Origin of the sequence: Pseudomonas nitroreducens, from assembly GCF_024170165.1 — a bacterium.
Lineage (GTDB): Bacteria > Pseudomonadota > Gammaproteobacteria > Pseudomonadales > Pseudomonadaceae > Pseudomonas > Pseudomonas nitroreducens_C.
The window spans coordinates 792990-849274 of sequence record NZ_JALJXP010000001.1 but is presented as its reverse complement, the minus strand read 5'-3'; the positions used below and the strand labels follow the sequence as shown (position 1 = coordinate 849274).

The 56285-nt window shown below is 66.3% G+C and carries 51 protein-coding genes (2 of these 51 cut by a window edge); 20 read left to right on the top strand and 31 right to left on the bottom strand.

What is annotated here, in order from left to right:
* Positions 1–31 carry the end of a LysR family transcriptional regulator gene (locus J2T47_RS03885; RefSeq protein WP_253442554.1) on the top strand. Its footprint begins 848 nt before the window's first position, so only the last 31 of its 879 coding nucleotides appear in the window; its start codon lies beyond the left edge, outside the window; the stop codon is at positions 29–31.
* Positions 32–455: 424 nt separating this feature from the next.
* Here the strand turns inward: J2T47_RS03885 and J2T47_RS03880 are convergent, their stop codons facing one another.
* The 10 genes from J2T47_RS03880 to bioB all read right to left on the bottom strand — a co-directional run bounded on the left by J2T47_RS03880 (position 456) and on the right by bioB (position 13035).
* The gene (locus tag J2T47_RS03880) at positions 456–2234 is read right to left on the bottom strand and encodes an acyl-CoA dehydrogenase C-terminal domain-containing protein (protein ID WP_253442553.1); all 1779 of its coding nucleotides are present in this window, start codon (positions 2232–2234) and stop codon (positions 456–458) included.
* Between the two features lie 208 nt (positions 2235–2442).
* Complete coding sequence (locus J2T47_RS03875) at positions 2443–4239, bottom strand: acyl-CoA dehydrogenase C-terminal domain-containing protein (RefSeq protein ID WP_253442552.1); 1797 nt, start codon at positions 4237–4239, stop codon at positions 2443–2445.
* Positions 4240–4358: 119 nt separating this feature from the next.
* Positions 4359–5639 carry a GGDEF domain-containing protein gene (locus tag J2T47_RS03870; protein WP_253442551.1) on the bottom strand — a complete coding sequence of 427 codons (1281 nt, stop codon included), beginning with the start codon at positions 5637–5639 and terminating at the stop codon, positions 4359–4361.
* 170 nt (positions 5640–5809) lie between these two features.
* Positions 5810–7615, bottom strand: coding sequence for a phenylacyl-CoA dehydrogenase (locus J2T47_RS03865; RefSeq protein WP_138525329.1), 1806 nt, complete (start codon positions 7613–7615; stop codon positions 5810–5812).
* 310 nt (positions 7616–7925) lie between these two features.
* The gene (locus J2T47_RS03860) at positions 7926–8156 is read right to left on the bottom strand and encodes a hypothetical protein (protein WP_081519677.1); all 231 of its coding nucleotides are present in this window, start codon (positions 8154–8156) and stop codon (positions 7926–7928) included.
* A gap of 74 nt (positions 8157–8230) precedes the next feature.
* Positions 8231–8914: a dethiobiotin synthase gene (gene bioD / locus J2T47_RS03855; protein WP_253442550.1), complete on the bottom strand. Its 684-nt coding sequence runs from the start codon at positions 8912–8914 to the stop codon at positions 8231–8233.
* A gap of 201 nt (positions 8915–9115) precedes the next feature.
* Entirely contained in the window at positions 9116–9922 is an 807-nt protein-coding gene (gene bioC / locus J2T47_RS03850; protein ID WP_253442549.1) for a malonyl-ACP O-methyltransferase BioC, read from the bottom strand.
* A complete protein-coding gene (locus J2T47_RS03845; protein ID WP_253442548.1) occupies positions 9915–10640 on the bottom strand; it encodes an alpha/beta fold hydrolase in 726 nt (241 codons plus the stop codon). Before J2T47_RS03845 ends, bioC begins: the two co-directional genes overlap by 8 nt.
* On the bottom strand, positions 10633–11838 hold the full coding sequence (bioF, locus tag J2T47_RS03840; protein WP_253442546.1) for an 8-amino-7-oxononanoate synthase: 1206 nt from the start codon (positions 11836–11838) through the stop codon (positions 10633–10635). The genes J2T47_RS03845 and bioF overlap by 8 nt, the downstream gene beginning before the upstream one ends.
* Before the next feature lie 138 nt (positions 11839–11976).
* Positions 11977–13035, bottom strand: coding sequence for a biotin synthase BioB (gene bioB, locus J2T47_RS03835; RefSeq protein ID WP_253442544.1), 1059 nt, complete (start codon positions 13033–13035; stop codon positions 11977–11979).
* Positions 13036–13276: 241 nt separating this feature from the next.
* On the opposite strand from bioB, the gene J2T47_RS03830 reads away from it, so the two are divergent.
* The 6 genes from J2T47_RS03830 to rarD all read left to right on the top strand — a co-directional run bounded on the left by J2T47_RS03830 (position 13277) and on the right by rarD (position 17872).
* Positions 13277–13570, top strand: coding sequence for a hypothetical protein (locus J2T47_RS03830; RefSeq protein WP_253442543.1), 294 nt, complete (start codon positions 13277–13279; stop codon positions 13568–13570).
* Between the two features lie 39 nt (positions 13571–13609).
* Positions 13610–14332, top strand: a complete 723-nt coding sequence (locus tag J2T47_RS03825; protein WP_253442542.1) for a ComF family protein — start codon at positions 13610–13612, stop codon at positions 14330–14332.
* Positions 14333–14425: 93 nt separating this feature from the next.
* Positions 14426–15190, top strand: a complete 765-nt coding sequence (locus J2T47_RS03820; protein ID WP_253442541.1) for a TOBE domain-containing protein — start codon at positions 14426–14428, stop codon at positions 15188–15190.
* 120 nt (positions 15191–15310) lie between these two features.
* A complete protein-coding gene (locus J2T47_RS03815) occupies positions 15311–15691 on the top strand; it encodes a substrate-binding domain-containing protein (protein ID WP_253442540.1) in 381 nt (126 codons plus the stop codon).
* 68 nt (positions 15692–15759) lie between these two features.
* The gene (locus J2T47_RS03810; RefSeq protein WP_253442539.1) at positions 15760–16734 is read left to right on the top strand and encodes a serine/threonine protein kinase; all 975 of its coding nucleotides are present in this window, start codon (positions 15760–15762) and stop codon (positions 16732–16734) included.
* 250 nt (positions 16735–16984) lie between these two features.
* Entirely contained in the window at positions 16985–17872 is an 888-nt protein-coding gene (rarD, locus tag J2T47_RS03805; protein ID WP_253442533.1) for an EamA family transporter RarD, read from the top strand.
* A 647-nt stretch (positions 17873–18519) separates the two neighbouring features.
* Here rarD and J2T47_RS03800 read toward each other — a convergent pair.
* On the bottom strand, positions 18520–19038 hold the full coding sequence (locus tag J2T47_RS03800) for a glycine cleavage system protein R (protein WP_253442532.1): 519 nt from the start codon (positions 19036–19038) through the stop codon (positions 18520–18522).
* A gap of 19 nt (positions 19039–19057) precedes the next feature.
* On the bottom strand, positions 19058–19507 hold the full coding sequence (locus tag J2T47_RS03795; RefSeq protein ID WP_253442531.1) for a GNAT family N-acetyltransferase: 450 nt from the start codon (positions 19505–19507) through the stop codon (positions 19058–19060).
* A gap of 294 nt (positions 19508–19801) precedes the next feature.
* On the opposite strand from J2T47_RS03795, the gene J2T47_RS03790 reads away from it, so the two are divergent.
* Both J2T47_RS03790 and J2T47_RS03785 read left to right on the top strand, forming a co-directional pair.
* Positions 19802–21979, top strand: a complete 2178-nt coding sequence (locus J2T47_RS03790) for a malate synthase G (RefSeq protein WP_253442530.1) — start codon at positions 19802–19804, stop codon at positions 21977–21979.
* A gap of 368 nt (positions 21980–22347) precedes the next feature.
* Positions 22348–23877: an NCS1 family nucleobase:cation symporter-1 gene (locus tag J2T47_RS03785; RefSeq protein WP_253442529.1), complete on the top strand. Its 1530-nt coding sequence runs from the start codon at positions 22348–22350 to the stop codon at positions 23875–23877.
* A 60-nt stretch (positions 23878–23937) separates the two neighbouring features.
* Here the strand turns inward: J2T47_RS03785 and pcaD are convergent, their stop codons facing one another.
* Entirely contained in the window at positions 23938–24735 is a 798-nt protein-coding gene (gene pcaD / locus J2T47_RS03780) for a 3-oxoadipate enol-lactonase (RefSeq protein WP_253442528.1), read from the bottom strand.
* Positions 24736–24831: 96 nt separating this feature from the next.
* Between pcaD and J2T47_RS03775 the strand changes: the two genes are divergently transcribed.
* Positions 24832–25707, top strand: coding sequence for a LysR family transcriptional regulator (locus J2T47_RS03775; RefSeq protein ID WP_253442527.1), 876 nt, complete (start codon positions 24832–24834; stop codon positions 25705–25707).
* On the opposite strand, the gene J2T47_RS03770 is transcribed toward J2T47_RS03775, so the two are convergent.
* Positions 25708–26460, bottom strand: a complete 753-nt coding sequence (locus J2T47_RS03770) for a glutathione S-transferase family protein (protein WP_253442525.1) — start codon at positions 26458–26460, stop codon at positions 25708–25710. It abuts the gene before it with no gap.
* A 187-nt stretch (positions 26461–26647) separates the two neighbouring features.
* Here J2T47_RS03770 and J2T47_RS03765 point away from each other — a divergent pair, with 187 nt between their 5' ends.
* The 3 genes from J2T47_RS03765 (at position 26648) to J2T47_RS03755 (ending at position 30870) form a co-directional block, all read left to right on the top strand.
* Positions 26648–27151, top strand: a complete 504-nt coding sequence (locus tag J2T47_RS03765) for an RNA polymerase sigma factor (protein WP_437180951.1) — start codon at positions 26648–26650, stop codon at positions 27149–27151.
* Complete coding sequence (locus J2T47_RS03760; protein WP_253442523.1) at positions 27148–28110, top strand: FecR domain-containing protein; 963 nt, start codon at positions 27148–27150, stop codon at positions 28108–28110. The genes J2T47_RS03765 and J2T47_RS03760 overlap by 4 nt, the downstream gene beginning before the upstream one ends.
* A 351-nt stretch (positions 28111–28461) precedes the next feature.
* Positions 28462–30870, top strand: a complete 2409-nt coding sequence (locus tag J2T47_RS03755; RefSeq protein ID WP_253442522.1) for a TonB-dependent siderophore receptor — start codon at positions 28462–28464, stop codon at positions 30868–30870.
* 193 nt (positions 30871–31063) lie between these two features.
* On the opposite strand, the gene J2T47_RS03750 is transcribed toward J2T47_RS03755, so the two are convergent.
* On the bottom strand, positions 31064–31930 hold the full coding sequence (locus J2T47_RS03750) for a protein phosphatase 2C domain-containing protein (protein WP_253442521.1): 867 nt from the start codon (positions 31928–31930) through the stop codon (positions 31064–31066).
* 81 nt (positions 31931–32011) lie between these two features.
* Here J2T47_RS03750 and J2T47_RS03745 point away from each other — a divergent pair, with 81 nt between their 5' ends.
* The gene (locus J2T47_RS03745) at positions 32012–32977 is read left to right on the top strand and encodes a Vgb family protein (RefSeq protein ID WP_253442519.1); all 966 of its coding nucleotides are present in this window, start codon (positions 32012–32014) and stop codon (positions 32975–32977) included.
* Positions 32978–33008: 31 nt separating this feature from the next.
* Entirely contained in the window at positions 33009–33632 is a 624-nt protein-coding gene (locus J2T47_RS03740; protein ID WP_253442517.1) for a glutathione S-transferase, read from the top strand.
* 305 nt (positions 33633–33937) lie between these two features.
* Here J2T47_RS03740 and J2T47_RS03735 read toward each other — a convergent pair whose 3' ends face one another.
* The 6 genes from J2T47_RS03735 to J2T47_RS03710 form a co-directional block, all read right to left on the bottom strand.
* On the bottom strand, positions 33938–34234 hold the full coding sequence (locus J2T47_RS03735; RefSeq protein ID WP_253442515.1) for a hypothetical protein: 297 nt from the start codon (positions 34232–34234) through the stop codon (positions 33938–33940).
* A gap of 11 nt (positions 34235–34245) precedes the next feature.
* Positions 34246–35688: a cell envelope integrity protein CreD gene (gene creD, locus J2T47_RS03730; RefSeq protein ID WP_253442513.1), complete on the bottom strand. Its 1443-nt coding sequence runs from the start codon at positions 35686–35688 to the stop codon at positions 34246–34248.
* 171 nt (positions 35689–35859) lie between these two features.
* Entirely contained in the window at positions 35860–37275 is a 1416-nt protein-coding gene (gene creC / locus J2T47_RS03725; protein ID WP_253442511.1) for a two-component system sensor histidine kinase CreC, read from the bottom strand.
* On the bottom strand, positions 37275–37964 hold the full coding sequence (gene creB / locus J2T47_RS03720) for a two-component system response regulator CreB (RefSeq protein WP_253442509.1): 690 nt from the start codon (positions 37962–37964) through the stop codon (positions 37275–37277). The genes creC and creB overlap by 1 nt, the downstream gene beginning before the upstream one ends.
* A gap of 65 nt (positions 37965–38029) precedes the next feature.
* Positions 38030–38551: an ATP-dependent zinc protease family protein gene (locus J2T47_RS03715; RefSeq protein WP_253442507.1), complete on the bottom strand. Its 522-nt coding sequence runs from the start codon at positions 38549–38551 to the stop codon at positions 38030–38032.
* A 69-nt stretch (positions 38552–38620) separates the two neighbouring features.
* The gene (locus tag J2T47_RS03710; protein ID WP_253442506.1) at positions 38621–39886 is read right to left on the bottom strand and encodes an HD-GYP domain-containing protein; all 1266 of its coding nucleotides are present in this window, start codon (positions 39884–39886) and stop codon (positions 38621–38623) included.
* Between the two features lie 124 nt (positions 39887–40010).
* Here J2T47_RS03710 and J2T47_RS03705 point away from each other — a divergent pair, with 124 nt between their 5' ends.
* Entirely contained in the window at positions 40011–40895 is an 885-nt protein-coding gene (locus tag J2T47_RS03705; RefSeq protein WP_253442504.1) for an acyltransferase, read from the top strand.
* 6 nt (positions 40896–40901) lie between these two features.
* Here the strand turns inward: J2T47_RS03705 and J2T47_RS03700 are convergent, their stop codons facing one another.
* Positions 40902–41465: a DUF2780 domain-containing protein gene (locus tag J2T47_RS03700; protein ID WP_253442502.1), complete on the bottom strand. Its 564-nt coding sequence runs from the start codon at positions 41463–41465 to the stop codon at positions 40902–40904.
* A gap of 97 nt (positions 41466–41562) precedes the next feature.
* Positions 41563–42105: a DUF2780 domain-containing protein gene (locus J2T47_RS03695; protein WP_253442500.1), complete on the bottom strand. Its 543-nt coding sequence runs from the start codon at positions 42103–42105 to the stop codon at positions 41563–41565.
* Positions 42106–42390: 285 nt separating this feature from the next.
* On the opposite strand from J2T47_RS03695, the gene mdtD reads away from it, so the two are divergent.
* Positions 42391–43827, top strand: a complete 1437-nt coding sequence (gene mdtD / locus J2T47_RS03690) for a multidrug transporter subunit MdtD (protein ID WP_253442498.1) — start codon at positions 42391–42393, stop codon at positions 43825–43827.
* Here the strand turns inward: mdtD and J2T47_RS03685 are convergent, their stop codons facing one another.
* Together J2T47_RS03685 and J2T47_RS03680 are read right to left on the bottom strand one after the other, a co-directional pair.
* Entirely contained in the window at positions 43828–44340 is a 513-nt protein-coding gene (locus J2T47_RS03685; RefSeq protein ID WP_253442495.1) for an ATP-dependent zinc protease family protein, read from the bottom strand.
* A gap of 111 nt (positions 44341–44451) precedes the next feature.
* Positions 44452–44661: a cold-shock protein gene (locus tag J2T47_RS03680; RefSeq protein ID WP_081519642.1), complete on the bottom strand. Its 210-nt coding sequence runs from the start codon at positions 44659–44661 to the stop codon at positions 44452–44454.
* Positions 44662–44982: 321 nt separating this feature from the next.
* Between J2T47_RS03680 and dbpA the strand changes: the two genes are divergently transcribed.
* Positions 44983–46359 (top strand): ATP-dependent RNA helicase DbpA, encoded by a 1377-nt coding sequence (gene dbpA / locus J2T47_RS03675; protein ID WP_253442493.1) that lies wholly within the window; start codon positions 44983–44985, stop codon positions 46357–46359.
* Between the two features lie 200 nt (positions 46360–46559).
* Positions 46560–48755 carry a YccS family putative transporter gene (gene yccS / locus J2T47_RS03670; RefSeq protein ID WP_253442490.1) on the top strand — a complete coding sequence of 732 codons (2196 nt, stop codon included), beginning with the start codon at positions 46560–46562 and terminating at the stop codon, positions 48753–48755.
* Between the two features lie 73 nt (positions 48756–48828).
* Here yccS and J2T47_RS03665 read toward each other — a convergent pair whose 3' ends face one another.
* From J2T47_RS03665 to rpmE, 6 genes are all read right to left on the bottom strand, one after another.
* Positions 48829–49563, bottom strand: a complete 735-nt coding sequence (locus J2T47_RS03665) for a substrate-binding periplasmic protein (RefSeq protein ID WP_253442488.1) — start codon at positions 49561–49563, stop codon at positions 48829–48831.
* A 62-nt stretch (positions 49564–49625) separates the two neighbouring features.
* Positions 49626–50399, bottom strand: coding sequence for a phosphatase PAP2 family protein (locus tag J2T47_RS03660; RefSeq protein WP_253442486.1), 774 nt, complete (start codon positions 50397–50399; stop codon positions 49626–49628).
* 180 nt (positions 50400–50579) lie between these two features.
* Positions 50580–51848 carry a malic enzyme-like NAD(P)-binding protein gene (locus J2T47_RS03655; protein ID WP_253442484.1) on the bottom strand — a complete coding sequence of 423 codons (1269 nt, stop codon included), beginning with the start codon at positions 51846–51848 and terminating at the stop codon, positions 50580–50582.
* Positions 51849–51951: 103 nt separating this feature from the next.
* A complete protein-coding gene (locus J2T47_RS03650) occupies positions 51952–53403 on the bottom strand; it encodes a M48 family metalloprotease (RefSeq protein ID WP_437180945.1) in 1452 nt (483 codons plus the stop codon).
* A complete protein-coding gene (locus tag J2T47_RS03645) occupies positions 53400–54152 on the bottom strand; it encodes a thermonuclease family protein (RefSeq protein WP_253442482.1) in 753 nt (250 codons plus the stop codon). Before J2T47_RS03645 ends, J2T47_RS03650 begins: the two co-directional genes overlap by 4 nt.
* Positions 54153–54228: 76 nt before the next feature.
* Positions 54229–54444: a 50S ribosomal protein L31 gene (rpmE, locus tag J2T47_RS03640; RefSeq protein ID WP_024766509.1), complete on the bottom strand. Its 216-nt coding sequence runs from the start codon at positions 54442–54444 to the stop codon at positions 54229–54231.
* 175 nt (positions 54445–54619) lie between these two features.
* On the opposite strand from rpmE, the gene J2T47_RS03635 reads away from it, so the two are divergent.
* A protein-coding gene (locus J2T47_RS03635; protein WP_253442480.1) for a primosomal protein N' crosses the window boundary here: on the top strand, positions 54620–56285 show its 5' portion. The gene runs 596 nt beyond the window's last position; 1666 of the gene's 2262 nt are visible here — the first part of the coding sequence; it begins with the start codon at positions 54620–54622; the stop codon falls past the right edge of the window.

Genomic DNA, 56285 nt, shown 5'->3' with positions numbered 1-56285 from the left:
GTTGCGTTCGTTGCTGGATGGTGCGGTGTGATACCCATGCGTTAGCAGGCCAGCCCGGAATTCCCCGGTAGGAGCGGGCCATGCCCGCGATCGCGCGCATGGCGCGCTCCTACAGGTCCGCGCCATCCTGCGCCGTCCTGCACACGCCCCAATCGAAATCGCGAGCAAGAAAAAACCCCGCCTCTTTCGAGACGGGGTTTTGCAGACCGATATCCTGACGTCCGTGCTGGCCACCATCCTTGGTGGAATCCCTATATTTCCGTGTTGTCTTTGGCGCTTCCTGCGCAATGTCCTGACTGAGGAGAAGGTTACCGCCGTAAGCCTTTGTCAGAAAGACGCCGATCACCACCGCTGTTTGTAAGCTTTGGCTTACACGGATTCGTACTAGCACCCTTCGGAAAGGAAATATCCCCATAAAAAAACCCCGCCGGAGCGGGGCTTTTCAGAACGAACGCTTAGAACTGCGCGGCATCCAGCAGGTACAGCGACTCGCTGCCAGCCTTTACCGAGGCCGTCAGGGAGTGGATGCGCGGCAGCAGGCGGGCGAAGTAGAAGCGCGCAGTGCCCAGCTTGCTGGCGTAGAACTCGTCCTGGCCTTCCTTGCCCAGCGAAGCACGGGCCATCAGAGCCCACATGTACGCGTAGGCGGTGTAGCCGAAGGCGTGCAGGTACTCGACCGAGGCGGCGCCGATTTCGTTCGGGTTGCCCTTGGCGCGGTCCAGGACCCAGGCGGTCAGCTCGTCCAGGTTCTGCACGGCGGCGTTCAGCGGGCCGATGAACTCGGCCAGCTCAGCGGATGCCGAGGCGGTGAAGGCGCGGATTTCGTCGGTGAACAGTTTGGCGTAGGCGCCGCCGCTGCCGACGATCTTGCGGCCCATCAGGTCCAGCGCCTGGATGCCGTTGGTGCCTTCGTAGATCTGGGTGATGCGGCAATCGCGCACCAATTGCTCCTGGCCCCACTCGCGGATGAAGCCGTGGCCGCCGAAGATCTGCTGGCCGTGGAGGGTGGTTTCCAGGCCCATGTCGGTGAGGAAGGCCTTGGCCACCGGGGTCAGCAGGGCGACCAGTTCTTCGGCGCGCTTGCGGGTAGTCGGCTCTTCGCTGTACTTGGCGGTGTCCAGCTGCATGGCGACGTAGCTGGAGAAGGCACGGCCGCCTTCGTTCAGCGCCTTCATGGTCAGCAGCATGCGACGCACGTCCGGGTGCACGATGATCGGGTCGGCGGCCTTGTCCTTGGCGACCGGGCCGGTCGGCGCGCGGCTCTGGATACGCTCGCGGGCGTACTCCACGGCGCTCTGGTAGGAGCGCTCGCCGGTGGCCAGGCCCTGGATGCCAACGCCCAGGCGCTCGTAGTTCATCATGGTGAACATGGCGGCCAGGCCCTTGTTCGGCGCATCGACGATCCAGCCGGTGGCGCCGTCGAAGTTCATCACGCAGGTGGCGGAGCCCTTGATGCCCATCTTGTGCTCGATGGAGCCACAGGACACGGCGTTGCGCTCGGCCAGCGAGCCGTCGGCGTTGACCATCACCTTCGGCACCAGGAACAGCGAGATGCCCTTGGAGCCGGCCGGCGCGTCGGGGAGCTTGGCCAGGACCAGGTGGATGATGTTCTCGGTGAGGTCGTGCTCGCCGCCGGTGATGAAGATCTTGGTGCCGGAAATCTTGTAGCTGCCGTCAGCCTGCGGCTCGGCCTTGGTGCGGATGATGCCCAGGTCGGTGCCGGCGTGCGGCTCGGTCAGGCACATGGAACCGGCCCAGGTGCCGGCGTACATGTTCGGCAGGTACTTGGCCTTGAGTTCTTCGCTGGCGTGGTTGAGCAGCGACAGGCAGGCGCCGGCGGTCAGCATCGGGTACAGGCCGAAGGACAGGTTGGCCGAGTTGACCATTTCCTCGACCTGGGCGCCGATCACCTTGGGCATGCCCATGCCGCCGAATTCCGGCGCGCCGCCCACACCCACCCAGCCGCCTTCGGCGTAGGTGCGGTAGGCCTCGGGGAAGCCCGCCGGGGTCTTCACGCCCTCGGCGCTCCAGCTGCAGCCTTCTTCGTCGCCGCTGCGGTTCAGCGGGGCGATCACGCCGCCGGTGACCTTGCCGGCCTCTTCGAGGATCGCGGCGGCGGTCTCGACGTCGACAGTCTCGGCCAGGGCGGGCAGTTCAGCCCACAGGTTGGCGACCTCGAAGACTTCATTGAGGACGAATTGCATGTCGCGCAGGGGAGCTTTGTAGTCAGCCATGATGGATCCTCGAACGAAAACGACGGCTGATCAGGCAGCCAGCGGTATCAGAATAGGAGGTACACGAAGGTACGCCGCCGGAGTTTACTCCAACAACTTTTCAGACTTTAAGCGTCATGTTGTGACCGCACAACTATAGATTGGTCACAATATGTAGCGCAAAACGAGGAGGCCCGCGTGAAGCGGGCCTCCTCGTCTGGCACGGGGATTACAGGGCGAACTGCTCGGCCGACAGGCGCATCAGCACCTCGGAGCCGGCTTCCGCCGCCGCCACATGAGCCTGCGCGCGCGGCAGCAGGCGGCTGAAGTAGAACTCGGCGGTGGCCAGCTTGGTCTGGTAGTACGCCGCCTCGCTGGCGCCCTCCTCCAGCTTCTGCCCGGCAACCAGCGCCATGCGCAGCCAGAAGTAGCCGAGGGTGACGTAGCCGGAGAACATCAGGTAGTCGACCGAGGCCGCGCCGACTTCGTCCGGGTTCTTCATGGCGGCCATGCCGACCTTCTGGGTCAGCTCGCCCCACTGCTTGTTCAGGGTCGCCAACTGGGCGACCTGCGCTTTCAGCTGCGGGTGCTCGGCGTGCTGCTGGCAGAGTTGGTGCACGAGTTTGGTGAAGCCCATCAGCAACTTGCCCTGGCTGCCGAGGACCTTGCGGCCCAGCAGGTCCAGCGCCTGGATGCCGTTGGTGCCCTCGTAGATCGGCGCGATGCGGCAGTCACGCACCAGCTGCTCCATGCCCCACTCGCGGATGAAGCCGTGGCCGCCGAATACCTGCATGCCGATGTTGGTGACCTCCAGGCCGGTCTCGGTCATGAAGGCCTTGCAGATCGGGGTGAGGAAGGCCAGCAGGCTGGCGGCGCGCTCGCGCTCTTCGGCGTCCTGGGACAGATGCTCGATGTCCAGCAGCTGCGCGGTGAAGTAGGCCAGCGCGCGGTTGCCTTCGTTGAACGCCTTCATGGTCAGCAGCATGCGGCGCACGTCCGGGTGGACGATGATCGGGTCGGCGGGTTTCTCCGGCGCTTTCGGGCCGGTCAGCGAACGCATCTGCAGGCGGTCCTGGGCGTAGCGTACGGCGCCCTGGTAGCTGGTCTCGCCGAGGCAGAGACCCTGCATGCCGGTGCCCAGGCGCGCGTGGTTCATCATGGTGAACATGCAGGCCAGGCCCTTGTTGGCCTCGCCGATGAGGAAGCCGCGGGCGCCGTCGAAGTTCATCACGCAGGTGGCGGAAGCCTTGATGCCCATCTTGTGCTCGATGGAGCCGCAGGCCACGGCGTTGCGCTCGCCGGCTTCGCCGTTCGCATCCAGGTTGAATTTCGGCACGATGAACAGCGAGATGCCCTTGGTGCCGGCCGGTGCGTCGGGCAGCTTGGCCAGGACCAGGTGGATGATGTTCTCGCTCATGTCGTGCTCACCGGCGGAGATGAAGATCTTGGTGCCGGTGATCGCGTAGCTGCCGTCCGCGTTGGGCACGGCGCGGGTCTTGATGATCCCGAGGTCGGTGCCGCAGTGCGGCTCGGTGAGGCACATGGTGCCGGTCCACACCGCGCTGGTCATGCGCGGCAGGTAGGTGTCCTTCTGTTCCTGCGTGCCGTGGGCGTGGATGGCGGCCATGGCGCCCTTGGTCAGGCCGGGGTACATGCCCCAGGAACAGTTGGACGCGCCGATCATCTCGCTGACCAGCAGGCCGAGGGACGGCGGCAGGCCCTGGCCACCGAATTCCGGATCGCTGGAAACGCCGTTCCAGCCAGCCTCGACATACTGCGCGAAGGCTTCCTTGAAGCCTTTGGGCGTGGTCACCACGCCGTTGTCGAAGTGGCAGCCTTCCTCGTCGCCGGAGCGGTTCAGCGGGGCGATGACCTGCTCGCAGAACTTCGCGCCTTCCTCGAGGATGGCGGCGAACATGTCCGGGGTGGCGTCGGTGGCACCGAGGGCTTCGTAGCGGCCGGTGAAGTCGAAGACTTCGTCGGTGAGGAAGCGCACGTCGCGCAGGGGGGCCTTGTACTCGGGCATCGCGAATCTCCGTTCGGTTCAGGGCGCCAGCTTGGCGCGGAAAACTCGAACCTAACGGCCCGTCACGATGCGGACAATCACGCTGCACGCGCTGAATGCGCGGTCATAACGCAGGCCGCTCAGGCGGTGCGCACCGCGCCGCGACGGGACTGCCCGTGCACCGCCACACGGTTGCGCCCGCCGCTCTTGGCCGAGTACAGCGCCTCGTCCGCGCCCTTGATGACTTCCTCCGGACTGCGCCGCTCGCCATCGCGCTCGGCGACGCCGACGCTGATGGTCACCGAGACCGTCTGCGCGTCCTTGCCGGCGCGCTTGCTGCGGCCCCGGCGGTCGTCCTTGGGGCGGTTGCCGCGGTCGCGCAGGTGCATGGCGTAACCTTCGATGGCCTGGCGCACGCCGTCGAGATACGGCAGGCACTGCTCGATCGACTTGCCGGCGAACACCAGGGTGAATTCCTCGCCGCCATAGCGGTAGGCCTTGCCGCCGCCACCGGTGCGGCGCAGCTGGCTGGCGACCATGCGCAGCACCTGGTCGCCGACGTCATGGCCGTGGCTGTCGTTGAATTTCTTGAAGTGGTCCACGTCGACCATCGCCAGCACATACTGCTGGCCCAGGCGCTGGAAGCGCTCGTTCAGCGCGCGGCGTCCCGGCAGGCCGGTGAGCTCGTCGCGGAAGGCCATCTGGTAGGCCTCATGGGCCACCGCACCGGCCAGGGTGAGCATCACCAGGCTGGTCATCACCGTGAGGGCGTGGGGCAGGATGAACACCTTGGGCAGCATCCACAGCAGCCCGAGCAGCCCCACCAGCTGCGCGGCGTGCAGCGGGCGCGGCTGGCGTACGTAGGCGGCGACCAGGGCGATGAAGGCCATCAGGAAACCGAGATAGGACAGCTGCGCCAGGCTCATCCAGTGGCCGTGCAGTGCGGGCCAATAGGTGTCGCTGAGCAGCTCCGCGAGGCCCTGCGGGAAGCGCTTGGCCAGGGCGGTGGCGACGCCGGCCACGGCGATCAGCGCGGCACTGCGGGCAAGCAGGTCCTGCAGCATGTGCATACGCTCCTGCCAGATGCCGTACATCCCATAGAGCAACGGCAGCAGCACGCAACACAGGTGGAACACCAGCGCCGCCTCCGGCATCACCACGCGATGCGCCTGGAAGTAGTCGACCTGGGTATCGAGCAGGAAATACGCTATGTACACCACCGTCAGCATGAACAGCTGGCGCTGGCGACCGTAGACCATGCACAGCGCGCCACCGAGCAGCAGCAACAGGGTCGGCAGGACGTTGAACAGGGAGATGAAGAAGTCAGACAGTTCGCCCAGGGAGCCGGCGGCGATGCCGGCCGGAATCAGCAACAGGGGCGTGAGGAAATGGCTGATCCGGTAAGGGGCCGTGGGTCGCACAAAGGTTCCGCAGAGTGGGTGCCGGGCTCGCCGTCAGTCGATCGGCAAGTGGCGTAATGATGGCATTTTCTGCGGTGTTTTGTGTGGCTCCGGATACGAAAAAGCCCGCCTTGCGGCGGGCTTCTCGCTGTTCAGCAGACGGACGGCTTGCCGTCCGGCCAGGGCGCTGATCAGTAACCGAGGGCGAAATCTTCCTCGGCCAGGTCCATCAGGTTGTTGGCGCCGGACAGCATGGAGCCAACGTGCGCACGGGTGCGCGGCAGGATGCGCTGGAAGTAGAAGCGCGCGGTCTTCAGCTTGGCCTGGTAGAAGGCCTCTTCGCTGGTACCGGCAGCCAGCTTCTCGGCAGCCAGGCGAGCCATGTCGGCCCAGAAGTAGGCCAGGCAGGCGTAGCCGGAGAACATCAGGTAATCGACCGATGCAGCGCCGACTTCCTCGCGGTCCTTCATGGCAGCCATGCCGACCTTCATGGTCAGGTCGCCCCACTCCTTGTTCAGCGCGGCCAGCGGTGCAACGAACTCTTTTACAGCTTCGTTGGCTTCGTTGGCCTGGCAGAACTTGTGCACGATCTTGGTGAAGCCCTTGAGCGCTTCGCCCTGGGTCATGAGGATCTTGCGGCCCAGCAGGTCCAGCGCCTGAACGCCGGTGGTGCCTTCGTACAGCATGGAGATACGGCTGTCGCGGACGTTCTGTTCCATGCCGTGCTCGGCGATGAAGCCGTGGCCGCCATAGATCTGCACGCCGTGGTTGGCGGCTTCGAAGCCCACTTCGGTCATGAACGCCTTGGCGATCGGGGTGAGGAAGGCCAGCATCGAGTCAGCGGCTTTCTTCTCTTCTTCGTCCTGGCTGCGCTGGACGATGTCGACCTGCTTGGCAGCGAAGTACAGCATGGCGCGGTTGCCTTCGGCGAAAGCCTTGGCGGTCAGCAGCATGCGGCGTACGTCCGGGTGCACGATGATCGGGTCAGCGGCTTTTTCCGGCGCTTTCGGGCCGGTCAGCGAACGCATCTGCAGACGCTCGCGAGCGTAGGCGATGCCACCCTGGAAACCGATTTCGGCGTGGGCCAGGCCTTGCAGCGCGGTACCCAGGCGAGCGGTGTTCATGAAGGTGAACATGCAGTTCAGGCCCTTGTTCGGCGGGCCGATCAGGAAGCCGGTGGCGGCGTCGAAGTTCATCACGCAGGTGGCGTTGCCGTGGATGCCCATCTTGTGCTCGATGGAGCCACAGGAAACGGCGTTGCGCTCGCCCACGTTGCCTTCGGCGTTGGGCAGGAACTTCGGCACGATGAACAGCGAGATGCCCTTGGTGCCCTGCGGGGCATCGGGCAGGCGGGCCAGCACGATGTGGACGATGTTGTCGGCCATGTCGTGTTCGCCAGCGGAGATGAAGATCTTGGTGCCGGTGATCTTGTAGGTGCCGTCAGCCTGCGGCTCGGCCTTGGTGCGCAGCATGCCCAGGTCGGTGCCGCAATGCGGCTCGGTCAGGCACATGGTGCCGGTCCATTCGCCGGAAACCAGCTTGGTCAGGTAGGCGTGCTGCTGCTCCGGGGTACCGTGGGCGTGCAGGGTGTTCATGGCGCCGTGGGACAGGCCCGGGTACATGCCCCAGGACCAGTTGGCCTGGCCGACCATTTCGCTGATCGCCAGACCCAGGGATTCGGGCAGACCCTGACCGCCGTGCTCGACGTCATGGGCCAGGCTCGGCCAGCCGCCTTCGACGAACTGCTGGTAGGCCTCTTTGAAGCCGGTCGGAGTCTTGACGCCTTCCGGGCTCCATTTGCAGCCTTCCAGGTCGCCAGTGCGGTTCAGCGGAGCGATTACCTGTTCGCAGAACTTCGCACCCTCTTCGAGGATGGCATTCACCATGTCCGGGGTGGCGTCTTCGGCGCCCGGCAGGTTCTGGTAGTGCGCTTCGTAGCCCAGCAGCTCGTCGCGAACGAAACGGATATCACGCAAGGGGGCCTTGTAATCAGGCATAGCGGTAAACCTCTACGAAGGGTTCTGGTTAATGGGCGACCGATAGCTGCGGTCGCAGTGCGGGAGCATTCCCGGCCGCCCAGTCGGTGCGCGTACGCATCCGGACAGTCAAACAGGCGTTTGAAACATACGTTTACGCCATACCCTTGTCAAGCGTGCAAACCGACCGCCTGGTCACGCTCGCCGGGCTGTCCGCGGGGTGTATTCGCAGCGACGTCCTGAGACTGATTAAAGCCCATGGCAGAGCGGCCGGCGTGTCACGAGGACAGCCGGCCGCCGGGAAGAATTCAGGAGTGGGAAACGCTCGCCGTCAGGCGCGGATATCGATGAGGGTGCCGAGCGTTTCGTCGGCAGCCTGGATGACCTTGGCGTTGGCCTTCACTTCGTGCTCGCCGCGGCGCAGGTCGACCAGGCGGTCGTTGAGCACTTCGCTGGGCGCGCTGCCGGCGGTAGCGATGTCGGTGCTGGCGCGGTCGACGCGGCGCTGGCCGTTCTGCACGCCATACAGGCCCGCAGAGAAAGCATTACCGGAGATTTCCATCGACGCGCCTCCACAACCAAAAGCAGCAAGTGGCCACTATTCAAGCAGACCCGGCCAGTCAGGCCAAGGGTCGGTTACAAATCCAGGATACCCAGGTCCAGATGCGCCGCTACCGCCGCCGGAGTCGCGCGGGCCAGGCGTGGCACGCGTCCGACGCAGGGCGCGGGCAGGCGTTCGGCGAGGGTCGCGAGGTTTTCTTCCAGACGGGAGGTCGCCGGATCGACGATGTTCGCCACCCAGCCGGCCAGCACCAGGCCGTCACGCTGGATCGCCTCGGCGCTGAGCACCGCATGGTTGATGCAGCCCAGGCGCACGCCGACGACGAGGATCACCGGCAGTTCCAGGGCGATGGCCAGGTCGGAGAGGTTCTCCTCCCCCGCCAACGGCACGCGCCAGCCACCAGCGCCTTCCACCAGGGTGAAGTCGGCGCCCAGCTCGAGGATCGAACGCACCGGCCCCTTCAGCGCTTCCACCGTCAGCTTCACACCCTGCTCGCGGGCAGCGAGGTGTGGGGCGATGGCCGGTTCGAAGGCGAAGGGGTTCACCTGTTCGTAGGCCAGCGGCACGCTGCATTCACCCAGCAGCGCCAGCGCATCGGAATTGCGCAGGCCCTCGGGGCTGCGCTCGCAACCGGAAGCCACCGGCTTGGCGGCCGCCGTGGACAACCCGGCCAATCGCGCCGCATGCAGCAGGCCCGCAGCTATGGTGGTCTTGCCGATCTCGGTGTCGGTGCCGGTGACGAAGTAGGCGTGGGTCATGGCTTTCTTCAGTGCTCCTATGTGGGCATCTGCGCTTGGGGCTTCCCTCTCCCCCGCCCTCTCCCTGAAGGGAGAGGGAGTTGTCCGTGCCGGCTGATACGTTGTTTCAACCTGCACCGAACGGTCCCCTCTCCCTTCGGAGCGGGGCGCGCAGCCAGGGTTAGGGAGAGGGCAACTCGCGCTGCAACAACATTTTTACGTTCAGAGGGAATCAGGTTTACGCAGGACGGCGTAGACCACCCGGTAGGTCGCCGGCAGCCCTTCGGGCTGGCGGAAGCGCTCGTAGGCGGCGATCAGCGCGCGCACCCGCTCGCGCCCGGTGAGGCCGTCGGGCCGGCCGGGGTTGAGGTTGTGCGCGCCGAGCGCCTTGAGTTCATGGGTCAGGCTGCGCAGGTCGGGGAAGTGCAGGACACGGTCCTCGGTGCGCAGTTCCAGCACTTCCAGGCCGCTGCCGGCGCAGTGCTGCTGGTACTGCTCGAAGGCACGGAAGCGGTTTACGTGGACGAAGCCATCGACCGCTTCCCAGCTCTGTCGCAGCTCCCCCAGGGTGCCGATGCACAGGCTGCTGAAGGCCGCGATGCCGCCGGGGCGCAACACGCGATTCGCTTCGCCAAGCACCGCCGGCAGGTCTGCGCACCATTGAATCGCCAGGCTGGAAAACAGCAGGTCGCTGGCACCATCGCGCAAGGGCAGGCGCTCGGCATCGCCACCGATGAAGTGCTGTGCGCCGCCCTGCTCGCGGGCGTGGCGCAGCATGCCCTCGGCGATATCGACGGACAGTCCCTGCGCCTGTGGATAACGTGCCGCCAGGGCGCGGGTGAAATAACCGGTGCCGCTGCCCAGGTCGATCCAGCGCTGCGCCGCGGCCTGTGCCGGCAGCAGCTCCAACAGGCGGTTGCCGACGGCGCGTTGCAGTTCGGCCACCGCATCGTAGGTCGATGCGGCGCGGGAGAAGGACGCGGCTACCTGGCGTTTGTCGGGCAGCGCGCTGGTACTGCAATCAGGCATCGTCGCCCTCGTGGATGAACTTCAGGATAGCGCCGGCCACCTCGTCGGGCTGCTCCAGCGGCAGGCCATGGCTAGCGCCGGGCAGCAGGCTGACTTCGACGTCCGGTAGCCACTCCAGCAGCGCGTCGGCGGCGCTCGCCGGGACCAGCGCATCGTTGGCAGCGAACAGATGCAGTTGCGGGCCGGGATAGCGGCCAAGCGCGGCGCGGGTATCGAGCCGCCCCAGCAGTTGCAGGCCGGCGGTCAGGCTCTCGATATTCAATTGCGGCAGCGCCACCTGCAGCTGGCGGGCGAGCGTACGCGGGTCGCGGGCACCCTGGCTGACCAGCATCGTGAAGCGCTTGCGTACCAGGTGCGGCTCCAGCAGGAAGGCCTCGAAGAAGTCCTCGAAGACTTCATTGGCCATGGCGTCCGGCCAATCCTCGCGGCGCCGGAAGCAGAGGTTGCTGGCCACGGTGACCAACCCGCGGCAGGACTCGCCACGGCGTGCCGCCAGCTCGGCGCCGAGCATGCCGCCCAGCGACCAGCCGGCAATCCAGGCGTCGTGGGCAACGTTGTCGTCCAGTTCGTCGAGCCAGGCATTCGGATCGGCGTCCACCGGCAGCGGCTCGATCTGCACATTCAAATGCGGCGCCTGCTCCAGCAGCGCATCGCGCAGCGGCTCCAGCGGCGCGCTGCCCAGGCCCCAGCCCGGCAACAGGATCAGTTGGTCACGCATCATCGCCCTCCTCGGCATCGATCTCTGCCAGAAGGCTAGACGACACGCGCTGCCAGGCTTCGGCGAGCGCCAGCAGCAGGCGGTCGACCTGCGCTTCGGTGTGCGAGGCGGACAGGGTCACGCGCAGGCGCGCGGTGCCGGCCGGCACGGTGGGGGGGCGGATGGCGCCGACGAGAATGCCGCGCTGGCGCAGCTCGGCGGACAGAGCCATGGCCTGGGCACTGCCACCGATGAGGATCGGCTGGATCGGCGTCGGGCTGTCCATCAGGCTCAGGCCAATGGCCTCGGCGCCGGTGCGGAAGCGCGCGATCAGCGCATTCAGGTGATCGCGGCGCCAGCGCTCGGCACGCAGCAGCTCCAGGCTTTTCAACGTGGCGCAGGCCACGGCGGGCGGCTGGCTGGTGGTGTAGATGTAGGGACGGGCGAACTGGATCAGCGTCTCGATCAGCTCCTCGCTGCCGGCGACGAAGGCGCCAGCAGTGCCGAAGGCCTTGCCGAGGGTGCCGACCAGCACGGGCACGTCCTCCATGCCCAACCCGAAGTGTTCGACGATGCCGCCACCGGTCGCGCCCAGCGGGCCGAAGCCGTGGGCGTCGTCGACCATCACCCAGGCATTCTTTTCCCGAGCCTTGGCACAAAGTGCGGGCAGGTCGGCGAGGTCGCCGTCCATGCTGAACACGCCGTCGGTGACTACCAGTGTATTGCCTTCGGCCTTGTCCAGGCGGGAAGCGAGGCTGGCAGCGTCGTTGTGCAGGTAGCGCGAGAAGCGCGCACCGGAAAGCAGGCCGGCATCCAGCAGCGAGGCGTGGTTGAGGCGGTCTTCCAGCACGCTGTCGCCTTTGCCGACGAGGGCGGTGACGGTGCCGAGGTTGGCCATGTAACCGGTGGAAAACAGCAGCGCGCGCGGGCGGCCGGTGAACTCGGCCAGCGCCAGCTCCAGCTCGTGGTGCGGGCCGCAGTGGCCGTTGACCAGGTGCGAGGCGCCACCGCCGACGCCCCAGCGCTCGGCGCCGGCGCGCATGGCGGCAATCACCTCGGGGTGATTGGCCAGGCCCAGGTAATCGTTGGAACAGAAGGCCAGCATCGGCTGGCCATCGATGACCACTTCCGGCCCCTGCGGCGATTCCAGCAGCGGGCGGCGGCGGTAGAGGTCCTCCGCCTGACGCTGGGCCAGGCGGGCGGAAAGATCGAAAGGCATACGCAACCCCGTGTCGGCGGTGGTCCTGCAAGGCGAGGACCTGTAGGAGCGGGCTTGCCCGCGAACCGCCCGGCCCCGAAGTATTCGGGAAGACCGCTCGCGAGCAAGCCCGCTCCTACATGAAGAAGAGCGGCTCTATCAGGCCGAAGCCGCGTTATAGAACAGCTGGGAGTCGCGTTGTTCCACCAGCGCCTGCTCGATGGCAGCCTGGTGCACCTCGTCGGCGTGCTCCTCGCGCTCCTCGGGCTTGATGCCCAGACGCGCGAACAGCTGCATGTCCTTCTCGGCCTGCGGGTTGGTGGTGGTCAGCAGCTTCTCGCCGTAGAAGATCGAGTTGGCGCCAGCCATGAAGGCCAGGGCCTGCATCTGCTCGTTCATCTGCTCGCGGCCGGCGGACAGACGCACGTGGGATTTCGGCATCATGATCCGGGCGACCGCCAGGGTGCGGATGAAGTCGAACGGATCGACGTCCTTCTCCTCGGCCAGCGGGGTGCCTTTCACTTTCACCAGCATGTTGATCGGCACCGATTCCGGGTGCTCGGGCAGGTTGGCCAACTGGATCAGCAGGCCGGCGCGGTCGTCCACCGACTCGCCCATGCCGAGGATGCCGCCGGAGCAGATCTTCATCCCCGCTTCACGGACGTACGCCAGGGTCTGCAGGCGCTCGCTGTAGGTGCGGGTGGTGATGATGTTGCCGTAGAACTCCGGCGAGGTATCGAGGTTGTGGTTGTAGTAGTCCAGGCCCGCTTCGGCCAGCGACTGGGTCTGCTCCTGGGTCAGCTTGCCCAGGGTCATGCAGGTTTCCAGGCCGAGCTTCTTTACGCCCTTCACCATTTCCAGCACGTAAGGCATGTCTTTCGCCGACGGATGCTTCCAGGCGGCGCCCATGCAGAAACGGGTGGAGCCGATGGCCTTGGCTTCCGCCGCGGCCTGCAGCACCTTCTGCACCTCCATCAGCTTTTCCTTGTCCAGGCCGGTGTTGTAGTGGCCGGACTGCGGGCAATACTTGCAGTCTTCCGGGCAGGCGCCGGTCTTGATCGACAGCAGGGTGGACACCTGGACGCGGTTCGGGTCGAAATGCGCGCGGTGCATGCTCTGCGCCTGGAACAGCAGGTCGTTGAAGGGCTGTTCGAACAGGGCGCGGACTTCGGCAAGGGTCCAGTCGTGGCGGGTTACTTGGGCTGCGGTGGCACTCATCGGCAAAGTCCTTCGACGCTTGGGGGCGCCTCTTGTCTAAGGTGCCCCGGCGGCGCGCCACCGGGGAAATCAGGCTCAAGGCATCATATGTGGAGCTGTGACGCTGTCAACCACTCTCGCGACACAGGTCGACAAGTGACCATTTATTGATCAATCGCAGCGATCCCGCTGCGCTTGCGGCTGAACCGATCCGGCCCATTGCCGCTCCAATCAGACAGAACACTCAGGAGTCATACCCCAGATGGGAACAGAAGGATTCTTCGACGGCCTCGGCCAGATGGTCGGCAAGGCCATCCGCTTCATCGTCGATCTGCTGTCGGGCGTGCTCGGCGGCCTGTGGCGCGCCATGGACGAGTTCTTCCACGGCCTGGCGCGGGCTGTAGGAATCGACGTCTCGATCTTCAGCTTCGTCCTGCTCTTCATCGGCCTGCTGCTGCTCTACAGTGGCATCCGCGCCTTCCTGCGGCGCTCGATCTTCGGCGGGCTGATCTGGACGGTGCTGGGCCTGGTGGTATTGAGCTGGCTGATTCACTGAGCCGCCCCGGCAAAGCAGCCCCGCCCATGGAGGGGCTGAATGCGTTGGCTTCAATGGCGTCCCGTCTGGTGGCGCCCCCGCGTGCAATGCCTGCTGTGTGGTGCTGTGACCGAACAGGCTGCCCTGCCGCTCTGTGCCGGATGTGATGACGACCTGCCCTGGCTCGGTGGGCACTGCGAAATCTGCGCCCTTCCGCTCCCAGCTTCCGGATTGACCTGCGGGCAGTGCCTGCGCCGCGCTCCGGCTTTTCAGCGAGTCGAGACACCGCTGCGCTACGGCTTCCCCGTCGACGCGCTGGTCACCCGCTTCAAGCACCAGGCCAATGCGCCGCTCGGGCGGCTGCTCGGCCAGTTGCTGGAGCGCCACCTGCTGCATGCCTACGAGGAAGGCTTGCCGCGTCCGGACCGACTGATCCCCGTGCCGCTGTCGCGCCGGCGCGAACGGCAACGCGGCTTCAATCAGGCGCAATTGCTGGCCCAATGGCTCGCCAGCCCACTGGGGCTGCCTGTGGATAACCACACGATTCGCCGCACCCGGGACACTCCCGCCCAGCAAGGACTGGACGCGGCCACCCGCAAGAAGAACCTGCGCAACGCCTTCACCCTGGCCGATGGCGCAGTGGTCGATGGCCTGCACCTGGCGCTGGTGGACGACGTGCTGACCACCGGCGCCACCGCCGAGCGCATCGCCCGCCTGCTCCGTGGTGCCGGCGCGCGGCGGGTCGACGTCTATTGCCTGGCGCGCACGCCGGCCCCGGAATAGACGACCGTTCGGCCACATTCCCGACATCTGCCCCTTGCGTTTTGCACGCCAGCAACGGAGCCTCGTCGCATACCAATAAGTACCCGCGAAACCATGACCACCCTCAGCCTGTTGACCCAACACGTTACCCGTCGCCCGCAGCGCATCGCCCTGCTGGCGCAGATCGCCCAGCTCGGCTCGATCACCCACGCCGCCAAGGCCGCCGGGATGAGCTACAAGACCGCCTGGGACGCCATCGATGAACTGAACAACCTCTCCGACCGCCCGCTGGTGGAACGCAGCGTCGGTGGCAAGGGCGGCGGCGGCGCACGCCTGACCGTCGAGGGCGAGCGCCTGCTGGCGCTGTACCAGCGCCTGGAAGCCCTGCGCGAACACATAGTCGAGCACGTCGAGCACCAGGCCGACCTGGAGCTGATCGGCCGCCTGATGATGCGCACCAGCGCGCGCAACCAGCTGCACGGGCGCGTCTGCGCGGTGGAGCCGTCCGGTCTCAACGATCTGATCAGCATCGAACTGCCCGGTGGCTCGCGCATCCAGGCTCGGGTCACCCGCGAAAGCACCGAGAAGCTGGAACTGGCCGACGGCGTGCCGGTGGTGGCGCTGATGAAAGCTGGCTGGCTCTACGTCGACCTGCCGCACATTCCCTGTCCGGAAGGGCTGAACGCGCTGGAAGGCCACGTCGATGACATCCGCGAGGCCGAAGACGGCCCCAGCGAAGTACGCATCCAGCTGCCCAGCGGCCAGATGCTCTGCGCGCTGACCGACCCGGAGCGCATCGAGATCCTCGGTCTGCAGGCGGGCTCGGCGGTCCGCGCACAGTTCTCGCCGGCGCAGGTGATCCTCGGCACGCCGCTCTAACCCCGCGGCAAACGAGTTTCCCTGCCTCATATCAAGCCCGACGGCGTCGCAGCGCGCTCCAATAACCGCCTGAGTCCCGCCCGGGGTCGGGCGGGACCGTGGTAAACCGGAGCTCCCACCATGCGCCGCTCGCTCGCCCTGCTTGCCCTGCCGTTCCTGCTTTCCCTGCCCCTGGCCAGCCAGGCCGGCCCCGACGTCCTGCGGGTCGGCGCCAGCAGCGAACTGATGCCGACGCTGGAGCCGCTGGTGGACCAGTACCAGCTCGATACCCACAACAAGGTCCTGCTGATCGGTGGCGGCGAGGGCGAACTCGCCGAGCAGGTCCGCCAGGGCACACCCTACGACCTGCTGCTGACGCCGCTGCACAACACCGACAAGCCCTCGCAAAGGCTCGAATGCAAGGCCCGCTCGATGCAGAAGCTGACCCTGGTGAAGGGCGAGCGTCGGGCGCTGGCCACGGACTTCGTCGAGTACCTGAAAAAACACTGCGCCGACCGCTGAGGCGACTGCGCACCCAAACGGGGCGGACTGGGTAAACTAGGCAGCTTTACCATTGCCGGAACGTCGCCATGTCCCATCCCTTCTCCGACCTCACCCCCGACCTGGTGCTGGATGCGGTGGAAAGCATCGGTTTTCTCAGCGACGCCCGCGTACTCGCGCTCAACAGCTACGAGAACCGCGTCTACCAGGTGGGCATCGAGGACAGCGAGCCGCTGATCGCCAAGTTCTACCGCCCCGGCCGCTGGACCACCGAGGCGATCCTCGAGGAGCACGCCTTCTCCGCCGAACTGGCCGAATGCGAAGTCCCGGTGGTCGCGCCGCTGGTGCATGAAGGCAAAACGCTCTTCGAGCATGCGGGTTTTCGCTTCACCCTGTTCCCCCGCCGCGGCGGCCGCGCGCCGGAGCCGGGCAACCTCGACCAGCTCTACCGCCTCGGCCAGTTGCTCGGCCGCCTGCACGCGGTGGGCGCCAACCGCCCGTTCGAGCACCGCGAGGCACTGACGCCGCAGAACTTCGGCCACCAGTCGCTGGCCACCCTGCTGGAAGGCAACTTCGTTCCCAAGAGCCTGCTGCCGGCTTACGAATCCGTCGCCCGCGACCTGCTGAAGAAGATCGACGACCTCTACGCCCGGGTGAAGTACACGTCCATCCGCATGCACGGCGACTGCCACCCCGGCAACCTGCTGTGCCGCGACGAGACCTTCCATGTCGTCGACCTCGACGACTGCCGCATGGGCCCAGCCGTGCAGGACCTGTGGATGATGCTCGCCGGCGAGCGCCAGGAGCGCCTTGGCCAGCTCTCGGAACTGGTGGACGGCTACCAGGAATTCCACGACTTCGATCCCCGCGAACTGCCGCTCATCGAAGGCCTGCGCGCCCTGCGCCTGATGCACTACAGCGCCTGGCTGGCGCGCCGCTGGGACGACCCGGCATTCCCGCCGAGCTTCCCCTGGTTCGGCACCGAGCGCTACTGGGGCGAACAGGTGCTGGTGCTGCGCGAGCAGCTGGCGGCGCTGGATGAGGAGCCGTTGCGGCTGTTCTGAATACCCTCCCTGCAGCACCGGCGTGACGGCCGGATCGCGGACGGAGTCCGCTCCTACACGGATGCCAGACGCTGCGTAGGAGCCGACTCCGTCCGCGATGTTTTCACTTCGCTCAAGACATCGCCGTAATGCCTTCGTTACGCACATTCGCCGGCACCCCCGGGACATCCAGCGAAGCGGCACAGACAAGCCAGCGCGAGCGCCCTAGAATTGTGCAGCCACTCATTAGCTGCCTAACCAAGGATGTTCCATGGCCACCGCCAATCCCCGCCGGGGCTACGCCCTGGGCTTGACTGCCTATGTCATCTGGGGACTCTTCCCGATCTACTTCAAGCTGCTCGAACGCATCCCCGCCCTGGAAATCATCACCCACCGGGCCATCTGGTCGGCGGTGTTCGGCGCCCTGCTGCTACTGGTGTGGAAGCACCCCGGCTGGTGGCGCGAGCTGCGCGAGAATCCCAAGCGCATCGCCGTGCTCACCGCCAGCGGCCTGCTGATCGCCAGCAACTGGCTGGTCTACGTCTGGGCGGTGAACAACGGCCACATGATCGAGGCCAGCCTGGGCTACTACATCAACCCGCTGATCAACGTCTTGCTCGGCCTAGTGCTCCTGCGTGAGCGCCTGCGCCCGCTGCAGTGGGTCGCGGTTGGTCTGGCCGCGCTGGGCGTGGCGCAGCAGCTGTGGCAACTGGGCAGCCTGCCCTGGGTCTCGCTGGCACTGGCGCTGACCTTCGGCTTCTACGGGCTGATCCGCAAGCAGGCGCCAGTGGCCGCGCTGCCGGGCCTGGTGGTGGAAACCTGGATCCTGCTGCCGCTGGCGATCGGCTACCTCGTGCTGTTCGCCGACGGTCCGAGCGTACACGCGGACTTCTGGACCACCAGGGACGCCCTCTGGCTCGCCGCCGCCGGGCCGATCACCCTGGTGCCGCTGGTGTGCTTCAACGCCGCCGCGCGCCACCTGCCCTACGCCACCCTCGGCTTCCTGCAGTACCTGGCGCCGACCCTGGTGCTGCTGCAGGCGATCCTGCTGTTCGGCGAGCACCTGGACAGTACCCGCCTGGTGTCCTTCGGCTGCATCTGGCTGGGGCTGGCCGTCTACAGCGTGGACATCTGGTACCGCCTCTCCCGCGGCGACTGATCATTAATTGATCCACCGCCTGCAAGCCACGCCAGCTGTGGCTTGCAGGCAGTCACCCGCAGATTGTCCACAGCTCTATCCCGTGTTTGCGGGGATAACGGCCCGTTCGTCCACAGGCCGTCCCGCCACACGCCTCCCGCAGCGGCTTTTCCCAGGTACACGCCGGCAATCGATCAAAAATCGACCAAAAGCACAGAAGCGCCGTCAATACTGGGCTGTGTGAATATTCCCCCGGCTTTTCCACAGGCTGATCCCCGCTTCGTGTGGATGGCGTAGCGCTGCTCGATCAGAAAGTGGACAACGCTCTGAAAGCCACAGCCAACGTGCCCTGCAGCATTCCATGAACGGCTTCTCCACAGACTCTTCCAGCGTATTTGTGCACAGCCACTGGCCGGCCCGCCGTGCTCGATCCGCTGCACGCCGCCTGTACAAAAAACGACCTCACCCATGAAGACCGCTAAAATAAAGGGCTACAGAGACTTATCAACAGCATGCCCACGGCTCGATCCCCGCAATCTGTGTGCAGCCGAGCAGCAGAAGGGGGATAAGCAGATCGGCGTGAAGCCCAAATGAAATGGGCTCTCCGTCAATCCATCAACAGAGAGCCCACAGGTTTTTCCACAGGACTTGCAATCAGAGCAGGGCGGTCATTCCCCGCTGTGGAAATTCAGCTCCACCATCAGGTCATCCGCCAGCTCCTCCAGCTTCTGCTGCAGGGTTTCCAACGGCAGGGTCAGCGGCACGGCCAGCACCGCCTCGGCGTGGAACAGCGGCTCGCTGCTCATGGGGGCGGGGAGCACCTCGGTGGTCAGACTCTCCAGGTTCACGCCATGCTCGGCCAGCAGCTGGGTGATATCGCGGACGATGCCGGGGCGGTCGTTGCCCACCAGGTCGAGATGGATCGGCTTCCAGTTGCAGGCCGGCTCGATGCCGCTCTCCGCCATCAGCACGCGGATGCCGTGCTCGCTCAGCTCCTGCAGACCTTCCACCAGTTCGTCATAGCCCTCGGCGGGCACCGCCACGCGCAGGATCCCGGCGAACTGCCCGGCCATGCGCGACATGCGGCTTTCCAGCCAGTTGCCGCCGTGGGCGGCGATGCATTTGGCCACGCGCTCCACCAGACCGGGCTGGTCCTGGGCGATGACGGTCAATACGAGGTGGTCCATGAGCAGTCTCCGCGAAGGGCTAGGCCGTGAGGTCCAGCCAATAGGTGTAGAACTTGTCGTCCCGCTGGTAGCCCAGGCGCTCGTAGAGCGACTGACCGGCGTGGTTGGTCTTCGCCGTCTCCAGCATCAGGCCGCAGGCGCCGGTGGCTTCGCCGTGGGCGCGGGCGGCGTTCATCAGCGCTTCGCCATGGCCGTCGCGGCGTGCAGCGGGTAGCACGTAGAGGTCACTGACCAGCCACGAAGCCTGCAGCGCCAGGGAAGCGAAGAACGGGTACAGCTGCACGAAGCCTACCGCCAACCCATCGATGCTGCGCGCGATGAACACCGTGGACTGCCCGCTGCCGATGCGCGCCCCGAGAAACTCGCGAATCGTCCCGTGGGGCGCGGGCACCTCGTAGAAATCGAGGTAGCCGGAGAACAGCGGAACCAGGTCATCCAGATCGGTGGGGGTGGCAAGCGTCACGGACATGCGGGATTCTCCAGGAGGGAAGAAGCAGTATAGGCATGGCGAGGTTAGCTGGCTGCGACGGGCTGCCACAGGTACCCGTTCGGGTAATGCGTGTACAGTTTTAAGATTTATCTGGAACAATCCGGATGATATTTGCGAACATAAGATCTGCTACGTGACTGATATGCGTACTTTGGTCTAACCGCGACGCTAGCCCACTGATTTTTCCCACGGCATCATGTAGTATTCCGCGGCTCGGACTACAAGGCGTTTTGCCTGTGTCCAGAGCTGGTCCTGAGCAGAGTGAGGCAAGCAATGACTGAACGCGTTCAAGTCGGTGGCCTGCAGGTCGCCAAAGTCCTTTTCGACTTCGTGAACAACGAAGCCATTCCCGGCACCGGCATTGAAGCCGGCAAGTTCTGGGCGGGCGTAGAAACCGTAATCAACGACCTGGCCCCCAAGAACAAGGCCCTGCTCGCCAAGCGCGATGACATCCAGGCGAAAGTCGACGGCTGGCACCAGGCCCGCGCCGGCAAGCCGCATGACGCGGTCGCCTACAAGGCCTTCCTGCAGGAAATCGGCTACCTGCTGCCCGTGCCGGCCGACTTCCAGGCCAGCCCGCAGAACGTCGACGACGAAATCGCCCGCATGGCCGGCCCGCAACTGGTCGTGCCGGTGATGAACGCGCGCTTCGCCCTGAACGCCGCCAACGCCCGCTGGGGCTCGCTGTACGACGCACTGTACGGCACCGACGCGATCAGCGAAGAGAACGGCGCCGAGAAGGGCAAGGGCTACAACAAGGTCCGCGGTGACAAGGTGATCGCCTTCGCCCGCGCCTTCCTCGATGAAGCCGCTGCGCTGGAAACCGGCTCCCACGTCGACGCCACCGCCTACGTGGTGAAGAACGGCGCACTGGCCGTGACCCTGAACAACGGCAGCGAGACCGGCCTGAAGAACGCCGCCCAGTTCCTCGCCTTCCAGGGCGAAGCCGCCAAGCCGAAGGCCGTGCTGCTCAAGCACAACGGCCTGCACTTCGAAATCCAGATCGACCCGACCAGCCCGATCGGCCAGACCGATGCCGCTGGCGTGAAAGACGTCCTGATGGAGTCCGCGCTGACCACCATCATGGACTGCGAAGACTCCGTGGCCGCCGTCGACGCCGACGACAAGGTCGTGGTCTACCGCAACTGGCTGGGCCTGATGAAGGGTGACCTCGCCGAGCAGGTTTCCAAGGGCGGCAGCACCTTCACCCGCACCATGAACCCGGACCGCGTCTACACCAAGGCCGACGGCTCCGAGCTGAGCCTGCATGGCCGCTCCCTGCTGTTCGTGCGTAACGTTGGCCACCTGATGACCAACCCGGCGATCCTCGACGCCCAGGGCAATGAAGTGCCCGAAGGCATCCAGGACGGCCTGTTCACCAGCCTGATCGCCATTCACAACCTGAACGGCAGCGCCACTCGCAAGAACAGCCGCACCGGCAGCGTGTACATCGTCAAGCCGAAGATGCACGGCCCGGAAGAAGTCGCCTTCGCCGCCGAAATCTTCAGCCGCGTCGAGGACCTGCTGGGCCTGCCGCGCAACACGCTGAAAGTCGGCATCATGGACGAAGAGCGCCGCACCACCGTCAACCTGAAGGCCTGTATCAAGGCCGCCGCCGAGCGCGTGGTGTTCATCAACACCGGCTTCCTCGACCGCACCGGTGACGAGATCCACACCTCCATGGAAGCCGGCGCCATGGTGCGCAAGGGCGCCATGAAGACCGAGAAATGGATCGGTTCCTACGAGAACAACAACGTCGACGTCGGCCTGGCTACCGGCCTGCAAGGCAAGGCGCAGATCGGCAAGGGCATGTGGGCCATGCCTGACCTGATGGCCGCCATGCTCGAGCAGAAGATCGCTCACCCGCTGGCCGGCGCCAACACCGCCTGGGTTCCGTCGCCGACCGCCGCTACCCTGCACGCGCTGCACTACCACAAGGTCGACGTGTTCGCTCGTCAGGCCGAGCTGGCCAAGCGCGCACCGGCTTCGGTGGACGACATCCTGACCATTCCGCTCGCCCCCAACACCAACTGGAGTGCGGAAGAGATCAAGAACGAGCTGGACAACAACGCCCAGGGCATCCTCGGCTACGTGGTCCGCTGGATCGACCAGGGCGTCGGCTGCTCCAAGGTGCCGGACATCAACGACGTCGGCCTGATGGAAGACCGCGCTACCCTGCGCATCTCCAGCCAGCTGCTGGCCAACTGGCTGCGCCACGGCGTGGTGACCCAGGAGCAGGTGCTGGAGAGCCTCCAGCGCATGGCCTCGGTGGTGGATCGCCAGAACGCCGGTGACGCCCAGTACCGCGCGATGGCGCCGAACTTCGACGACAACGTGGCCTTCCAGGCTGCGCTGGAACTGGTCCTCGAAGGCACCCAGCAGCCCAACGGCTACACCGAGCCGGTCCTGCACCGCCGCCGCCGCGAGTTCAAGGCCAAGAACGGTCTGTAAGCACTTCGCCAAGCGTTGAAGAAACCGCCCTCCGGGGCGGTTTTTTTATGCCCGCGATGGGCGCTTGGCGCGATCGCTTGCCGGCGGTTCGAAACCGGAGACGTAACGCCTGTGCACAATTTTTGTGTACAAAATCCCCACTTCACCCTTTTTGGCCACAGGCCATTCCTGACCTGCAAGTCAATGATTGGCTTGGAGATTTTATTTCCTGACCACCAGGGCGAGGAGCAAGGGCGCACCAATAAAGGGCTGCAGCAGAAAATCCCGACGCGACAGACAGGGGCGAGCGCAGAGCGGGAACCGTACTGGCATGGAATTGGCTTTGCACACAAACCACAAAAAGCCGTGCATACAAAACCGAGTAGCCCATGAACTCCAGCCCTACCCACCTGTCCGGCGTTGCCCCTGTCCAATCTGCCGCTGGCGCGGCGTCCGCAAAGACCGCCGCGCCAAGCCTGAGCCCGCGGCTGTACAGCGCCGATCTGGCGCCGACCAGGGCCGCCGGGCGCAACTGGGGTCGCTACAGCCTGTTCGCGCTGTGGACCAACGATGTGCACAACATCGCCAACTACTCCTTCGCCATCGGCCTCTTCGCGCTGGGCATGAGCGGCGCGCAGATCCTCGCCGCGTTCGCCCTCGGTGCACTGGTGATCTACGGCCTGATGAACCTGTCCGGCTACATGGGCCAGAAGACCGGCCTGCCCTACCCGGTGATGTGCCGCATCAGCTTCGGCATCCACGGCGCGCAAGTGCCGGCGCTGATCCGCGCGGTGATCGCCATCGCCTGGTTCGGCATCCAGACCTACCTCGCCTCGGTGGTCCTGCGCGTGCTGCTCACCGCCATCGCGCCGGACCTGAAAGCCTACGACCAGGACTCGATCCTCGGCCTGTCGACCCTGGGCTGGATCACCTTCCTCGGCATCTGGTGTGTGCAGCTGGTGATCTTCGCCTACGGCATGGAGATGGTGCGCCGCTACGAATCCTTCGCCGGGCCGATCATCCTGGTCGCCTTCGCCAGCCTCGCCGGCTGGATGTACTGGCGCGCCGGCCTGTCGATCTCCTGGTCCAGCGGCAACGCGCCGACCGGCTCGACCATGTGGCTGAAAGTGCTGGGCGCCGCCGCACTGTGGGTATCGCTGTACGGCACCATGATCCTCAATTTCTGCGACTTCACCCGCAACTGCCCGGACCGCCGCACCATCAGCGTCGGCAACTTCTGGGGCCTGCCGGTGAACATGCTGGGCTTCGCGCTGATCGCCGTGGTGCTGGCCGGCGCGCAGTTCAGCATCGACGGCAAGCTGGTGCAGAACCCCACGGAAATCGTCGCCGCGATCCCCAACACCTTCGGCCTGGTGCTGGCCTGCCTGGCCTTCCTGATCGTCACCGTGGCGGTGAACATCATGGCCAACTTCGTCGCCCCGGCCTACGTGCTCACCAACCTCGCGCCGAACCTGCTGAACTTCCGCCGCGCCGGCCTGCTCAGCGCCACCATCGCGGTGCTGATCCTGCCCTGGCACCTGTACAACAGCCCGGCGGTGATCGTGTATTTCCTCGGCGGCCTGGGTGCGCTGCTCGGCCCGCTGTACGGGATCATCGTCACCGACTACTACCTGGTGCGCCGCAGCCGGGTGAACCTGCCCGAGCTGTACAGCGAGAGCCGCGACGCCAGCTACCACTACAGCGGCGGCGTGAACCTGCGCGCCGTGGCGGCGTTCGTCCCGGCCGCGCTGATCGCCATCGTGCTGGCGCTGGTGCCGGCTTTCGATGCGCTGTCGCAGTTCTCCTGGTTCTTCGGCGCCGGCCTCGGCGCGCTGATCCACTACACCCTGGCCGACCGCAAGCGCCGCTACGCGGACGTCTCCGGCGAGCCCATCGCGGTGGATGCCGCGCACCATTGAGCGTGTGCTGATCGAACTTGTGGATAAGCAGCAAGGCCGCCCTCGGGCGGTCTTGTTCGTTCAGGGCGCCAGCAGGAAATCCAGCACCGCGCCTTCGAACTCACGGGGAAACTCGATGTTCGACAAGTGCACCGTCGGCAGCGTGAACAGGCAAGCACCGGGGATCGCCTGGGCAATCAGCTCGCTGTGGTCCGCCGCGGTAACCGTGTCGAACTGCCCGGCGATCACCAGCGTGGGCAGACGCACATCGCGCAACGCGCTGCGCAGATCGGTCTCCTGCACCGCGGCGAAGGAGCCGGCCAGCCCATGCCGGTTGGTCGCCAGCAGCGTCGCGCGAAACGGCGCCACCTCTGCGCGCTGCGGCTCCAGCCAGGCCGCCGGGAACCAGTTGGCGAGGAAGCTCACCGCAGTGCCCTGCATTTCCTCCGCCGCCAGCACCTCGGCGATGCGCGCATCCCACTGTTCTTTCGGCCCGAGCCAGGCGGAGGTGTTCGCCAGCACCAGTCGCCCGATGCGCTGCGGAGCATTCAGCGCCAGCCACTGGCCAACGAAGCCGCCGAGGGAAAGGCCGAGGAAATGCGCACGCTGAACGCCGAGCGAATCGAGCAGCTCGATCACATCTTCTCCCAGCCGCGCCAGCGAATAGGGACCGGCGGGAACACTGGAGGCACCATGCCCGCGAGCGTCGTAACGCAGCACGCGGAAGTGTTCGCTCAACGCAGCGACCTGCCCATCCCACATGTGCAGGTCGGTGCCGATGGAGTTGGACAGCACCAGCAGGGGGCGTTCGGCGGGGCCGTCCAGACGATAGGCGATGCGGGCGTTGTCGCGGGTAGTCAGATAGTGCAGCGGGCTCATGGCAGCCTCTCCTCAAGTGGGGTTAAGACGAGGCTAGTTGCGGCGCACTCTGGAAGAATTTACAAAGACTGGACGATCTCTGTCAGGAAAGCTGACATGCACGACTTCACCCTGCACGACCTGCAGTGCTTCGACGCCGTGGTCGAATCCGGCGGTTTCCAGGCTGCCGCCCAGCAGTTGCACCGTTCGCACCCGGCGATTTTCGCAGCCGTGGCCCGCCTGGAGCACCAGCTCGGCTTCGAGCTGCTGGACCGCAGCGGCTATCGTGTCGCCCTGACCGCCGCCGGCGAATCCTTCCACCGCCGTGCCCGTGGCCTGCTCCGCGAACTGGGCAGCCTGCGCGACCACGCTGCGCACCTGGCAGCAGGTGAAGAAAGCGAACTACGGGTGGTGCTCGGCGACTTCTGCCCACGCCCAGCCCTGCTGGAAAAGCTCGCTCACTTCTTCGCCACGCAACCCCGCACGCGGCTGCAGCTGTACTTCGAAAGCGTCAGCGGGCCACTGGAGCGGCTGCTCGATGGCGAGGCCGAATTGGTCCTGCACCGCGTGGACAAGGCCGAGCCACGCCTGGAGTGGCTGGACCTGGGCGAAGTGGACTTCATCCCGGTGATAGCGCCGGGGCTGCTGACGGACATCACGGACGTCCGCCCGGAGCACCTGCGTTCGCTCACCCAGTGCGTGATGCGCGACAGCGCCCGGCACTCGCCGCCGGTAGACTTCTTCACCCTGGAAGGAGCGCCGCAATGCACGGTGCCGGACCAGGCGATGAAGAAGGAGCTGGTGCTGCACGGCCTCGCCTGGGGCCATCTGCCGCGCCACCTGATTGCCGAGGAACTGGCCGACGGTCGCCTGCGCGATCTCAGCGGCCCCCACCTGCCCGGCCGTCGCGAGGAGCTGGTCGCCGCGCGCCTGCGCGACCGCGCCCACGGCCCGGTCGCGCAGCGACTCTGGAGCTTTCTGCAGCACGCCTGATCAGCTGCGGCTCATCGGTCCGCGCACCGGCTGTTCGCGCATGTGGCTGACCTCGCTGACCGGCGCGCCGGCGGCGATCAGCGCTTCGCGCTGCTGGGCGATGGGCGTGCGGGCGATGGCACGCTCGAACGGGTTGAGCTTCTGGAAGGCCGGCAGCGCGAAAGCGGCCGCGAGCAGCGCCGCCAGTTTCGGCCAGCGTTGGGCGTCCAGTTCGTAGCGGGCGAACTGCGCATTGCGCATGAAGCAGGCGACGCTGATGTCAGCAATGGACAGCTCGCCGAACAGCCAGCCGCTTTCCGGCAACTGCGCCTCCAGGTAATCGAACACCGCCGGCAGATCATGCTGGCAGGTCTTCTCCAGCAGCGCCGCATCCGGCTCACGGCCCCACACGCCGCGGCCGATCACCAGCTGGTCGAACAGCTGCCAGATCACTACCTGGCCCATGCGGCTGTCGGCGAACTCCTCGATCCAGCGTGCACGGGCACGCTCGGCGATATCCGCCGGGTAAAGTGCCGGTTCTGGGTAACGCTCCTCCAGGTACTGGCAGATCACCGAGGAGTCGTTCAGCACCAGCTCGCCATCCACCAGCACCGGCACCTGGCGCAGCGGGCTCAGGCGCTCGAACGCCTCGTTGCCGAAGAACGGCACGACGGAATCGACGCGGTAGTCCACGCCCTTCATTTCCAGCAGGACCAGCGCCTTGCGCACATAGGGGGAAAGAAAGGAACCGATGATCAGCACGGGTTCGGACATGGCGAGGCTTTCCGCGAAAAGGGTCGTCCGATTGTAGAACGGCGCCGAAAGGCGGGCGACCGGTGACAAAAGCCGACGGGTGCCAATTGCGCGCGTGACTGCACTTTGCGATCATTTGCGAATGGTTATCGTTTTTTAGCTTGATCCCATTTGGGGTCATTGGGGGAGTAGCTTGTCGGCCATCCAGATGGGTAGCGGCGAACTCGTTGGCGCCTTGTATCGCGATCACCGCGACTGGCTGACTGCCTGGCTGAATCGCAGCCTGGGCTGTCCGCAGCGCGCCGAAGACCTGAGCCAGGACACCTTCGTCCGCGTACTCGGTCGTCGCGAGCTGCCCTCTCTGCGCGAACCGCGCGCCTTCCTGGTGACCGTCGCCAAGGGCCTGCTGGTGGATCACTGGCGCCGCGTGGCGCTGGAACAGGCCTACCTCGACGAGCTGAAATGCCTGCCCGAAGCGATCCAGCCCTCTGCCGAGGAGCACTGCCTGATCCTCGCCGACCTGCGCGAGATCGACCGCCTGCTGGGCAAGCTGTCCACCCGCGCGCGCAGTGCCTTCCTGCTCAACCGCCTGGACGGCCTGGGCCACGCCGAGATCGCCGAGCAACTGGGCGTATCCGTACCGCGCGTGCGCCAGTACATCGCCCAGGGCCTGCGCCAGTGCTACATCGCGCTGTACGGCGAGCCGACGTGAAGGGACCGGTTTCCCTGCAGATACTGGACGAGGCGATCAGCTGGCAGCTGCGTCTGGGCTCCGGCGAATCGCGTCCCGACGATGAAGCCGCTTTCGCTCGCTGGCATTCGGCGCACAGCGAACATGCCCGCGCCTGGAGCCAGCTGGGCATGCTCGACCGCAGCCTCGCCGGCGCCGCGCCCAAGGCAGCGCGCAACGCTCTGCTGCGCTCGCCGGGAGAATCCCGGCGCAAAGTCCGCCGCCTGGCCGGCACCGGCCTGACACTGCTGCTGGTCGGTGCGCTGGCACTGGGCGTCGGCAACCGCTACACGCCGGTGCGCTATGCCTTCTCCGACCTGGTGACCGCCACCGGCGAGCAGCGCGAACTGCGCCTTCCGGACAACACCCGGCTGGTGCTGAACAGCCGCACCGCCGTCGATGTGCGCTTCGACGCCGAGCAACGGCGCATCGTCCTGCTCAGCGGCGAAATCCTGGTGGAGACCGCCCACGGCGATAGCCGCCCGTTCATCGTCGAAACCGACGAAGGCCGCCTGCGCGCCCTCGGCACCCGTTTTCTGGTGGAGCGCGACGACGGCGACAGCACCTTGCTGAGCGTCCTGCAGTCGGCCGTGGCCGCGCGCCCGGAGCAACTGCCGGATGAGCGTGTGATCAACCAGGGCCAGCAGGTACGCGTGCGCGCCGACGGCTTCGGCACGGTGGAAGCCAACAGCGCCACCGCCGACGCCTGGACCCACGGCATGCTGGTGGTGGACAACGTGCGCCTGGGCGAACTGATCGACCAGCTCGCCCGCTACAGTCCCGGCCACCTCGCGCTGGACCCGACGCTGGCGGACCTGCGCATCACCGGCAGCTTCCCGCTGAAGAACATCGACCTGGCGCTCAGCTCGCTGGAACCGACGCTGCCGGTGCATATCGAGAAGCACGGCCAGTGGTGGTCCCGCGTGGTGCCGCGCGGCTGAGAAATCCCGTGCCCTCACAGAAATCCTGCGCGGCTGCGGCTCTCTCCCCCCGCCCTGGCTGCGCGCCCCGCTCCGAAGGGAGAGGGAGCTATTCGGCATGAAGCGTCGCCTCAAAGTCATCCGGCGAGCACGGCGCTCTCAGAGCACTCAATACGGTCCCCTCTCCCTTCAGGGAGAGGGTTAGGGAGAGGGAAGTCCTGCGCGGACTAGCAGATCAGGACAGGCCCAGAAAGAACCTGCCGAACTGAAGGATTTCAATCCGCGAAATATTTTTCAGCCAGCCCTATCACTTTTCATTTCTCGTTCGGCAAGGAGGCATCGAGAACCGTTTTCATTCAGGAGTCGTTTTCAATGCGCCGCCCGTTCGAACTGTCGCTCCGCCCCTGCCTGCTCGCCACCGCCATCCTGCTGGCCACCTCTTCGGCCATCGCCGCCGACGCCGTGCGCGACTACCAACTGCCCGCCGGCCCGCTGGCCAGCACCCTCAACCGCATCGCCGCGGAAGCCGGCATCTCGCTGAGCCTCGACCCGGCACTGGCCCAGGGCCGCAGCGCGCATGCGGTACAGGGTCGCTACGATGGCGCCGGCGCATTGCGCCAGGCGCTGCAGGGCACCGGCCTGGAGCTGGTGGAAAGCGAATCGGGCAGCTTCAGCCTCCGTCCGGAACCGAGCGACACCCTGTCGATGTCCGCGACCACCATCAGCGGCACCCAGGAAGACCCGGACGGTCCGACCGTCGGCTACCTCGCCACCCGCACCCGTGCCGGCACCAAGACCGACACCCCGCTGCTGGAGGCCCCGCGCTCCATCTCCGTCGCCACCCGCGAGCAGATGCAGGACCGCAACGTGCAGAGCCTGGACGACGCGGTGCGCTACATGCCCGGTGTGATCGCCAGCAGCTACGGCAACGACACCCGCGCCGAGTGGTTGAAAGTGCGCGGCTTCGAGCCGACCCAGTTCCTCGACGGCCTGCCGCTGCCCAAGGGCTCCTACGTGATGCCCAAGCTGGAAACCTGGGACCTGGAGCGCGTTGCCCTGCTGCGCGGCCCGGCCTCTTCGCTGTACGGCCAGACCCCGCCCGGCGGCCTGCTGGACATGACCAGCCGCCGCCCCGAGGCCGAGAGCAGCCATGAAGTGCAGCTGCAGGTCGGCAGCTACGAGCACAAGCAGATTTCCTTCGACAGCACCGGCAAGGTCGACGACGCCGGCAACCTGCTGTACCGCGTCAGCGGTGTGGTGCGCGACAGCAACACCCAGGTCGATCACGTCGACAACAAGCGCTACAACATCGCGCCGAGCCTGACCTGGAACTTCGACGAAGACACCAAGCTGACCTTCCTCTCGCAGTTCAACCGCGACGATACCGGCATCACCAGCCAGTTCCTGCCGCTGCAGGGCACCAAGCTGTCGACCCCGGCCGGCGAGGTGAAGTACCACGAGAACCTGGGCGACCCGGACTGGGAATTCTACGATAAGACCTACTACGCCCTGGGTTACGCCTTCGAGCACCGCATCAACGACGTCTGGCAGTTCCGCCAGAACCTGCGCTACACCAAGAGCGACCTGTCGTTCCAGGGCATCACCGCTGGCGGCAGCGCCACCTCGGTAGCCGACGACGGCACCCTGTCCCGTGGCGCCAACGTGGTCGATGAAGACATCAGCCAGTTCGCCATCGACAACAACCTGCAGGCCGACTTCTCCACCGGCCCGCTCAAGCACACCCTGCTGCTGGGCCTGGATCACCAGCGCGCCAACACCAACTACAAGTGGCTGTACGGCACTGCGCCGACCAGCAACATCAACCACCCGATCTACGGCCAGGACTTCAGCAACGTCGTCTACACCGCGTACAACGACTACAACCAGAAGATGCGTGACACCGGCCTCTACGCCCAGGACCAGATCGCCCTGGACAACTGGCGCCTGACCCTCGGCGGCCGCCAGGACTGGGCCCACACCGGATCGAAGTTCTACAACGCCGATGGCGCCACCGATACCCGTCGCGACAGCAACTTCAGCGGCAACGCGGCGCTCAGCTATGTGTTCGAAAACGGCGTGGCACCCTACGTGTCCTATGCCGAGTCGTTCCAGACCGAAGCCGGCGGCACCAATGGCGCGGCCTTCGAGCCGAGCACCGGCGAGCAGTACGAGCTGGGCGTGAAGTACCAGCCGGTGGGCACCGACCTGATGCTCAGCGCCGCCGTCTACGACCTGACCCGCAAGAACATCGTCCTCACCGGCAGCGACTTCATCAGCCGCCCGGTGGGTGAAGCGCAGGTCCGCGGCTTCGAGCTGGAGGCTGTCGGCAACGTCACTGAGAACCTCAAGGTGACCGCCGCCTACACCTACGCCAACAGCAAGATGACCAAGGTCGCCAACCCGCTGGACAAGAACCGTCCGCTGCCGCTCACCCCGGAAAACCAGGCCTCGCTGTGGGCCGACTACACCTGGCATGACGGCCTGCTCGACGGCTTCGGCCTGGGCTTCGGCACCCGCTACGTCGGCGAGACCCACAACATCGCCATCGGCAGCATGGGCTACGTGCGCGACAAGTCAGACGGCGATACCGGTTCCTACACCGTCTACGACGCCGCGGTGCACTACGACCTCGGCCGCCTCGACAACAGCCTCAACGGCCTGAATGTCGCGCTCAACGCCAACAACGTATTCGACAAGGAATACATCTCCACCTGCGACGGCTTCTACTGCTACTACGGCGACCGTCGCAACGTGGTGGCGAGCGTCAACTACAAGTTCTGACGCCCAGGGGATACCTGTAGGAGCGCGCCATGCGCGCGATCGCGGGCATGGCGCGCTCCTACAGGGAAGCTCCGGGGGCAACTCGCAGGGCGCATAACGCAGCAGCGACATCCGCCGGCCAAACGGCGGATAACCTGTTCCAGGTTATTCGCCCTACGGGAAAGCCGCCCGTGCGATGGGAACAGCTCCGCTCCTACGCAATACCCACCATCACCTCTCCCCAGACCACGCTCGCATCGTCATGGATCTTCAGGCGCGGATAGTCCAGCGCCTGGCCATCGGCGCTTTCCAGCGCGCGCAGCTCGTCGATCAGCGCTTCCACGCCACGCCCGGGCAGCGCCGCGAACAGCGCATCCAGATCGTAGCGACGAAAATCCAGCAGCCGGTCGAAGCCATCGGTCACCAGCATGAACGCCTTCAGACCCGCCGGGTCGAGCACCCGGCGCTGCACGTGGGGAATCCAGCGCTCGCTCGGGTCGAGGCACCAGTAGCCTGCCGGCGTGTTGGCCAGCGCACGGTTGCGCCGCACCCATTCGCGGCTGGCCTGCCAGAGTTGCGCATGAGTCCAGTCCGGGTTCGCCTCGCGGAGCGCCAGCAGACGCTGCACCGACCGGCGATCGATCTCCTCCAGCGGCGTATCGCCGAAACTCTCGACGCGGCCATCCTCCCAGGCCAGGTGGATGCGGGTGTCGCAAAGGTTGAGCAGTTCCAGCGAGCCGTCGCCCAGCAGTCGCAACAGGCTCAGGCAAGCAGTGGGCAGATTGAGGTCAAGGCTGACGCCTACCCCGGAATCGCGCTGGAAATCCGCGGCGATTCCCGCCTGCAATTGCCCCAGCAAATCCTCGGTGGGCCGATACGGCTGTTCTTCCAGCAGGCGCTGCAGGTGCGCGTTGGCACTCTGTGCCAGCCAGCGCGCATCACTCTCGCCGCCCACCAGCCCCGGTCCGAGACTGGTCGCACCGTCCAGCACCCAGGCTGCCCGGGCGGTGTAGCCGATGGCATCGTCGTTCACCGGTGAACCCTGGCGGCAGGCCGCCCCGCGTACGGAAATCGTCGTCACAACCGGTTCTCCTTCGTTTCGTCGGCCACACTGACCGGCGTACAGTCTCACCTGAATCCGGACTCTGCCAAGGAGAGCCCCATGCTTCGCGTCCTGTCCCTTCCCCTGAGCGGCCTGTTCCTGACCGGCCTGCTGCTGGCCACCGCTGCCCATGCCGCCGAGGTGAAGTACTTCGACCTGCCCAAGGGCTCCGGCCCGCAGGCCGTTGCACCCACCGAAGACGGCAAGGTCTGGTACACCGCGCAGAAACTCGGCGTACTCGGCCGCCTCGACCCGCAGACCGGGCAGAGCGAGCAGGTCAGCCTGGGCAAGGGTTCCAGCCCGCAGGGCGTGGTGGCCGATGGCAACGGCGACGCCTGGATCGTCGACAGCGGTCGGAACGCGATCCTCCATGTCGATGCCGAGCGCCTGGGCGTGGAGGTCATCCCCCTGCCCCAGGAAGTGGCCAGCGCCAACCTCGACTCTGCGGTATTCGATGACGATGGCGTGCTGTGGTTCACCGGGCAGAACGGTGTGTATGGCCGCCTCGATCCGACCAGCCGCGACCTGAACGTCTGGCCGGCGCCCCGCGGCAAGGGCCCGCGCGGGATCGCCGTGGCGCCCGATGGCGGCATCTGGTTCGCCTCGCAGGCGGGCAACTACATCGGCCAGATCGACGGCATCGCCGACAGCGCCACCGCCTTCGATGCGCCCGGCAAGGACAGCGGGCCGCGCCGCCTGTGGGCCGATTCGGTCGGCCGCCTGTGGCTGAGCCAGTGGGGCACCGGCAGCCTGGCGCGCTTCGACCCCAGCGACAACCAGTGGAAGACCTGGAAGCTGCCGGGCGATCATCCGCTGCCCTATGCGGTCTACGTCGATGCCATGGACCAGGTCTGGCTGAGCGATTTCACCGCCAACTCGCTACTGCGCTTCGATCCGCAGGGCGAGAAATTCACCGTCTTCCCCAGCGACCAGGCCAACGCCCGCGTGCGCCAGCTGCAAGGCCGGCCCGGCGAGGTGTGGGGCGCCGAACCCGGCACCGACCGCCTGGTGCAGATCCACGATTGAACCAATGACCGAACCCCAGGAGTTGCTGTCGATGAGTACCCGTCCCGTCCTGTTCCACGCCGCCGCTTCGCCCTTCGTGCGCAAGGTCATGGTCCTGCTGCACGAGACCGGACAGGCCGACAGCGTGGAGCTGTACGCCGCCGTCCACACGCCCATCGCGCCGGACGCCGGCGTGCTGCACGACAACCCCGCCGGCAAGATTCCCGCCCTGCGTCTGGCCGACGGCCAGACCCTGCACGACAGTCGGGTGATCCTCGAATACCTCGACCAGCAGCACGCCGGCGAGCCGCTGATTCCCCGCGAGGGCGGCGCACGCTGGCGGCGCCTCACCCTCGCTTCGCTGGCCGACGCGGTACTCGACGCGGCCGTGCTGATCCGCTACGAAACCGCCATGCGTCCGCAGGAAAAGCACTGGGACCAGTGGCTGGACAACCAGCAGCTGAAGATCGTCCGCACCCTCGCCTACTTCGACGGCCCGGCCCACGCCGAACTGGCCGGGCGCTTCGACATCGCCGCCATCGGCGTGGCCTGCGCCCTCGGCTACCTGGACTTTCGCCAGCCGCACTGGGACTGGCGCGCGGATTACCCGCAGCTGGCGAAGTGGTTCGCTGAAGTCAGCCAGCGGCCGTCGATGCAGGCCACAATTCCTGCGTGAGTCATCGATGGGTATCGCGGCGCTCCACCCATCCTACGCAGAGCACTCCTGAGGTCGCGCCGGCTGACTCCAGACTTGCCAGCCGGCACCGCCCAGCCCCCTCTCCCGGCGAGAGAGGGTTGGGGTGAGGGCACAGCCAGCGCGCCAGGACGTCACCTCGCAGCGAGCGTGTCGCACCACCCGTCGCTGAAACCGCTCATCCCGCACCGATTGCCGCTGCAGTCGCTGCTCGAATAACCCGGCGATCCGCCGCGCCAATCGGCGCCCCACTTCGCGCTCCTCGCGCAGTCCGCTCCACGCACTCATCACTTTTTCCCCAGTCGGTAGATCGGCAGCGCCAGCAGCAGGCCGAGTTGCGCCACGCCCATGCACATTTCCAGGAAGGAACGCACATGGGGATTGTTCGCCGCGTCCTCGACGCCGGTGAGTTGCGTCCACAGCTCGGCCGGCAACAGCAGCGCCAGATGCGCCAGCGGCTTGCCGGTGGCCACCAGCAGGGCGATCCAGTCGAAGCGGCCGAGCAGCATCAGCACGGGCAGGCACAGCCCACTGAGCAGAAGGCCGGCGAACAGACACAGGGAAAAACGCATCAGGTTGGGCATGTCCAGTCTCCTCAGCGCTGTACGCGCACGTCTTCCAGGGAAAATTCCAGGTCATCGCCACGGGGCTTGCCGATGCCGTACCAGTCCAGGTGACGGGTCAGCACCATCACGCCGCCGAGCACGCCGAACAACAGCAGCGACCCCATCAGCAACGCGTAGTCCTCGGCGCTGAGCAGCGCGTAGAGCATCCCGTAGAGCCCGGCCAGCCCGAGGCTGAACCCGGCTCCGCGCCACAGGCTGCGCAGCACATGGCAGAGGTAGAAGCCGATCAGCCCGACGCACGCGCCAGCGGACAGCAGGTAGGCCAGCTCGAAGCCGACATGCTCGGAGAGCGACAGCAGCAGCAGGTAAAACAGCGCCAGCGCCATGCCCACCAGGGCGTACTGGATGGGGTGCACCGACAGGCGCTTGAGCACTTCGAAGAGGAAGAAGCCGGCGAAGGTGAGGACGATGAACAGCAGTGCGTACTTCACGGCTCGGTCGGTCTTCAGGTACTGGTCCACCGGGTCCACCAGCGCCACGCCGAAGCGGTGCTGGCCGAACTCGCTGCACTCGGCGGAACTGGGACGGGAGGCATCCGGGTCGTCCGCACCGACCGCACGGGCGACATCGGCCTGGGCCGGCGCGGTGCAGGCACGCAGCTGGTCCTCCAGGTTGGTGGCGAAGAAGCTGGTGCGCCAGCGTGCGCTGAAGCCCTGGTCGCTGACGCTGCGCTCGGTGGGCAGGAACTCGCCGCCGAAGCTCGGATGCGGCCAGTCGGAAACCAGGTTGACCTGGCTGTCGCGGCCCACCGGAGTGATGTCCAGGCGGCTGCTGCCCAGCAACGACAATTCGAAGGCGTAGTCGAAACGCTGCTCGCGGTCGCTGGCCCGGAGCGGCAGCACCGCGTGCACGCCATTGCCGAGGAACTGGCTCTGGGTGCCCGGCTGGAAGTCGCGCAGTTCGTCACCGACCTTCAGCTTCGGTGCGTTCTCGATGCCGCGCACGTCGCTGATGCCCACCGCCAGCAGCGGGTCGTCAAAACGGTAGCTGCCCAGGTCGCTGGTGATGCCGTAGTTGGCCGGCAGGACGAAGCTGCCACTGACCCGGCTCTCGGCATGGAACAGGCGTGCCTCGTAGATGCCGCGATGACGCAGCTCGGTACGCATCTGCCCGTCAAGGCTGAAGACCTCCGGCAGGAAGTACAGTCGCCCGCGCTCCTCGCGCTCCTGCAACACACGCTGCTGACTCGCCTTGTCCAGGCGCCAGCCGCGAATGGTGCGGGTGTAGGGCACCACCACCAGCGGCCCGGTGAGCTGCTGGCTGTAGCTGGCGCTGCGGGCGATGTCCTGCAGGACCTCGTCGCGGTAGTTCTGACGCTCGTCGACAAGGCCGTCGATCATCAGCAGGGGTATCAGCAGGAGGACGATCAACAGCGCGATGGCGCCGAGCTTGATGCCGAGGTGGCGGTTCATCGAAGGCTTCTCCGTAAGTGGACGACGGAGCAAGCCTGGGGCCCGCGCGTGGGCGCGTTCGGGCGGGAGTGTGGAGACTGTGTGGGAATTGTGTGGCTTCGGCTCTTCGTAGGAGCGAGCTTGCTCGCGAACCGAATTCGCAGCGGGGCTTGTTCGCGAGCAGGCTCGCTCCTACTGGGGCAACCGCAGACTCGCGAGCACGCCGCCCTCGACGTTCTCCACGCGCAACTCGCCACCATGCAGCGCCGCCACCTCGGCGACGAAATTGAGGCCCAGGCCGGTGCTCTTGCGCCCGCTCGCCGGGCGCGGCAGGGAATAGAAACGCTCGGTCAGGCGCGGCAGGGCGAACTCCGGAATGGCTTCACCCTGGTTGAACAATTCCACGCGCCAGTCTTCTCCGTCAGGCTGCGCAGCAAAACGAATCACGCCACCGGTCGGGGTGAAGTCCAGCGCATTGTCCAGCAGGTTGCCCAGCGCCTGGCGCAACAGGAAACGCTCGCCCACCGCGCTTGCCTGCGGAGGAATCGCGTTCTCCAGCTGCACGTCCTGCACACGCGCCATGCGCTCATCGATCAGCTCATTCGCCAACTCATGCAACGCCACCGGTACATGCTCCTCCAGCCCCTGGCGCTGCTCCACCTGGGCGAGGTTCAGCAGGCGCTCGATCAGCTGCTGCAGGCGCTCGCTCTCCCCGGCGATGTTGCCGACGAAGCGCGCACGCTGCTCGGCAGGCATCTCGCCTTCGAGCAGTTCCGCCGCTCCGCGAATCGCCGCCAGCGGGCTCTTCAATTCGTGGGTCAGGGTATGCACGTAGCGCTCGACGTAATCCTTGCCTTCCAGCCGCACGCGCATGTGCTCGACCGCGCCAGCCAGTTGCGCCATCTCGCCACCCCGGTAGCGCGGCAGCTCGGCGCGCCGGCCCTCGCTGACCGCCTGGGCGTAGCGGGTCAGGCGATCCAGCGAGCGGCTCAGCCACCAGGACAGCCCCGCGCCGACCAGCAGGCCGAGCACGATCAGCCCGGCGCCGAGCCACGCCAGGCGGCGCTGCGAGCGGTCGATATAGGGCTGCAGTGTGCGGTTGGGCTTGGACACCGAGACCACGCCGATGATCTTCTCGCCGTCGCGGATCGGCGCGGCGACATACATCACCGAGGACTCCGGATCGTCCGCCGACTCGCGGCTGGAGCGCGCCCCGTATTCGCCGTTGAGGGTCCGATAGACGTCGTTCCAGCGCGAATAATCCTGGCCAACGGCCTTGCCGAGGGAGTCCAGCAGGACCACGCCGCGCGCATCGGTGACGTAGATGCGGTGATTGACCGCGGTCTTGTTCACACCCCAGATGTCCGCCTGCGGGCTGCGCGCGCCGTAGGCACGGAGCATGTCGGGCAGCCGGCTCTGGTCGAGGGTGCCGCTCTTCACGTCGGCCTGGAGAATCTCGGCCAGCAGGTTGGCAGTGTCCACCAGCGTCTCTTCGCTGGACTGCCGCACGCCGGGGCGGATTTCGTCCATCACCGTGCGCAGGACGAACCAGCCGGTGAGCCCGACGAAGAAGAAGTAGACCAGGAAGATCCGCAGCGACAGGCGCATCAGCTCTTGTCCGGCGCGTAGCTGTAGCCCAGGCCGCGATGGGTCTGGATCGGTTCGGCGGCGGGAGCGACCTGGCGCAACTTGGCGCGCAGGCTCTTGATGTGGCTGTCGACGTTGCGCTCGTAGCCGGCGTCGGCAGCGACGCCCAGGGCATCGAGCAGCTGCTCGCGGCTGAAGACGCGTTCAGGGCGCGCCAGCAGCGTCTGCAGCAGGCGGAATTCATGGCGGGTCAGCGCCAGCGAGTGACCGTGGTAGCGGATCAGGAAGCGCTCTTCATCCACCTCGAAGGGGCCGTTGCCGGCGGGCGCTGCGGCAGGTGCTTCACGGGGCGCAGTACGCTTGAGGATGGCTTTCACCCGCGCGGCGACTTCGCGGGGGCTGAAGGGTTTGACCACGTAGTCGTCGGCGCCGATCTCCAGGCCCACCACACGATCGATCTCGGCATTGCGCGCGGTGAGAAAGATCACCGGCACTTCGGAGAAGCGCCGCAGTTGCTTGCAGGCTTCGAAACCGCTGATGTCAGGCAGGCCGACATCGAGGATGACCAGGTCGAAAACGTCATGCTGCAGGCGTTCCAGGGCGGAGCCGGCGAGGTTCAGCCAGGTGGTCTCGAAACCTTCGGCCTGCAGGGCGTAGAGCAGCGTGTCGGCGATGGCGGCTTCATCTTCGACGATGAGGATATGGGGCATGGGATTCCGATTCCCGGGACAGTCCCGGAAGGGTCCATCATGCCCCGCGCCGCGTCAATCGAGGATCAGGAGCAGCTCGGCTTGCCGGCGGTGAAACGCTCGCCGGGATCGACGGCGACGTGGAATTTGCGCAGGCCCTTGGTGCCCATCAGGAACGGGTAGTTGAAGTGGCTGCGATCGGTGAGGTTGACCTCGATGGTGCGCTGGTCGCCGCCCAGGCATACCGGCAGTTCGATCACCGGGCGCTGGCTGAGGCCGGGGCTGGCCTCTTCCTCTTCGTCCTCGCCTGCGGATTCGGTGCGGTTCTTGATCTTCGAGATGCGCGACAGCTTATGCTCGTACACCGAGTCGCCGCCGTCCTTGGTGGCCAGCTTGAAGCGTACCCAGTCCTCGCCGTCACGCTGGAAGATCTGGATGTCCTTGGCCGACAGCGACGAGGTATAGGCGCCGGTGTCCATCTTGGCCTGCAGCGTCTGGTTCAGCTCGGGCAGGCTGACCCATTCGTAGCGGCCATAGAGCTTGGGTTCGGCGGCCAGGGTCAGGCCAGGCAGAGCGAGCAGGGACAGCAGAGCGAGGACGCGTTTCACGCGGAATCTCCGGGGTTGTGCGGGTATGCGCATAGGACTATCACGGCCGCCATAGGTTCGCCAGCACACTCAGCGCTCGAACAGCGAACCGCGCCGGCGATCCATACCGCACCACAGGGATTCCAGGTGGCGGAAGCCCCACTTCTCCGGCGACTCGCGGCCGACGATGCGCTCGCGGCCCTTGAGGCGGGCGAGGTCGATCACCTCGACGGGAATCGCCGCGCGGGTGCGGGTCGAGTAGAACACCTTCACTACCGGCAGCAGCAGCTCCGCGCCCTGCTCCACCACCACCGCCAGGCGCTCGCTCTGCAGGCGCACCAGCGCGCCGATGGGGTAGATGCCCAGGCAGCGGATGAAAGCACGGAAGACATTTTCGTCGAGGTGGCTGCCGCACCACTGGGTCATGCGCTGCAGTGATTCGGCCGGGCACCAGCCGGTCTTGTAGGGACGGTCGGAGGTGATCGCGTCGTAGATGTCGCAGACCGCGCCCATGCGCGCGAACAGGCTGATCTGCTCGCCCGCCAGACGATGCGGGTAACCGCTGCCGTCGAGCTTCTCGTGATGGTGCAGGCACACGTCGAGCACCAGCGCGCTGACGTGGCGCCCCTCGCGGAGAATCTCGCCACCGCGCCAGGGATGTTCGCGAACACGGGCGAATTCGCTTTCGTCGAGACGGCCGGGCTTGTTCAGCACGGTCATCGGCACGCACATCTTGCCGATGTCGTGCAGCAGGCCGGCGAGGCCCGCTTCGCGCACCAGCAGTTCATCGAGGCCGAGCTGGCGGGCCAGGGCGATCATCAATGCGCAGACGGCAACCGAGTGCAGGTAGGTGTATTCGTCGGCGGTCTTGAGCCGGGCCAGGCTGATCACCGCGTCGGGATGGCGCTGCATCGAGGCGGCGATTTCGCCCACCAGTTCCTGCGCGCTCTCGGCCTCCACCGCGCGGCCCATGCGCGCATCCTGGAACATGGCGATGACCCGTTCCTTGGAGCGGATGCACAGCTGCCGGGCGACCTGCAGCTCGTCTTCCAGACTGCGCCGCAGCACCGGCGCCAGCGGAGCCGGTTCTCCGAAGTCATCCTCGCTCGCGGCGTCGGCCGCTACGTCGGGCTGCGCCGCAGCCAATGCTGGCGCGACAGGGACACATCCTCGCCGCGGGTCGATCAGGACCTCGCGGACGGCGCTGCGTTGCAGGCGCTGCAGATCGTTCGGGTCCTCCAGGAGGAAACGTGCGCGCCAGAACGGATGATTGACCCAGGAACCGCAAAGCTCCTGCACGTACATCCCGAGGGTGACGTCTTTCACTGGAATGCGCAGGTACGGCGAATCGGACATGGCGGCTCCCGGCAGATTGTCAGCGCAGCATAATCCGCCCGCCCGCTTGGCGGGAGTGCCGCTTGGGAACCCGCAACCTGCTGCGTATGATGGGGCCGCCAATCAAGCACAAGGAACGGACTTCATGCAGGCACTGATGGGCGTCATCGCCAGCCTTCTGCTGCTGCTCAACACCCTGATCCTGATCGGCCCGATGCTGCTGATCGCATTGCTCAAGCTGATCCTCCCCGGCCAGGCCGCCAAGGATGCGTGCTCGCGCGCGGTGATGTGGATCGCCGAAACCTGGGCGGAAATCGACAAGGCCATCTTCGCCCTGATGACCCCCACCGTCTGGGACATCCGCGGCGGCGCCCAGCTGCGCGGCGACACCTCCTACCTGGTGATCAGCAACCACCAGTCCTGGGTCGACATCCCGGCGCTGGTGCAGGCGTTCAACCGCAAGACGCCCTACTTCAAGTTCTTCCTGAAGAAGGAACTGATCTGGGTGCCCTTCCTCGGGCTGGCCTTCTGGGCACTCGACTACCCCTTCATGAAGCGCTACAGCAAGGCCTTCCTGGAGAAGCACCCGGAGCTCAAGGGCAAGGACCTGGAGATCACCAGGGCCGCCTGCGAGAAGTTCAAGCGCATGCCGGTGACCGTGGTGAACTACCTCGAAGGCACCCGCTTCACCCCGGCCAAGCAGGCCCGGCAGCAGTCACCCTACCAGAACCTGCTCAAGCCCAAGGCCGGCGGCGTGGCCTTCGTCCTGGCGGCGCTGGGCGAGCAGCTGGATACGCTGCTGGACGTCACCCTGGTCTACCCGAAGGGCCCGCGACCGGGCTTCTGGGACCTGCTGTGCGGGCGCGTGCCGCGGGTCATCGTCGATATCCAGGCACGGGAAATCGACCCCGCGCTATGGCAGGGCGATTACGAGAACGACGCGGAATTCCGCCAGTACGTGCAGCACTGGGTGTCGCAGTTGTGGGAGCAGAAGGACCAGCGCATCGAGCAACTGCGCCAGGAGTTCTGACGCTCCCTACGCACCCCGTCCGGCGACCGGCGCAGCCGGCGTCAGCGGGGCCGCCGGCGTCCCCCAGAGCCCGCCGAGCGTCCCCAGCAGCTGGCTGCTCAGGCCCTGCTCGGTGAAGTAGTCGAGGATCACCCCGGCGAAGCGGCCGATCATCGACTGGTCCATGCCCAGCACGCCGAAGATCTGGTCGACGTCCTGCAGGTTGTTGACACCACCCAGCAGCGCCGCGGCGTTGCCCAGCCCGCCGAAACCACCCAGCGCCCCGCCCAGGTCCCCCAGCGAGCTGTTGCCGGCGAGCTGGCCGAGGTTCGGCACGGACTTCTGCAACTGCGCGGTATCGGTGTCCTTCAGGCTGTTCATCGCCATCGCCAGCATGGCGCCGGCGCCGCCGATGGCCTGCTGTTCGCTGACACCCAATTGCCTGGTGAGGTTGCCCAGCAGCGCATTGGCGGCCGCCGGCACTTCCTGCGCCTGCCCGACAGGCTCGCTGGTATCGGTGAAGGTAGCGGCGAACACGGGGGCAGCGGCCAACCAGGCGGCGGCCAGGAAGACGACGGAACGGGGGGACATCGACGGCTCCGGAGAACGGCTGTCCGACCCCGGTGCGGAGTCGGATCGTCGATAGGACCGGGGCGCGGCGCGGCGGTTCCGCGCCGGCCGGCGGATATCAGGCGCCGGTGCCCCAGAGGCTGCCCAGGGTGCCGAGCAGGTTGCTGTTCAGGCCCTGCTTGCCGAGGTAATCCAGCAGCACGCTGGAGAATTTGCCGGTCATGTCCTGGTCCATGCCCAGCGCACCGAAGGCCTTGCTCACGTCGCCCATGCTGCTGACGTTACCCAGCAGGCCGCTGGAAGCGCCGCCGCCGAGGTCGCCGAGCTGGCCACCGAGGCCGCCCAGGGCATTGCTGCCGGTGAGCTTGTCGAGGCCGGGAACGGTCTTCGCCAGCTGCGAGTAATCGGTGGTGCTCAGCTTGTTCTTCGCCAGGCCCAGCAGTGCGCCGGTACCGCCGAGCGCCTGTTCGTCGCTGACGCCGAGCTGGCCGGTCAGGGCACTGAGCAGGCCGCTGGTCTGCGGCGTGGAGGCAACGCGCGAGGTATCGGAGCCGGTCGCGCCGGACACCGCCTTGGCGGCATCGCCCAGGTTGAAAGCAAACGCGGAGGAAGCCGCCAGCAGGGCGGCCAGTGCGAGGGTGACACGGGGTTTGACGGACATCGCTGTCTCCTGGGGGTTCCGGACGCCATATCGACCGGGAGCCAGGGCCATTGTTCCGCCCCGGGAGGCGCAGCGGAGGAAAAACGCGCTCCGTTCACGGGGACAGAAATGTCCGGCGTCATGGGGCTGCGCCAGGGAACTCCTGGCCTGCCGGCAACGAAAGGCCATTCGTCCAATCCTCCCGGCTGGCGACTGGGGAGAATCAGCTCGCGCTACCGCGGCGAATTTCCCCGCGTTCGGCAAAGATTCCCTAAGCTAGAGCCATTCCCGCCCGACGGACCGACCATGAGCGAACCCTTCATCCTCACGCCCCGCGTAGCCCGCCTGCTGCCCTGGCTGGTGGCAATCGCCTTCTTCATGCAGGCCCTGGACGGCACCATCCTCAACACCGCCCTGCCGAGCATGGCCCGCTCGCTGGAAGAGGACCCGCTGCGCATGCAGGGCGTGGTGATCGCCTACCTGCTCACCGTGGCGCTGCTGATCCCCTCTTCCGGCTGGATTTCCGACCGCTTCGGCACGCGCCGGGTGTTCCTCTTCTCGATCTTCCTGTTCAGCCTCGGCTCGCTGCTCTGCGCGCTCTCGCCGAGCCTTGGCAGCCTGGTCGGCGCCCGCGTGGTGCAGGGCATCGGCGGCGCGCTGATGATGCCGGTGGGGCGCCTGGTAATCCTGCGCGTGTACCCGCGTACGGAACTGGTGCGCATCCTCAGTTTCGTCACCATTCCCGGCCTGCTCGGCCCGCTGGCTGGCCCGACCCTGGGCGGCTGGCTGGTGGAGTACGCCAGCTGGCACTGGATCTTCCTGATCAACCTGCCGGTGGGACTGGTCGGCTTCATCGTCGCCCTGCGCCTGATGCCGGACCTGCGCGGCGTGCGCGCAACGCGTTTCGACTCGATCGGCTTCCTGCTCTTCGGCGGCGCCATGGTGCTGATCACCATCGCCCTGGAAGGCCTGGGCGAGCTGCACATGCCTCACGTGCGCGTGGTCCTGCTGCTGGTGGGCGGGCTGGTGCTGCTGGCGGCCTACTGGCTGCGCGCCCTGCGCATCGAAGCGCCACTGTTCCCGCCCTCGCTGTTCGCCACGCGGACCTTCGCCGTGGGCGTATTGGGTAACCTGTTCGCCCGGCTGGGCAGCGGCTCCCTGCCCTTCCTCACGCCACTGCTGCTGCAGATCGGCCTGGGCTTCTCGCCCTCGCGGGCGGGCATGACCATGATCCCGATGGCACTGGCGGCGATGGTGATCAAGTCGCTGGCGCGTCCACTGCTGGACCTGTTCGGCTACCGCAAGCTGCTGGTCGGCAACACGCTGCTGCTGGGCGCGATGATCGCCAGCCTCGGCCTGGTGGACCAGGACACGCCCTACGCGCTGCTGCTCGTGCAACTGGCGATACTGGGCGGGATCAACTCGCTGCAGTTCACGGCGATGAACACCCTCTCCCTGATCGACCTGCGCGACGACAACGCCAGCGCCGGCAACAGCCTGCTGTCGGTGGTCATGCAGTTGTCCATCGGCATGGGCATCGCCTGCGCGGCGGCGCTGCTGGGGGGCTTCAATGGCGATCAGGAAAGCGCACAGGGCGACGTGCTGTCAGCCTTCCACGCGACCTACTTCAGCGTCGGCATCCTCTCGATGCTGGCGGCGGCGATCTTCTTCCAGCTCAACGCCGACGATGGCCGCACCACGCCACGCCGGGTCGAACCGGAGCATGGCGTCGACGAGCACTGATCAGGGCTTGCAGGTAGGCGCGACGGTCTGGGTCTTCGAAGCGTCCACCGCGCCCAGGTGTTCCAGGGTGCGGCGGCCGAGCAGCACCGGGTAGTCCAGGGTCTGCCGGTCACGCAGGGTGAACTGTTCGCGATAGACCTTGCCGCCCAGGCACACATCCATCAGCACCACCGGGCTGCGCTCGACGCCGCTCTCGTTCTTGAACTTGAGCACGCGCTCGACGCGCCGCTCGAAGGCCAGACGCTGTTCCTTGCCGGTCGCCGGATCGGGGATCATCACGTCGTACTGCACCCAGCGCTCGTCGTTCTTCTTGATCCGGGTGATGTTGCGCGCATCCATCACCGAGGTCTGCGCGCCGGTGTCCAGCTTGGCCTTGAGCGGCGCCTGCTCGGGCATCAGCATGAGCGTTTCCACCCAGCCCCAGGTGGCGGGCTGTGCGGGAGCCTCGGCGGCAAGGGCTGCGCCCGAGAAGAGCAGGCCGGCGAGCAGCAGGCGGAAAGCGGGCGATGGCATGGATGGCGGCTCCGGAAAGGCGATGGCGGCACTATAGGCAATAAGAACATAGGCAATAAAAAACCCCGGATGTTTCCACCCGGGGTTTTTTTGGCTGACGCCAGGAAGCGCTTAGGCTACCTGTACGCGCTCGGCCTGCATGCCTTTCTGGCCCTGCACGACTTCGAAGGTGACCTTCTGGCCTTCGGCCAGGGTCTTGAAGCCGTTACCTTCGATAGCGCGGAAGTGTACGAACACGTCCGGGCCGCTTTCCGGGGTAATGAAGCCGTAGCCTTTGGTCTCGTTGAACCACTTGACGGTGCCGTTCTGACGATTCGACATGGTGTTCTCCTTGGAACGTATTTTTAAAATTAGCCACGAATGGCCAGGAACTGAGTTGCAAGGAGTTACAAGGAGTCGAGCAGGACGGGGTGGAATAACCGACCGCATCAGGTCACGATCGACGGCGACCCATGCAAACACAGTCCGGAAACTCTACGACAAAAATCTGCGGAAAGCGAATCTCTTGGAAAAACCCGATCCAGGCGCTTCGGGGAATTCGGACGAGCGGCCGCAAACCCTTGCCCTATCGGCTTCTCAGCCCTGCTGAGGGTGCTCTCCTGCTACACTGCGCGGCCATATGGATTCACCCGGGCTCCCTTCGTGACCACCTCTGCATTTTCCAGCCTCGCGCTGTCGGCCGACCTGCTGGCCAACCTCGACTCTCTCGGCTATCGCGAGATGACGCCGATCCAGGCCGCCGCCCTGCCGGCAATCCTCAAGGGCCGCGACCTGATCGCCCAGGCCAAGACCGGCAGCGGCAAGACCGCGGCCTTCGGCATCGGCCTGCTCAGCCCGCTGAATCCGCGCTACTTCGGCTGCCAGGCACTGGTGCTGTGCCCGACCCGCGAGCTGGCCGACCAGGTGGCCAAGGAAATCCGCCGCCTGGCCCGCGCCGCCGACAACATCAAGGTGCTGACCCTCTGCGGCGGCACGCCTTTCGGCCCGCAGATCGGCTCGCTGGAGCACGGCGCCCACGTGGTGGTCGGCACGCCCGGTCGCATCCAGGAACACCTGCGCCGCGGCACCCTGAAGCTCGACGGCCTGAACACCCTGGTGCTCGACGAAGCCGACCGCATGCTCGACATGGGCTTCTACGACAGCATCGCCGACATCATCGGCCAGGCTCCGGCGCGCCGGCAGACCCTGCTGTTCTCCGCCACCTACCCCGAAGGTATCGACCAGCTGGCGGCGAAGTTCCTGAAGAACCCCGAGCGCGTGGAAGTGGAGGCACTGCACGACGACAGCCAGATCGAGCAGCACTTCTACGAGATCGACCCCAGGCAGCGCCTCGATGCCGTCGTTCGCCTGCTTCAGCATTTCCGCCCGCAGTCCTGTGTCGCGTTCTGCCATACCCGCCAGCAGTGCATGGAAGTGGTCGAGCAGCTCAACGCCCGCAAGATTTCCGCCCTGGCCCTGCATGGCGACCTGGAACAGCGCGAGCGCGACCAGGTGCTGACCATGTTCGCCAACCGCAGCTGCAGCGTGCTGGTGGCCACCGACGTGGCCGCGCGCGGGCTGGACATTGCCGCACTGGAGGCGGTGATCAACGTCGAACTGTCGCGCGACGCGCAGATCCACATTCATCGGATCGGCCGCAGCGGTCGTGCCGGTGAAAAGGGCCTGGCGCTGTCGCTGGTCACTCCCGCCGAAGCCAGCCGCGCGCAGGCCATCGAAGACCTGCAGGGCGCCCCGCTGAACTGGGAGCGCATCGACTTCCTCAAGGCCAACGACACCCCGCTGCTGCCGCCGATGACCACCCTGGCCATCGCCGGCGGGCGCAAGGACAAGCTGCGCCCCGGCGACATCCTCGGCGCGCTGACCGGTGACGCCGGGCTCAAGGGCACCCAGGTCGGCAAGATCGCCATCTTCGACTTCCAGGCCTTCGTCGCCGTGGAGCGCGACAGCGCCAGGCAGGCGCTGAAGCACTTCAACGAAGGCAAGATCAAGGGCCGCTCGTTCAAGGCGCGCATCCTCTGACCGGCACGCCATCCGTCCAGCCCCTGTAGCAGCGAGCTTGCTCGCGAACCGCACGCCACCGACAAGTCCGGCGAGCTGCGTTCGCGAGCAAGCTCGCTCCTACGAAGAGTATCCGTGCTGCACCTTGTCGCGCTCGCGATAGCCGCGCCCGGAGCGATCCGCTAGTCTGAGCGGCAGACACCCGGAAGTCCCGCACGCGCATGCTCTCCTCCCCACTGCTCCAGTCTCTGCGGCGCCTCTGGGCGCTGGACAAGTTCGCCTACAGCCTGCGGGTGTTCGTCGCCCTCAGCGGGGTCATGCTCGCGTGCTGGCTGCAGGGTCGGCCGGAGCTGGTGATCCCGCTGTTCCTCGGGGTCATCGCCAGCGCCCTGGCGGAAACCGACGACCACTGGCTGGGCCGCCTGCAGGCACTGCTGGTGACCCTGGCGTGCTTCACCATCGCCTCGCTGGCGGTGGAGCTGCTGTTCCCCTACCCGCCGCTGTTCGTCGCCGGACTCGCACTCTCCACCTTCGCCATGACCCTGCTCGGCGCCCTCGGCGAGCGCTATGCGGCGATCGCCTCGGCGACCCTGATCCTGTCGATCTACACCATGATCGGCGTCGACCAGCGCGGCGGCACGCCCACCGACTTCTGGCACGAACCGCTGCTGCTGGTGGCCGGGGCGTTCTGGTACGGCTTGCTCTCGGTGCTGTGGAACGCGCTGTTCGCCAACCAGCCGGTACAGCAGAGCCTGGCGAAGCTGTTTCTCGAACTGGGCGAGTACCTGAAGATCAAGTCGACGCTACTGGAGCCGCTGCGCCAGCTCGACGTCGAGGCCCAGCGTCTGGCCCTGGCGCGGCAGAACGGGCGGGTCGTGGTGGCGCTCAACCAGGCCAAGGAAACCATCCTCGCGCGTCTGTCCCACGGCCGCCCGAGCCCGAAGATCAGCCGCTACCTCAAGCTCTACTTCATCGCCCAGGACGTCCACGAGCGCGCCAGTTCCTCGCACTACCCCTACAACCAGCTGGCCGAAGCCTTCTTCCACAGCGACGTGCTGTTCCGCTGCCAACGCCTGCTCAACCAGCAGGGCAAGGCGTGCAAGGCGCTGGCGAAGGCGATCCAGTTGCGCCAGCCGTTCGACTACAACGACAGCGAACTGGCCCTGGCAGACCTCAACGCCTCGCTGGACTACCTGCGCCAGCAGGGCAACCCGGCCTGGCGCGGATTGCTGCGCTCCCTCGGCGCACTGGCGGCCAACCTCACCACCCTGGACCGCAAGCTCAGTGGCGCGAGCAACCCCGACATGCTCGACGACGAGCAGGACAGCACCCTGCTGGACCGCTCGCCACGCTCGTTCAAGGACGCGCTGGAGCGCATCCGCCTGCAGGTCTCGCCGACCTCGCTGCTGTTCCGCCACGCCCTGCGCCTGTCGCTGGCACTGGCCGCCGGCTACGGCATGCTGCACCTGATCCACCCGACCCAGGGCTACTGGATCATGCTCACCACGGTGTTCGTCTGCCAGCCGAACTACGGCGCCACGCGCATCCGCATGGTGCAGCGAATCCTCGGCACGCTGGTCGGCCTGGTGGCCGGCTGGGCACTGATCGACCTGTTCCCCAACCCGTTGATCCAGTCGCTGCTGGCGGTGGTCGCCGGGGTTGCCTTCTTCGCCACGCGGAGCACGCGCTACACGCTGGCGACGGCAGCGATCACCCTGCTGGTGCTGTTCTGCTTCAACCAGGTGGGCGACGGCTACGGGCTGATCCTGCCGCGCCTGTTCGATACCCTGCTCGGCGCGCTGATCGCCGGCATCGCGGTGTTCCTGGTACTGCCCGACTGGCACGGGCGCAGCCTGCACCGCCTGGTCGGCGGCACCCTGGCGTGCAACAGCCGCTACCTGCGGGAAATCATGCAGCAATACGCCAACGGCAAGCGCGACGACCTCGCCTACCGCACCGCCCGACGCAACGCGCACAATGCCGACGCGACGCTCTCCACCACGCTGTCGAACATGCTGCTGGAACCCGGCCACTTCCGTAAGGACGCGGAGATCGGCTTCCGCTTCCTGGTGCTCTCGCACACCCTGCTCAGCTACCTCTCCGCCCTGGGCGCGCACCGCAACCAGCTGCCGCCAGACGTCAACGACGACCTCATCGCCGAAGCCGCCGAACGCCTGACCAGCAGCCTCGACGACATCGCCACGCGCCTCAACGAGCGACGTCCGGTGGATATCTACAGCGACGAGGAAGACGCGCTGGCCAAGCGCCTGGAAGAGCTGCCCGAAGAACAGGACGACGCCCACCGGCTGGTGCAGACCCAGCTGGCACTCATTTGCCGACAGCTCACGCCGCTGCGCACCCTGGCGGCGCACCTGCTGAAGAAGGACCTCGGCGCGGAACAGAGCGAAGCCGCCTGACGCCAACCTGCAGGCGCGGGCCATTTGCGCGATCGCGGGCACGGCCCGCTCCTACAAGGAAACGCAACGCCCGCTACAGTCCGTACTCGCGCATCAGTTCGTCGTAGCTGCCATCCTCATGCATCTCACGGATCGCCTTGTCGAACGCCGCGACTATCTCGGCATGATGCGGGTTGTGCCGGCCGACCAGGATATGCAGGCCGTTCTCGGTCAGCGGCAGCGGCAGGAATTCCAGTTGACCCTTGAGTTCGGCGAGGTCGCCATTGAAGTGCACCCGCGCGGTGATCTCGTCTTCCAGCGTCAGGTCCACCCGCCCGGCCTGCAGCATCAGCGCCGCGTTGACGAAGCTGAACACCGGCACCCGCTGCAGTTTCGGATCGTTGTTGAACGCCTCGGAATAGGCGTACCCGCGCACCATGGCGATGCGGTAAGGGTAGAGGTCGGCCAGCCTGGCAAAGGTGATGGGCGAGCCCTGGCGCTTGATCAGGCGGACGCGGTTGACCAGGTAGGGCTCGGAGTACACCGCGAAGGATTCCCGCTCCGGCGAGTACCAGGCATCCGCCACCAGATCGTACTCGCCGTTGGCCACGCCGTGCAGCACACGCGGCCAGGGCACCTCGATGTACTCGCTGGCGTACCCGGCACGCTTGAGTGCCGCCTGCACCAGATGCACCGCCACACCGTTGCCGGGCAACTGGCGGTCCGCATAGGGCGGCCAGCGGTCCGCCGCGATGCGCAGCACTTCCCCGGCCCGCACCGCGCTGGTACCGCACAGGATCAAGAGGATCAACAGCAGGCGCAACGGCATCGGGGTTGTCGTCCAGGGAGAAGCTTTCAAGACTAGACGCTGCCCACGGCGTCGCGCCAACCTCAGAACAGCATCGCTGCGCGCAGGCTCATGCCGCCGCCGGTTTCCGGCACCACGGTCACGTTGTAGCGCTGGCTCTCCGGGCCCTCGAGGAACAGGTTGTAGGTGAAATTGGCGAAGAAATTGCCCACCGCCATCCCCACCAGCACATCCGTGGGGTAGTGCTTGTCACCTTCCACGCGCGACAGCGCGGTCAGCCCGTCGAGCGTGTAGAGCCCGGCCTTGGCGGTGTAGCGCCAGGTCGGGTCCATGTCGATGTAGTCCAGGTTGCGACGGGTGAAACTGGTGTGCACGGCCGTCACGGCGGTGTGCTTGGACGGGAAGGAGTCGTCGGGAATCTCGTCCGGCCGCTCGCGCCCTGACCATTCCTTGGCCTCCTCGACGAAGCCGGTCACGGCGTAGCGGTCCGCCGTCAGCAGCGCCAGGTTGCGCCCGCGCCAGCTCCACTTCTCCTCGCTGCTCACGTCCTTGGGCGAAGCCACCAGGGCAGTCACCACGCTCAGGCCGGTGGCGAGGTTGAGCATGCGGTCGGCCGCCTGGTTGGCATCGCCGCCGAAGAACCAGTCGTGGTTGCTCGCCGACTTCTGCCACTGGTGGTCCCAGCCACCCGCGGCGATCACAGCCGCGCCGGCCACCGGGGCCCAGACGTCCGCACTGGTGACCGCGCGCTGCGCCGAATCCCCTACCCTGTCCCAGCTCATTTGCGGTGCCCCTGCGCAACCGATGAGCGCGGCGCTGGCCGCCAGGGTGGCGACTGCCAGCAAAGTCCGATTCATGATGCTCCCCCATGCGCCCGGCCCGCTCCAGGTCAGCGGACGCGTCAATGCATGAGCGGGGAAGGATAGTCCGGTACATTCTGAAGGCTCCTGCCTTCAGTCATTAATCGGTAACTCTTCGTTTCCTTCAGCGGAAAAAGAAAAACCCCGCCGAGGCGGGGTTCTTCGAGTCAGACGGAATCAGCCTTTGAAGACGTCTTCCACCGACTGCAGCGGGTAGTGCTTCGGATACGGCAGGGTCGCCACGCCGGTCTCGATGGCGGCCTTGGCCACCGCGTCGGAAACGACGGTGATCAGGCGCTTGTCCATCGGCTTCGGAATGATGTACTCGCGGCCGAACTCGATGGCGCTCACGCCGTAGGCGTCGCACACGTCCTTGGGTACCGGCAGCTTGGCCAGGTCACGCAGGGCCAGGGCGGCAGCGATCTTCATCTCTTCGTTGATGCGGGTGGCACGCACGTCCAGGGCGCCGCGGAAGATGAAGGGGAAGCCCAGTACGTTGTTGACCTGGTTCGGGTAGTCCGAACGGCCGGTGGCCATGATCACGTCGTCGCGGGTGGCGTGGGCCAGTTCCGGCTTGATTTCCGGGTCCGGGTTGGAGCAGGCGAAGACGATCGGGTTCGGCGCCATGCGCTTGAGGTCTTCCGGGCTCAGCAGGTTGGCGCCGGACAGGCCGACGAATACGTCGGCGCCTTCCAGGGCGTCAGCCAGGGTGCGCTTGTCGGTCTCGGTGGCGAACACGGCCTTGTACTGGTTCAGGTCGTTGCGGCCGGCGTGGATCACGCCCTGGCGGTCGATCATGTAGATGTTCTCGACCTTGCCACCCATGCTCACCAGCAGCTTCATGCAGGAGATGGCGGCAGCGCCAGCGCCCAGGCAGACGATCTTCGCGGTTTCCAGCTTCTTGCCGGCGATTTCCAGGGCGTTGAGCATGCCGGCCGCGGTGACGATGGCGGTACCGTGCTGGTCATCGTGGAACACCGGGATGTCGCACTGTTCGATCAGCGCGCGCTCGATCTCGAAGCACTCAGGCGCCTTGATGTCTTCCAGGTTGATGCCGCCGAAGGTGATGGAGATGCGCTTGACGGTATCGATGAAGGCCTGCGGGCTCTCGGCGTCGACTTCGATGTCGAACACGTCGACACCGGCGAAGCGCTTGAACAGCACGCCCTTGCCTTCCATGACCGGTTTGGAGGCCAGCGGGCCGAGGTTGCCCAGGCCGAGAATGGCGGTGCCGTCGGAAATGACCGCGACCAGGTTGCCCTTGCCGGTGTACTTGAAGGCCAGTTCCGGATCACGCGCGATTTCGCGCACCGGCTCGGCGACGCCCGGGCTGTACGCCAGCGACAGGTCGCGGGCGGTGGCGGTCGGCTTGGTCAGCTCGACGCTCAGTTTACCGGGGCGGGGTTGGGCGTGATATTCGAGGGCAGCGGTCTTGAGATCAGACATTTGGGCACTTCCGCTTTTGTTGCTTGTTGGACAGACGGGGGCCCGAGCATACGCACAAACCCCGCACCTGCCAAGGTAGCCCAAGCCCCTGCTGTCAAGACCTCTAGCGTACGACTTTCAGCCAGTCACCCGCTTTTGGCTGACCAGTTGGATACAAGTCATTCAACAAACGTATACGATTAATCGAGTCAGATTCCGGACCGGATTCGGCCTTCGCGAACTGCTCGACAGTCTGCCCGGATTTGACCTGAATAACGGCGATCCGGCGCGGTTGTGCGAACTTCTGCTCGTCCGCACGCATCGGCCGGAAGCTGCGGATGACCTGCATGAAGTGGTCGTCCTCGCTTTCCAGCGAGGCGCGACCTTTGACCACACCGATGAACAGGAAGGCGTGGTCCTTCTGGTAGATCACCGCGGCGCGGCGCGCCAGCGAACCGGGCACTACGCCGGTGGCGACGTCGAGCCCGGCCTGCTGGAAGCTTTCTTCGTTCGATAACCGCCCACCAGCGCCCTTGCGCAGGTATTCCGCCGGAGTCAGCTGGCCGTCGCGGGGCACCAGCTTCATGCCGATGTAGGCCTGCTGGTCGGCGGTGTAACCCACCAGCGCGGTCGGCTGGTTGAGGATGCCCCAGCCCGACGGGTAGGTCAGGGTGAAGTCCAGCTCCGAGTGGTAGAAGCTCTGCCCACGGCGCACGCCGCTGGCGGCGGAGTCGCCGAAAGGCATGCCGTCGATGGCCTTCAGGTAGCGCTCGGCGCCGATCTCGTGCTGGCTGTTGGCGGCCAGGGTCTGGGCGGGGCCGATGACCTGCTTGAGACGCTGGTCGTTGTCCGGGTGGGTGTCGAACAAGCCGTGGTAGCCGACCGGCTGGGCGGCCTGGCCCTTGCGCGCGGCCTCGTCACGGGCGAAATCCTCCTGGTTCTTCAGCACCCGCACCACCTGGATCATGGCGGTCGGGTCGTAGCCGGCGCGGGCCAGGTACTTGGCGCCCAGGCCGTCGGCCTCCAGCTCCATGTCGCGGCCATAGCCACGCACGAAGGCGGTGCCGAGCACGTTGGTGAGGTCCGCCGCCGCCCCGACGCCGGTGCCGATGGCCACGGCCTGGCCGAGGATGCTCCAGGCGCTGGACTGGCTCTGCTGGCGCACACTGTGGCGGGCGGTGACATGGCCGACTTCGTGACCGAGCACGGCGGCCAGCTCGGCTTCGGAGCCCAGGTAGGCCATCAGCCCGCGGTGGATATAGATGTAGCCGCCGGGCAGGGCGAAGGCGTTGATATCCGGGGTGTCGATGACCGTGAAGTGATATTGCAGGTTCGGCCGGTCGCTGGCGCGGGCAACCCGCTCGCCGACCTGCTGGACATAGGCCTGCAGCTTGCCGTCTTCATAGCGCGGATACTGCTGGGCGATCTGCTGGCTGTACTTCTGCCCCATCTCCAGCTCGCTCTGCTCGCTCATCATCACGAAGTCAGACTTGCCGGTGGCCGGGTTGGTGGCGCAGCCGCCGAGGACGCCCAGCAGCGCCAGCAGGGTCAGGATTCCGAACGAGCGCAAGCTCATGGCAATACCTCCATCATCGCCGGGTCGGTCACAGGCAGCATCCAGCGCGCCTGTCCGGGTTTCACGCCACCACGCTCGGCGCGGTCGATGACCCAGCCGCGCGCCTCTATCTGTCGACCCTTGAGATCGCGCAGGGTTGCATCGTCGAAGCGCTTCACGAGTCTCGCCTCGATCCGCAGCACCAGCGGCCCATCGAGATCGATCCACAGGCCGCCGCGATTGCGTTGTACCTGCTCGACCCGCCCGCGAACCACGGCGAATCCGCTTTCGTGAAGTTGTTCCGCCGTTTGCACCGGAGAACGCTTCCACAGTCCGAGCCCGGCGCTGCGGGCCTTCTGCTCGGCAGCCTGCTGGCAGGCGGTGAGGTCGGTGTTGGGGGCGATAGCTACAAGGTAGCCCAGGCCCTCGGCGAGCAGGCGGGATTCGAGGTTGTTGCCGTGGACGTCGTAGGTATGCGCCAGGGTGCGACCGTACTTGTCCTTGCCCTGCGGGCCGGTGACCAGGCCGACCTCGCCGTCATTGGCTGCCACCAGCTCCTGCAGGCGGCGCTGGGCAGCCACCGCGAAGGGCTCTTCGGAGCGGCCGCGGTGGGCCAGTTCCGGGGCGTTGACGCCGATCAGGCGGACGCTGCGGCCGTCGGCCAGCTTCAGCGTATCGCCGTCCACCACCCGTGCCACGCGCACCGTTTCAGTCGCCGAGGGCTTCGGGCAGGCAGCGGCGCTGGCGTCCAGGGAAAAAAGGACAGCCATAAAAAAGGCGCCCACGAGGGACGCCTTTTTCGAATTACCGTGAAAAACCATCGTGGGCCTTTCCCGGAAATCGATCTTACTTCTTGCCGCCGAACATGGCGAAGCGCTGGTTGAAGCGGTCGATACGGCCGCCGGTGTCCAGAACTTTCTGCTTACCGGTGTAGAAGGGGTGGCACTCGGAGCAGACGTCCAGGTGAATGCCCTTGCACAGGGTGGAACGGGTCTTGATCACGTTGCCACAGCTGCAGGTAGCTTCGATGTCTTCGTACGCGGGATGGATTTCCGGTTTCATGGTCTCTTCCTCTCGGTGGTGTGCCGCCACCCAGTCTCTGGCAGAAGCCGAGCCACGGTCATCGAGGACCGCGGGCGGGATCTTTTACCGGGCACCGCACGGAAATTAAGGGCGTGGATCATACCAGAGAACGCTTTCAACGCAAGATCAGGCATGACCGACCGTCGCATTGCCCATGCTACCATCCGACGCTTCCCGCCGCCCCGGAATCCGTCGCGTGCCGTCACCGTCCATCCTGCGCCTCGCCCTGCCCTCGCCGCTGCGCCGCCTGTTCGACTACCTGCCCCCGCGCGGGGTCGATGCATCGCGCCTGCAGCCGGGCGTGCGCCTGCGCGTGCCATTCGGCCGCCGCGAGATGGTCGGCGTGCTGGTGGACAAGGTGGAAACCTCCGAGGTCCCGGCGGACAAGCTGCGCCCGGCCCTGGCGGTGCTCGACAGCGAACCGCCGATGCCGGCGCACCTGCTGGAACTCTGCCGCTGGACATCGCAGTACTACCAGCACAGCCTGGGCGACACCTTCTCCTGGGCGCTGCCCAACCTGCTGCGCCAGGGCGACCCGGCCGAGGCGCGCCAGCAGCGTTTCTGGCACGCCGAGCCCGGCGCACGCGAGGAAGACCCGCGCCTGGCCCGCGCACCGCGCCAGCGCGAGACGCTGAAGATCCTCAAACAGCACCCCCACGGCGTCGCCCACGACCTGCTGAGCCAGTTGCAGATCAACAAGGACAGCCTCGACCTGCTGCAGGAAAAGGGCCTGGTCACCCTGGAGGTGCGCGTACACAGCGTGGCGCCGCACCACGGCCCGTGGCTGGCGCAGGCGGAACTGCCGCTGAACGCCGAGCAACGTGCCGCCTTCGAGGCCGTGCGCGCCGGTTTCGGCAGTTTCCACAGTTTCCTCCTGGCCGGCGTCACCGGCAGCGGCAAGACCGAGGTCTACCTGCAACTGATCCGCGAGACCCTGGAAGCCGGTAAGCAGGCGCTGGTGCTGATCCCCGAAATCAACCTCGGCCCGCAGACCCTGAGCCGCTTCGAGCGCCGCTTCAACGCGCGCATCGCCCTGCTGCACTCCGCGCTGACCGATCGCGAGCGCCTCGACGCCTGGCTGGCCGCCCGCGACGGCGAGGCGGACATCGTCATCGGTACCCGCTCGGCGCTGTTCACCCCCATGAAGAATCCGGGGTTGATCATCATCGACGAGGAGCACGACGCTTCCTATAAACAGCAGGAAGGCCTGCGCTACCACGCCCGCGACCTGGCCATGGTGCGCGCGCGGCTGGAGAACGTGCCGATTCTGCTGGGCTCCGCCACCCCCGCACTGGAAAGCCTGCACAACGCCCAGAGCGGCCGCTACGGCCTGCTGCGCCTGACCCAGCGCGCCGGCGGCGCGCACCAGCCGAAGTTCCACCGCCTGGACGTGAAGAGCCTGCCGCTGGATTCGGGCATTTCCATGCCGCTGCAGCGTTCGATCAAGGAAACCCTGGCCGCCGGCCAGCAGGTACTGGTCTACCTGAACCGCCGCGGCTTCGCCCCAACCCTGCTGTGCCACGACTGCGGCTGGATCAGCCAGTGCCCGCGCTGCGACGCGCGGATGACCGTGCACCAGGGCAGCGGCGAGCTGCGCTGCCACCACTGCGATCACCGCGAGCGGCCGCCGCGCAACTGCCCGAAATGCGGCACGGTGGACCTGCGCCCGGTCGGGGCCGGCACCGAGCGCGCGGAGGAGCGGCTGCGCATCCTCTTCCCCGATTACCCGGTGCTGCGCATCGACCGCGACAGCACCTCGCGCAAGCACGCCATGCGCGACCTGTTCGCCACTATCAATAAAGGCGAGCCGTGCATCCTGG

What these genes read in the sequence shown, in the direction of transcription:
- J2T47_RS03655 (WP_253442484.1), bottom strand. Translation starts at nt 51,848, where the DNA reads ATGTCTGATCTCAAGACCGCTGCCCTCGAATATCACGCCCAACCCCGC.
- creC (WP_253442511.1), bottom strand. Translation starts at nt 37,275, where the DNA reads ATGCGCCTGTCGCTGCGGATCTTCCTGGTCTACTTCTTCTTCGTCGGG.
- J2T47_RS03860 (WP_081519677.1), bottom strand. Translation starts at nt 8,156, where the DNA reads ATGGAAATCTCCGGTAATGCTTTCTCTGCGGGCCTGTATGGCGTGCAG.
- J2T47_RS03710 (WP_253442506.1), bottom strand. Translation starts at nt 39,886, where the DNA reads ATGTCCGATTCGCCGTACCTGCGCATTCCAGTGAAAGACGTCACCCTC.
- bioC (WP_253442549.1), bottom strand. Translation starts at nt 9,922, where the DNA reads ATGCCTGATTGCAGTACCAGCGCGCTGCCCGACAAACGCCAGGTAGCC.
- bioF (WP_253442546.1), bottom strand. Translation starts at nt 11,838, where the DNA reads ATGCCTTTCGATCTTTCCGCCCGCCTGGCCCAGCGTCAGGCGGAGGAC.
- yccS (WP_253442490.1), top strand. Translation starts at nt 46,560, where the DNA reads ATGCTCTCCTCCCCACTGCTCCAGTCTCTGCGGCGCCTCTGGGCGCTG.
- mdtD (WP_253442498.1), top strand. Translation starts at nt 42,391, where the DNA reads ATGAGCGAACCCTTCATCCTCACGCCCCGCGTAGCCCGCCTGCTGCCC.
- J2T47_RS03765 (WP_437180951.1), top strand. Translation starts at nt 26,648, where the DNA reads ATGGGTAGCGGCGAACTCGTTGGCGCCTTGTATCGCGATCACCGCGAC.
- J2T47_RS03650 (WP_437180945.1), bottom strand. Translation starts at nt 53,403, where the DNA reads ATGAGCTTGCGCTCGTTCGGAATCCTGACCCTGCTGGCGCTGCTGGGC.
- rpmE (WP_024766509.1), bottom strand. Translation starts at nt 54,444, where the DNA reads ATGAAACCGGAAATCCATCCCGCGTACGAAGACATCGAAGCTACCTGC.
- J2T47_RS03880 (WP_253442553.1), bottom strand. Translation starts at nt 2,234, where the DNA reads ATGGCTGACTACAAAGCTCCCCTGCGCGACATGCAATTCGTCCTCAAT.
- J2T47_RS03815 (WP_253442540.1), top strand. Translation starts at nt 15,311, where the DNA reads ATGCGCCGCTCGCTCGCCCTGCTTGCCCTGCCGTTCCTGCTTTCCCTG.
- J2T47_RS03800 (WP_253442532.1), bottom strand. Translation starts at nt 19,038, where the DNA reads ATGGACCACCTCGTATTGACCGTCATCGCCCAGGACCAGCCCGGTCTG.
- J2T47_RS03825 (WP_253442542.1), top strand. Translation starts at nt 13,610, where the DNA reads ATGCGTTGGCTTCAATGGCGTCCCGTCTGGTGGCGCCCCCGCGTGCAA.
- J2T47_RS03845 (WP_253442548.1), bottom strand. Translation starts at nt 10,640, where the DNA reads ATGCGTGACCAACTGATCCTGTTGCCGGGCTGGGGCCTGGGCAGCGCG.
- J2T47_RS03795 (WP_253442531.1), bottom strand. Translation starts at nt 19,507, where the DNA reads ATGTCCGTGACGCTTGCCACCCCCACCGATCTGGATGACCTGGTTCCG.
- J2T47_RS03820 (WP_253442541.1), top strand. Translation starts at nt 14,426, where the DNA reads ATGACCACCCTCAGCCTGTTGACCCAACACGTTACCCGTCGCCCGCAG.
- bioD (WP_253442550.1), bottom strand. Translation starts at nt 8,914, where the DNA reads ATGACCCACGCCTACTTCGTCACCGGCACCGACACCGAGATCGGCAAG.
- J2T47_RS03830 (WP_253442543.1), top strand. Translation starts at nt 13,277, where the DNA reads ATGGGAACAGAAGGATTCTTCGACGGCCTCGGCCAGATGGTCGGCAAG.
- J2T47_RS03775 (WP_253442527.1), top strand. Translation starts at nt 24,832, where the DNA reads ATGCACGACTTCACCCTGCACGACCTGCAGTGCTTCGACGCCGTGGTC.
- J2T47_RS03645 (WP_253442482.1), bottom strand. Translation starts at nt 54,152, where the DNA reads ATGGCTGTCCTTTTTTCCCTGGACGCCAGCGCCGCTGCCTGCCCGAAG.
- bioB (WP_253442544.1), bottom strand. Translation starts at nt 13,035, where the DNA reads ATGAGTGCCACCGCAGCCCAAGTAACCCGCCACGACTGGACCCTTGCC.
- J2T47_RS03695 (WP_253442500.1), bottom strand. Translation starts at nt 42,105, where the DNA reads ATGTCCGTCAAACCCCGTGTCACCCTCGCACTGGCCGCCCTGCTGGCG.
- pcaD (WP_253442528.1), bottom strand. Translation starts at nt 24,735, where the DNA reads ATGAGCCCGCTGCACTATCTGACTACCCGCGACAACGCCCGCATCGCC.
- rarD (WP_253442533.1), top strand. Translation starts at nt 16,985, where the DNA reads ATGGCCACCGCCAATCCCCGCCGGGGCTACGCCCTGGGCTTGACTGCC.
- J2T47_RS03705 (WP_253442504.1), top strand. Translation starts at nt 40,011, where the DNA reads ATGCAGGCACTGATGGGCGTCATCGCCAGCCTTCTGCTGCTGCTCAAC.
- creD (WP_253442513.1), bottom strand. Translation starts at nt 35,688, where the DNA reads ATGAACCGCCACCTCGGCATCAAGCTCGGCGCCATCGCGCTGTTGATC.
- creB (WP_253442509.1), bottom strand. Translation starts at nt 37,964, where the DNA reads ATGCCCCATATCCTCATCGTCGAAGATGAAGCCGCCATCGCCGACACG.
- J2T47_RS03810 (WP_253442539.1), top strand. Translation starts at nt 15,760, where the DNA reads ATGTCCCATCCCTTCTCCGACCTCACCCCCGACCTGGTGCTGGATGCG.
- J2T47_RS03660 (WP_253442486.1), bottom strand. Translation starts at nt 50,399, where the DNA reads ATGAATCGGACTTTGCTGGCAGTCGCCACCCTGGCGGCCAGCGCCGCG.
- J2T47_RS03740 (WP_253442517.1), top strand. Translation starts at nt 33,009, where the DNA reads ATGAGTACCCGTCCCGTCCTGTTCCACGCCGCCGCTTCGCCCTTCGTG.
- J2T47_RS03755 (WP_253442522.1), top strand. Translation starts at nt 28,462, where the DNA reads ATGCGCCGCCCGTTCGAACTGTCGCTCCGCCCCTGCCTGCTCGCCACC.
- J2T47_RS03785 (WP_253442529.1), top strand. Translation starts at nt 22,348, where the DNA reads ATGAACTCCAGCCCTACCCACCTGTCCGGCGTTGCCCCTGTCCAATCT.
- J2T47_RS03790 (WP_253442530.1), top strand. Translation starts at nt 19,802, where the DNA reads ATGACTGAACGCGTTCAAGTCGGTGGCCTGCAGGTCGCCAAAGTCCTT.
- J2T47_RS03700 (WP_253442502.1), bottom strand. Translation starts at nt 41,465, where the DNA reads ATGTCCCCCCGTTCCGTCGTCTTCCTGGCCGCCGCCTGGTTGGCCGCT.
- J2T47_RS03770 (WP_253442525.1), bottom strand. Translation starts at nt 26,460, where the DNA reads ATGTCCGAACCCGTGCTGATCATCGGTTCCTTTCTTTCCCCCTATGTG.
- J2T47_RS03685 (WP_253442495.1), bottom strand. Translation starts at nt 44,340, where the DNA reads ATGCCATCGCCCGCTTTCCGCCTGCTGCTCGCCGGCCTGCTCTTCTCG.
- J2T47_RS03680 (WP_081519642.1), bottom strand. Translation starts at nt 44,661, where the DNA reads ATGTCGAATCGTCAGAACGGCACCGTCAAGTGGTTCAACGAGACCAAA.
- J2T47_RS03875 (WP_253442552.1), bottom strand. Translation starts at nt 4,239, where the DNA reads ATGCCCGAGTACAAGGCCCCCCTGCGCGACGTGCGCTTCCTCACCGAC.
- J2T47_RS03745 (WP_253442519.1), top strand. Translation starts at nt 32,012, where the DNA reads ATGCTTCGCGTCCTGTCCCTTCCCCTGAGCGGCCTGTTCCTGACCGGC.
- J2T47_RS03665 (WP_253442488.1), bottom strand. Translation starts at nt 49,563, where the DNA reads ATGCCGTTGCGCCTGCTGTTGATCCTCTTGATCCTGTGCGGTACCAGC.
- J2T47_RS03865 (WP_138525329.1), bottom strand. Translation starts at nt 7,615, where the DNA reads ATGCCTGATTACAAGGCCCCCTTGCGTGATATCCGTTTCGTTCGCGAC.
- J2T47_RS03735 (WP_253442515.1), bottom strand. Translation starts at nt 34,234, where the DNA reads ATGCCCAACCTGATGCGTTTTTCCCTGTGTCTGTTCGCCGGCCTTCTG.